This window comes from Serinicoccus sp. CUA-874 (genome assembly GCF_001942225.1).
In the GTDB taxonomy this organism is placed as follows: Bacteria; Actinomycetota; Actinomycetes; order Actinomycetales; family Dermatophilaceae; genus Ornithinicoccus; species Ornithinicoccus marinus.
Genome location: NZ_MKJZ01000022.1, coordinates 111,041 through 166,942 on the forward strand (window position 1 = coordinate 111,041; position 55,902 = coordinate 166,942).

Sequence of the window (55,902 nt, forward strand, 5' to 3'; positions counted from 1 at the left end):
TCGTCTTCCGCCAGTCCGGCGCCCTGCCGGCACGCGACCTCGAGTCCGTCGTGGACCAGGTCCGCGCCCTCGACATGGACGAGGTCCGCGCCAAGCTGGCCGAGGCCGAGGCGCAGGAGGCGCAGCCCGCCTCGCAGTCCTGACGGCGCCACGCCCGAGGCCGACCGCCCCAGCGTTCACGTGAACGCTGGGGCCGATCCTTGCGGGCGCGCCGTCGGCCCAAGGCGGTCACCGGGTATGCCGCGTGGGCGGGGCCAGGGATCACAGCGAAAGGGCCGTGACAACGGCACAGCGTGAGACATGGGTGATGGAGGTGGCGGGAAACTCCTCGCTACCGCCCCGACCAGCATGGATGCTCATGGCCGCTCCCCCGTGTCAGCCCTGTGTCAGTCTCGATCGGCGCCAGTCGGCACCTTTCCCACGAGACAGGTCCTTCACATCTGACGAAGGCGATCGGCCAAGGGACCGAGCTGGTTGTCGACGATGTCGAGGATCAACTCGGCGTCGACACGGAAGTACTCGTGCACGACGACGTTGCGCAGTCCCGCGATCGCTCCCCATGGGATGTCCGGCGCCCGATCGCGCGTCTCGCTGGGAAGTACCCGCACCGCCTCCCCGATCACGGCCAAGTTGCGCAGCACCGCGTCGTAGGCCATCTCCTGGAGCTCGCCGGACGCAAGATGCTGGGTGTAGCCCTGGCATCGTTCGACCGCATGCAGGATGTCGGCGCAGCGTTCCTGCTCGGATCGCGTCACACCGGCACCGCATCGCTGAGCGCGGTACTCGACACCTCAGCGCGCAGAAGGGTCGGCGTCACCACATCGACGCGGCGGCCGAAGACGTCGCTGAGCTCCTCGCCCATGCCCGCCACGCGCAGGAGGGGGTTCCCTAAGTCCGGCAACAGATCCACCAGAAGGTCGACGTCGCTGTCCGCCGTCGCGTCGCCTCTGGCCACCGAGCCGAACAATCGTGGATTGGTCGCACCATAGCGCTCAAGGATCTGCTCAAGAGCGTCACGATGAGCAACAACCACCGCACGGAGGGCGGTGCTCTCGGACGTGACGGTGCTCATGTGTCAAGGGTAGAGGGCCAGCATCGTGACGCCTAGGACCAGGAAACCCACTGAGTGAGCGATACGAGCCAGTCAGCATCGCCGCTGGCGATCCGTGGACCCTCCGAGGCCTCTGCGGAACCATAGGCAGAGGCCCACGACCACCTCGCCGATTCCCACGAGTCCGACGCGAAGAGTCCTTCGGGACTGCTGCATGAACGGGTGACGCCTTGAGTGGCGCACTAGCATTCCGCGGATGGGCACACACATGGACGACCGGACACACCCACGTCCTGTCGCCGCCACCGTACGCGAGGCCATGGCTGACCTAACGGCATCGGAGCGCAAGGTGGCCCGCGCGCTGCTGTCGGACTACCCGGTGGCCGGTCTGGCGACCGCAGGGGAACTGGCCGCCAGGGCCGGGGTCAGCACCCCTACGGTCGTGCGGTTCGTGACCCACCTCGGTCTTCCCGGGTATGCCGCGTTCCAGCGCGCGCTGCGGCGGGAGGTGCACGCGCAGATGGGCTCGCCGGTAGAGCAGTACGACGAGGTCCTGCAGCGCACCTCTGAGGGAGGCGTCCTCATGTCCTCGCTCGCGACGCTGCGAGGCGCCCTGGACGCCTCGTTCCACGAGCTGCCCGTCAGCGAGTTCGACCGTGCGGTCGACCTGCTGTGCACCCCCGGCGTGCGGATCTCCGTCGTCGGGGGCCGCTTCAGCCACGTGCTGGCGCAGTACCTGGTGCACCACCTGCAGCTGCTGCGCGACCAGGTCGCCGTCCTGCCCTCCGACGAGTTCGCCCGCATCGTGCTGGTCGGCGAGGTCGACAAGGACGACCTCCTGGTCGTCTTCGACTACCGCCGTTACGACCAGCGCACCGTCCGTCTGGCCGCCGAGGCCCGGCGAGGGGGTGCCCGGGTGCTGCTGCTCACCGACCCTGGGCTTTCCCCCATCGCCGAGCACGCCGACGTCGTGCTCCCCACCAGGGTCGACGCGCCCTCCCCGTTCGACTCTCTCCTGCCCGCCTTTGGCCTGGTGGAGACGCTCGTCGCCGCAGTCACCCTGCGGCTGGGCGAGAAGGGACGACACCGGGTCGAGCGGCTGGAGGGGCTGCGTGAGGTGCTTGACCCGGACGCACCGTCTTCGCTCCCCCCGACCGACGGGTAACAACGTGCAGAAAAATATTTTTCACGCCCAACCTCTTGACGCCGGTTCTGAACAGCCTGTTTCATGGATGCCGTTCCCCTCGGAGAGGCTTCCCCATGAACAGCACCACCGGCACCAGCGCCGACACCTCAGCCCTGGCACCACCGCCCGAGAAGGCCGAGGTCACCCCCTCAGGCCTGCACCGCAACCTGCGGGTCTGGGAGGTGACGGCCCTGTCCGTGGGCTTCATGGGCCCGGTCATGGCCATGTCGCTCAACGGCATCGGCGTGGCCGGCCTGGTCGGCAAGGCCGTGCCCTTCACCTTCGCGATCTCCTTCGCCGGCGTGATGCTCGTGGCCTACGCGTTCATCCGCCTCACCCGCTACTTCACCCATGCCGGCAGCGTCTACGCCCTGGCCGGCGCGACCCTGGGCCCGCGCGCGGCTTCTTCGGCGGCTTCGCGCTCCTGGGGACCTACCTCTTCTTCTCCGCCTGCATCACCGGCGCCTGCGCGGTGTTCTTCGAGGCGATGCTCGGCGAGTTCGGCCTCACGCTGCCCACCGGGACCTGGGTCCTCATCACCGTCGTGGCCGCGGCGGCCGCACTGCTGCTGAACCTGCGTGAGTCCACGGTGACGACCCGCACCCTGCTGGCCATCGGCATGGTCGGCATCGTCGTCATGGTCATCTTCAGCCTCGTGGTCATCGCCCGGGTCGCCTCCGGTGACGCCCCGGTCAGCACCGGTATCGACCTGGGCACCCTCCTGCCCGGCGAGGCCTCCTGGACCGCCATCATGACCGCCTCGGTCTTCGGCTTCCTCTCCTGGGCCGGCTTCGAGTCCGGCACCTCGCTGGGTGAGGAGACCCGCGACCCCAAGCGCACCATCCCCCGGGCGCTGACCTACGCCGTCGTGCTGGCCGGCGTCATCTACACCCTCGTGATGTTCGCCCAGACCATCGGCTACGGCACCGACACCGCGGGTCAGGAGGCCTTCGCCGGGGCCAGCTCGACGCTGACCGAGCTCGGGTCGACCTACATCGGCCCCTGGTTCGCCGTGATCATCTCGATCATCGCCTTCTGCGTGGCGTTCGCCTCGCTGCTCAGCTGCTCGGCCGCGGCCGCCCGGCTCGTGTTCGCCCTGGCCCGCGACGGGTTCGGCCCGTCGGCCCTGGCCCGCACCAGCCCCCGCACCGGTGCTCCCACCGTCGCCACCGTCACCGTGCTCATGCTCACCGTCCTGCTCGTCCTGCTCCTGGCTGCCATCGGCGGAGGCCCGGTCGAGGTCTACTACTGGTACGCCACCATCGCCACCCTCTGCATGGTCGTGGCCTACGGCATGGCCTCCGTCGGCGCCATCCGGCACACCTTCCGCCCCGACTCCCCGATCCGCCGCTGGGAGGTCGTCCTGCCGGCCGGCGGCATCGTCTACCTCGTCTACGTGTACGTCGTGCAGGTCGCCGGCCAGGAGGCCCCCTACACGTACTTCCCCTGGATCGCCGCCGCGTGGTGCCTAGCCGGACTGGCTGTCATCCTGGCCGCACCAAAGCTCGCCGAACGCATCGGCGCCCGCCTCACCAAGGAGGACCTGGGATGACCACCCCCCGGCCCGAGGGCCTCACCGCGCTGACCTTCGTCGCCACCAGCGACCTGTCGGCCATCACCAAGGGCCGATCGATGCCCACCGCCCTGCTCGAGCAAGGGGACACCACCGGCTGGGTGCCGGCCAACCTGGGCATCGGGGCCAGCGGCCACATCGCCGACCAGATCCCGTTCGGCTCGACCGGCGACCTGCGGCTGGCACCCGACCCCGATGCCTCCCACGTCATCACCGGAGTCCCCGGCCGCCCGGACACCACTCTCGTGCTGGCCGACATCGTCACCACCGACGGCCAACCCTGGTCCTGCTGCCCCCGCACCTTCCTGCGCGACGCCGTGGCGACCCTCAAAAGCGAGTTCGGCCTCACCGTCGCCTCCGCCTTCGAGCACGAGTTCATGGACCTGGACGTCGAGGGCGAGCACCACCCGTTCTCGTGGCGCAACTTCCGCGCCGCCGAGCCGGTCGGCTCACAGTTGGTCACTGCGATGGAGCGCAGCGGCCTGGAGCCGGAGACCTGGCTGGCCGAGTACGGCGAGCACCAGTACGAGGTCACCGTCCGCCGGGCCGACGCAGTCCGCGCCGCCGACCGGGCCATCCTCACCCGCGACCTGGTCCGCGACGTCTTCTCCGCCGCCGGCCACCGCACCACCTTCTCCCCCGTCGTGCAGCCGGGAGCCACCGGCAACGGCGTGCACGTCCACTTCGGCCTGCAGGACGCCGAGGGCACCAACGTCATGTTCGACCCCTCCCGCCCGGGCCGCCTCTCCGAGCTCGGCGGACGGTTCGCCGCAGGCATCCTGCGCCACGCCGGGGCGCTGGCGGCGATCTTCGCGCCGCTGAGCGTGTCCTACCTGCGCCTACGTCCCCACCAGTGGTCCTCCGCCGGGGTCTTCCTCGGGCTGCACGACCGTGAGGCCCTGCTGCGCGTCTGCCCCACGGTCGAGATCGACGGCAAGGACCCCGCGCCCCAACTGCACCTGGAGTTCCGCGGCGGCGACATCGGCGCCAACCCCTGGCTCCTGCTCGGCTCGCTGTTGCACGCCGGGATGGAGGGCCTGCGCAGCGGCATCGAGCCCGCCGAGCTGCAGGTCGGCGAGGCCGACCGCGCCAGCGCCGCCATGACCGAGCTGCCGCGCGATCTCGGGCAGGCGCTCGACCTGCTCGAGCAGGACGAGGTCGTCACCGGCTGGTTCGCCCCCGAGCTCATCGCCACCTATCTGCGCATCAAGAGGGTGGAGCTGGACGAGGTGAGCAAGCTCTCGGAGTCCGAGCAGTGCGAGTGGTACGCCCGTGCCTACTGACTGGATCGCCGACCTGCCGCTGGTCGACCACCACTGCCACGGGGCCCTCGAGGCGACGCTGGGCCGGGCACGGTTCGAGGACCTCATCACCGAGTCCGACGCCCCTGCCCCGGCCGGCACCACCTTCTTCGACACCCAGCTCGGTTTCGCGATCCGCCGCCACTGCGCCCCCGTGCTCGACCTGCCCCCGTTCGCCGCGCCGGAGGACTACCTCGCCCGCCGTGCCGAGCTGGGCCCCGAGGCAAGCCGGCGGTTGCTGCGGGCCAGCGGCATCAGCGACTACGTCGTGGAGACCGGCCACAAGGCCGACGAGATCCTCGACCCCGCCCAGATGGGCGAGGTGGCCGGCGCCGGGTATGCCGAGGTCGTGCGCCTCGAGCGCCTGGCCGAACAGGTGGCCGAGGACGTGTCACCCGCCGACTTCGTGGCAGCCTTCGCGGCGCGGCTGGACCACGAGCTGAGCCGTGCGGTGGGGGTCAAGAGCATCGCGGCCTACCGAGGCGGCTTCGACATCGACCCCACCCGGCCCGGCGAGGACGAGGTCGCCCGCGCGAGCCAGAACTGGAAGGACGCCACCCCGACGGGCACCCCGCTGCGGCTGACCGACCCGGTGCTCATCAGGCACGGGTGGTGGAGCGCGATCGACCGGGCAGTGCCCATCCAGCTGCACGTCGCTACGGCGACCCCGACGTCGACCTGCACCGGTGCAACCCGCTGCTGCTGACCGAACTGATGCGCCTGGCCCGCGGCAGCGGGGCGCGCTTCATGCTGCTGCACTGCTACCCCTACCACCGGGAGGCCGGCTACCTCGCCCACGTCTTCGAGCACGTCTACTGCGACGTGGGCCTAGCCGTCACCTACACCGGCGCCCAGTCCGCCCAGGTCATCGCCGAGTCGCTGGAGCTGACGCCGTTCGCCAAGGCGCTGTTCTCCTCCGACGCCTTCGGCGCGGCCGAGCTCTTCCACCTCGCGCCGAGCTCTTCCGCCGCGGCCTGACACAGGCCCTGCAGACCTGGTCCGGCCCTCAGGGCTGGCCGGAGCAGGAGCAGCAGCGCGTGGCACGGATGATCACCGCGGACAACGCGCGTCGCGTGTACGGCCTGGACCGGGTGCCGACCACGAGCTTCGGGCAGAACCGGTGACCACCACGCCCGCCCTCGGTACAGAGCTGGACACCCTGCGCCACCGGTGGCTCGAGGCCGTCGAGGACCACCTGGACGCGGCCCTGGACCTGCGCCGCCAGCTGCACCGAGACCCCCGCCCCTCCGGGGACGAGGAAGCCACCGCCCTGTCCGTCGAGACGGCCCTGGGCGTCCCGCTGGAACGGGTCGCCGAGACCGGCCGGATCGGCCGGATCGGCCCGGCCACAGGCCCGGCCGCCCTCTTGCGGGCCGAGCTCGACGCGCTCCCGGTGCGGGAGGCGACGGGCGCGGCATACGCCTCGACCTCGGGGGTCATGCACGCCTGCGGGCACGACGTGCACCTGGCCGCGCTCGTCGCGGTCGTGCGCGCCGCCGAGGGGCTGACCCTTCCGGTGGGGCTGGTGCCGCTGCTGCAGCCGCGCGAGGAGACCTATCCCTCGGGGGCGCAGGACGTGGTGGCCTCCGAGGCGCTGGCCCTGCACGGTGTGGGCGCGGCGATCGGCGCGCACGTGCACCCGACCGTGCCCCCAGGAACCGTGGCCACCGGGGCCGGTGTCGTCAACGCCGCCGCGGACGAGATCGAGATCGTGCTGCGGGGGCGAGGCGGGCACGGGGCCTACCCGCACCACGCCAGCGACCCCGTCGCCGCGATCTCCCACATCGTGCTCGGGCTACCCGAGGTGATGCGCCGCACCATCTCCCCGATGCACCCCAGCACCCTGTCGGTGGGACACCTGCAGGCCGGCGAGCGCAGCGCCAACGTGCTGCCCGGCGAGGCCAGGCTGCTGGCCACCCTGCGTACGACCTCCCACCCGGACCGGCTACGGATCCAGGAGCAGGTCCGCCACTTCGCGGCCCGCCAGGCCGAGTCCTACGGCCTGGAGGCCACGATGGTCGTCACCTCCGGGGAGCCGATGCTGTCCAACGACCCCGACCTCGTGGACCGGATGGACGGCTGGCTGGAGCGGTGCGGCACTGAGGTGACCGAGCCGATGCGCTCCCTCGGCGCCGACGACTTCTCCTTCTTCGGCGAGGTGGTGCCCTCGGTCATGGCCTTCGTCGGCGTGCAGGTCGAGGGTCACCCCAGCCCCCCGCCGCTGCACCACCCCGAGTTCCTGCCCGACGAGGACGCCGTCCGACAGGTGGCCGTCGCGCTCGTGTGCGGCTACCTGGCCGCGGCCGACCTGTGGTCCAACCCCCGCCTCGACAACCACCAGGAGGATTCCGGATGACCGACGCCACCGGCCCCGGCCCGCGTACGGACGAGGAGTGGTATGCCGCCGATGCCCACGCCCTCGCGGGCGTGGAGAAGCTGCGCTTCTTCCCCCAGGTCGTCGCCTCCGGGCGGGCCGCCACGCTGACCACCCCGGAGGGCCGTGAGCTGCTCGACCTCAGCGCCAGCTGGACGGCCACCGGCCTGGGTCATGCCCACCCGGTGGTCGTGCAGGCGGTAACCGAGGCGATGGGCGCCCAGGCCGGGGGCTCGGTGCTCTCCGGTACGCACCCGCAGGCGGTGCTGCTGGCCGAGGAGCTGCTCGAGATGGTGCCGTCCACCGGCGAGGATCGGCGGGTCTACCTGGGGCATGCGGGTACCGACGCGAACGACGTGGCCCTGCGCGCCGTGCGGCACGGCACCGGCCGTCCGGCCATTGTCGCCTTCGAGAACGGGTACCACGGAGGTCTTGGTACCGCGATGGCCGTCTCCGGGCTGCATGTCGCTGGCGGGGCGACGGCCGACCCGGACCTTCACCTGGTCCCCTACCCCGACCCCTACCGTCCGTGGACCGGCAAGGCCGACGACCTCCTCGACCGGACGCTCGCCCGGGTGGAGGACTACCTCGCCCGCGGGGACGTCGCCGGGATCATCGTCGAACCCATCCAGTCCGACGGCGGTCTGATCGTGCCGCCGGAGGGTTTTCTCACCGGGCTGCGGGCGCTGTGCGACCGGCACGGCACCCTGCTCGTCGTCGATGAGGTCAAGGTCGGCCTGGGCCGGACCGGACACCTGATGGCGCATCACCTCGAGAACGTCCTACCCGACCTGGTCACCCTCGGTAAGGCCCTCGGATCGGGCCTACCATTGTCGGCCGTGGTCGGCCCCGCCGGCGGCCTCGACGAGCCGACCGCCTCGGCCCTGATGACGACAGTCGGCAACCCGGTGTCCTGCGCGGCCGGCCGCGCCGTGCTGGGCCTCCTGCGCGACGGCACCCTGGCCAGGTCGGCCATGGAGCTCGGCGAACGCATGACGGACGGACTGCGCCGCTACGCCGCCTCCGACCGTCCCGGCGCCGAAAACGTCGGCGACGTCCGCGGCCGCGGACTAGCCCTGGGCGTCGAACTGGTCCACGAGGGGACCCTAGACCCGGCTCCAGCCCTGACGGCCAAGACTGTCATGGCCGCTTGGCGCCTCGGCGCGGTCGTCTACCCGGTCAGAGACAACGTCCTGGAGATCACCCCACCCCTGGTTATCACCCCCGAGGAAGCCGACCGAGGCGTCAACCTGCTCACCCGCGCCATCGACGCCGCCGTCGGCGGAGAGGTCACCGATGAGGACGTCGCGGCCTACTCCGGCTGGTGACCGTTCTCGAGCATGGTTCTATCGGAGCGACACGATGCAATCACGAGAGCAGAGCGGATTGCCGAGCCACTCGGGCCTTGATCTTCAGCAATCGTGCCGGCACATCGCTGCGCCGTGTGTCGCAGGCGGAGCATCGGAAGCGGGACTTGCCCACATGGGACACACACTGAGCATCGCAACCGGAGCGTCACCGCAGGTCAGTCGCCCCGACAAGGGCACTCACACTTCAAGACCGTATAAGTGGACCCTGGGGGCCAGAGGATTCCTGGCCGCCTGTGACTGCTACGCCGCGCGACGTTGGGCCGGGGGCACGAACGTGCCTCCGGCCGCGTCGGCCTCGGCGATGTGCAGGGGCCGCCTCGGCGTCCGTGAGGATCTCGAACATGCTGAGGGAGTGGGTGCGACCCTCGACGTGACGGAGATCTTGGCGTTTCGTGTCTCGACGCGGCCATCTGCGTCCCCCAGCACGAAGCCCCCAGATCCGCATCCTCATGCGGAATCTGGGGGCGACGTGCGACAAGCCGCACAGCGTGAGACACGTGGGTGGAGGTGGCGGGAATCGAACCCGCGTCCGTTACCGAGAAATCAGGGCTTCTCCGGGTGCAGTGCGCTGTGGATTTTCTCGGCCCCAGGGCTCGCGCGCACACGTTCCCTGACAGGCCCAGTCGAGTAGGAGTCCCGCGTGATCCCTCGAGCGCAGATCACGCAGCAAGTCATCTAGATGATGCCAGGATCTGAGCCGATGACGAGCTCAGGCTGACAGACTTCGGGCTCGCTCAGGCGGCGAGGGCGAAGTCGCTGCGCTTGGAATTGGCAGCTATTGGTTTCGCAAGGAGCGTTTGACGAGATGACCTTGCATCCTCGACCCGCTTCCCCTGAAGTGTCGAGCAACGTCGAAACCGATCACCCCCATGGGGGTGTCTCACGCTGTGCAGTTGTCAAACTGCGCGGCCGTAGCCGGGCAGACGATCATTCTAGTGGGTCAACGCGCGCCGGGCCACGCAGATTCCGCACGCCGTGAGAGGGTCGCTGCCATGACTACCTCCACGGGCACGAGCGGCGCCCCGACCGACCTGAGGCCGTTGACGATCATGGTCGGCGCGATGGCCGGTGCGCTGGTCGTCATCGGTGTCGTCCTGACCTTCCTCGGGGCCGAGATGGCGGTGCCCTCGACGTGGGCGCTGCTCGTGGTCGCTGCCGCCACCCTCGGAGCCTGGGCGCTCGTGCTGGTCATGCCGCCTCCGCGAGCCCCTCAGGGCGCGTCCCTGGCCGCCGCCGTGTCCCCCGTCGTGGTCTTCCGCGCCGCGGTCCTGGAGCTCCGGCGACCATCGGGCTGATGCTGTTCTTTATCGACGGGCTCTCGCTGCTGATCTACGCCCTGCCGGCAATCTTCGCGATCGCGGGGATGGTGCTCTTCGCCCGCCCGTCGGTGGTGGCGCGGCGCCTCAGCCGTGCCGCTTGAGGTGGGCTGACATCGCCCGCTCGGCCTCGCGCCGGTCCTGCCGCTCGCGCAGCGTCTGCCGCTTGTCGTGCAACTTCTTGCCCTTGGCCAGCGCGATCTCGACCTTCGCGCGGCCGTCGACGAAGTAGAGCGAGAGCGGCACGATCGTGTGCCCGGCCTGCTCGGCCTTGGCGACCAGCTTGTCGATCTGGTCGCGGTGCAGCAGCAGTTTGCGACGCCGGCGCGCGGAGTGGTTGGTCCACGTGCCCTGGGTGTACTCCGGGATGTGCACCCCCTCCAACCACAGCTCCCCCTGGTACTGCGTGGCATACCCGTCGACCAGGCTCGCGCGCCCGTGCCGCAGCGACTTCACCTCCGTCCCGGTCAGCACGAGGCCGGCCTCGACGGTGTCCTCGATGAGGTACTCGTAGCGGGCCTTTTTGTTGCTGGCGATCAGCTTGCGTCCGGAGTCCTTGGGCATGGCCGGTCAAGTCTAGGTGAACCACCGGTATGCCGTCCGCCGGTTTCTGGCGTCGAGGCTGCACGGGAGACCCGTCGCCGTGGTCGTCCGGCCCGATGTCCTGCGCACCCGGAGGGCGGAGGCCCTCATCGCGGACGCGACGAGTTGCGGGACATGCTGGAGGCGGCGCGTCATGCGCCACTGTCAGCCGCGGGAACGATCTCCCCTGATCGGGCGCGGCAGTTGGTCGCCGACCTCGCTCGCGACCGTGATCCTCGCTGACAGCTGATCCGCATGGATGCCTTCGATGCCGACGTCCTCATCTACGCTGCCGCCCCGGACGATCCTCTCGGGCGTCCGGTCCGTCAGCTGTTCGACGCGGCGACGACCGACGGCACTGTGGGAGTTGGTTCGGTCCTGCTCCTGCCCGAGGTGCTCACCAAACCTCGACGAGCCGGCCGGGACGAGGAGGTGTCGGCCCTGCTCGGCCTCCTCTCGCGCCTGACGCTCCTGCCTCTGGACGTGAGCACCGCTCGCCTCTCGGTGTCGCTCGGAAGTACCTACGGTCTACGGCCTGCCGACGCGGCCCACCTGGCGACGGCCGTGGTCGCCGGTGCGACGCGTTTCATCACCAACAACACCGAGGACTTCTCCCGCGAGATAGCCGAGATCCAGATCACCGATCCCGCCGACCTTCTGTCGTCCACGCAGGGCACGTAGACCGATGGTGCTCCGGTTGCCGCCGTGCCGGGGTCCAGGCAGGGTGGGGCGGCACGAGCAGGACCGCCCGACCACGAGGAGTGAGCATGACCACCGCACGCGACATCATGACCCCGCAGGCCCATACCGTCGGCGATAGCGCGTCGCTGGTCGAGGCCGCCACCCTCATGCGCGACCACGGCGTGGGGGCGCTGCCGGTCACCTCGGACGACGGAGCCCTGGCCGGCATCATCACCGACCGCGACATCGTCGTGAACGGCGTCGCCGCCTCGCACGACGTGGGCGCGGTCGCCGTGGGCACGGTCACGCAGGGGATCGTCTCGACGGTCTCGCCCGACGAGGACGTCGACCGGGTGGTCGGCGTCATGGGCGACCAGCAGATCAAGCGGCTCGTCGTCGTCGACGGTCACGACGTGGTGGGGATGATCAGCGAGTCCGACCTCGCCCGGAGCGTGGACGAGGACAAGATCGTCGACTTCGTCCAGCGGGTCTACGGCCGCAGCTGACTCAGAGCCAGCCGCGCGGGTTGGCCGGCGTGCCGTTCTCCCGCGTCTCGAAGTGCAGGTGGCAGCCGGTCGAGGAGCCGGTCGTGCCGACATACCCGAGCAGCTGCCCGCGGCTGACGGACTGACCGGCGGAGACCACCGCCGCGCTCTGGAAGTGCAGGTAGCTCGTGGTGAGGTTCACCCCCCGCTGCACCCCGTGGTCGACGATCACCATGTTGCCGCCGCCGGCGTCGAAGTAGGAGCTGTAGACGACGCCGTCCGCGGCGGCGACCACGGGGGTGCCGCAGCCGGCGCCGAAGTCCATGCCCGCGTGCAGCCGCCACATCTGGTAGACGGGGTGGAAGCGGTTGCCGAACTCGCTGGTGATCGGGGCGTTGACCGGCGACGACAGCACCCCGGATGAGCCGGCCTCCGCCGCGCTGCGCTCCTCCTCGGCCGCCCGCGAGGCCCGCTCCTGCTCGGCGGCACGGTCCGCTGCCTCCCGCTGGGCAGCCTCCTGGGCCGCCTGCGCGGCAGCAGCGGCCTCGGCCTCCGCAACCTCGGCACGGCGCGCCGCCTCCGCAGCGGCGGCCTCGTCCCGGAGCCGCTGCGCCTCGGCCTGCGCGGCGCGCTGACGCTCGGCCTCCCGCTCGGCGGCCCGCTGGCGCGCCGCCTCCTCCTCGGCGGCCTTCTTCGCCGCGGCCTCGGCGGCCGCCTGGCGACGCGCCTCCTCCTCGGCCTTGCGCCGGGCCTCCTCCTCGGCGATCCGCTGGAGCTCGGCCTCCTCCTCGGTCTGCAGCCCGTGCTTGGTCTCGGCCAGCGCCGCCAGCTCGCTCTCCAGGTCCTGGGCGCGCTGCTCCTCCGCGGCGAGGGACTCCTCGACCCTGGCCTTCTCGGTCTCCAGGTCGGCCTTGGCCTGCTCCTGCTGGGCCTCCAGCTCCTCGAGCTCGACCTTCGCGGCGTCCGCCGCCGCCCGCGCCTGCTCCTTGGCGATGACGTTGGCCTCGGCCTTGGCCAGCAGGTAGTCGATGTCGGACCGGATCCCGGTGAGCCGGTCCTGCTCGGCGACCTGCTCGGCCTCCTGGGTCGCGAGCTGCTGGATCTGCTGGTCCTGCACCCGCAGCACGGTCCGCGCCATCGACATCTGGTCCACCGCGTCCGCCTCGCCGGACAGCAGCTCCAGGGTGGTGGCGAGCGAGCCCATACCCCCTTCCTTGTAGCTCTCCCGCGCGATCGCGCCGACCGTGGAGCGCGTCTGCTCCTGGTCGGAGGCGACCTGCTCGATCGAGTCCTCGATCTGCGCCTCGTTCTCCCGCGCGACCGCGAGCTCGCCCTCGATCCGCTCGGTCTCGGCCTCGGCGTCGGCGAGGTCCAGCTCGGCCTCGTCGAGCACGACCCGTGCCTGCTCGACCTTGCCCTCGGTCTCGGCCAGCCGGGCCTGGGCGGTCTCGAGCTCCGCGCTGAAGTGCTCGTGCTCCTCGTGCAGGTCCTCGACCCGCTGCTCCCCCGCCTCCCGCTCGTCCGCGGCCGACCGCCGCTCCTGCTCGACCTTGGCGAGCCGCTCGCGGATGTCCTCCAGCTCGTCGGAGGCCAGGGCCGGGGTCGCGACCCCGAGCGCACCGACGAGCGCGACGGCGAGCGCACGCCTGACCCGCGGTCGGTATGTCGGTCGCCGGGTCGCGCCGCTCTCTCGCGGGGTGCGGGACGTGGGTGCCATGCGGTGTCTCCTTCTCAGACCCTGACGTGGCGCAGCAGCGCCATCCAGGAGGTCACGACGGCGAGCAGGACGCGCCGCCGACGAGGAACGGTGTGAGGAACCAGAGGTCGCGCTCGCCGACGAGGCTCACGAGGCCGCTCTCACCGGCGAGCAGCTCGGACAGGAAGCCGCTGATGCCGAAGCGCACGGTCGCCCAGAGCAGACCCACCGCCAGCGCGGCGCCGAGCAGCGCCGCGACGACGGTCTCGAGGACGAACGGCAGGTGGATGGAGAAGGCGGAGGCCCCCACCATGCGCTGGATCGCGGTCTCCCGTCGCCGGGTCCACGCGGTGAGCCGGATCGTCGTCGAGATGAGCAGCACGGCGCAGACGACCATCGCCACGGCAAGCGCCAGCGCGCCCCAGCTCAGGGCACCGAGGAAGGCGAAAAGCTTGTCGACCACCTCGCGCTGGTCCTCGACGCTGTCCACGCCGGGCGCCTGCTCGAAGGCGGCGCGGATGACGTCGTACTTCGAGGGGTCGGACAGGTTGACGCGGAAGGAGGCGGGGATCGACTCCTGCGGCACCGAGTCCAGCGCCGAGCTGTTGCGGAACTGCTCGGTGAAGCGCTCGTATGCCTCCTCGTTGGACTCGTAGAAGTACTCGGTGACCAGCGGCTCCAGCCCCTGCAGGTCGGCCTCGACCTGGTCGCGCTGCTCCGGGGTGACCGCGCCGCCGGCGCAGCCCGGGGCGTCGGTCGAGTCAGGGGTGCACAGGAAGATCGAGACCTGGACCCGGTCGTACCACTCCCCCTTGGCCGTGTTGACCTGCGCCTGCGCGAGCAGCCCGACGCCGAGGAAGAAGAGCGAGACCATCGTCACGAGGACGACGGAGACGAACATCGAGAAGTTGCGGCGCAGGCCGTTGCCGACCTCGCCCAGCAGGAAGCCCGGCCTCACGACACGACCACCTGCCGGTAGCCGCCCTCGGCCTGGTCGCGCACGACCTCGCCATCACGCAGCTGGACGACGCGCTTGCGGAACTGGTCGACGATCGTCGTGTCGTGCGTGGCCATGAGCACCGTGGTCCCCGCCCGGTTGATCCGGTCCAGGATCGCCACGATCTCCTGGCTGGTGTCCGGGTCGAGGTTGCCGGTCGGCTCGTCGGCCAGCAGGATCGGCGGCTTGTTGACCATCGCGCGCGCGATCGCAACCCGCTGCTGCTCCCCGCCGGACAGCTCGTGCGGCAGCCTCCTGCCCTTGCCCTCCAGGCCGACGAGGGCCAGGGTCTCGGGGACCCGCTGCCGGATCTCGTGCCGGCTCGCGCCGAGCACGTGCAGCACGTAGGCGACGTTCTGGTCGACGGTCTTGCCCGAGAGCAGCCGGAAGTCCTGGAAGACCGTGCCGATCTGCCGCCGGAGCAGGTGCACGCGGCGGGGTGCGAGCGCGCCGAGGTCGTGCCCCGCGACGAGCACCCGCCCGGCGGAGGGCCGCTGCTCGAGGATCACCAGGCGCAGGAGCGAGGACTTGCCGGAGCCCGACTCCCCCACGACGAAGCAGAACTCGCCCCGGGTGACGTCGAGGTCGACCTCGCGCAACGCCCAGGGGTCGCCCTTGGCGTAGCGCAGACTGACGCGCTCCATCGTGATCATCCGGGCGGGACTCCAGAGGTTCGTGTGACAGATGTGACGAGAGGGCAGGGAGTGTCGACCGCGACACACGCTAACCGATGAGGTCCTAGGGTCAAGGGTTCCCACGCCGACCACGCCCGGAGCGATACCAGCCGGCGAACGGGGGGTGAAACCTCCCCCCACGCAGCGGGTCCTGGTCGCGGTTGTCGGTGCCAGCGGCTACCTTCACTGGCACCGGGTCCGTGGCGTCCCGGCATACCTGTCCCTTGCCCATTGGAGTGCAACAGATGCAGATCCCCCTCCGGCGTGCCGTCGCGGCCGCCTCGACGTGCGCGCTGGCCGTCACCGGCCTGGTCGCCCTCGCCCCCAGCAGCCTCGCGGCCGGGCCCGGTCTCGTGATCAACGAGGTCTACGGCGGCGGCGGCAACTCCGGTGCCGACTACACCCACGACTTCGTCGAGCTGTTCAACTCCACGGACGAGCCGATCGACCTCGACGGGTATGCCGTCACCTACTACTCCTCCTCCGGCAACCCCGGCGGCGGCACGTGCGCACTGTCGGGCACCGTCGCCCCGGGCACCCACTTCCTGATCCAGCAGAACCCGGGCGCGGGCGGCACCACCCCGTTGCCCGACCCGGACGCGGAGTGTGGCGCCTCGATGAGCGGCTCCAGCGGCAGCGTCGAGCTCACCTCCGGCGAGGAGGTCGTCGACCTGGTCGGCTACGGCTCGGCCTCGCTCTTCGAGGGCAGCGCCGCGGCGGAGAGGCTGAGCAACACGACCTCGGCGAGCCGGACCGACGCGGTCGACACCGACGACAACGCCGCCGACTTCACCCGCGGCGAGCCCACCCCCACCAACAGCGGTGGAGGTGGCACCGACCCGGAGCCGGAGCCCGACCCGGACCCGGTCGAGGCGAGCATCGCCGAGATCCAGGGCACCGGCGAGGCCTCAGAGCTGGTCGGCCAAACGGTCAACACGAGCGGCGTGGTGACCGCGGCCTACCCCACCGGCGGCTTCAGCGGGGTCTACCTGCAGACGGCCGGCACCGGCGGGGTGGAGAAGGTGCCGGGCGACGCCTCGGACGGCATCTTCCTCTACAGCTCGTGGGCGGCGGACAACGCCGAGATCGGCGACTGCCTCCAGGTCGAGGGGGCCGAGGTGGTCGAGTACAACGGCCTCACCGAGATCTCCGGCGGCTTCGTCGACGTCGTCGAGGGCTGCGAGGCGGTCACGCCCACCGCGCTCTCGACGCTGCCGGTGACGGACGCCGAGAAGGAGGTCTACGAGGGCATGCTCGTGCAGCCCGAGGGGACCTACACCATCACCAACAACTACCAGCTCAACCAGTACGGCCAGATCGGTCTGGCGCTGGGTGAGGAGCCGCTCTACCAGGCCACGGACCGCGTGCTGCCGGGCGAGGAGGCCGAGGCCTACGAGGCGGCCAACCAGGAGCGCTACATCACCCTGGACGACGGCTCGAGCTGGGACTACCTGCGCAACAGCACGGCCCAGTCCTCGGCGCTGCCCTACCTGTCCGCCGAGGAGCCGCACCGCACCGGCTCGCAGGTCACCTTCGCCTCGCCGGTGATCCTGGACTACCGCTTCCAGTGGAACTACCAGCCGGTCGGCCAGGTCGTCGGCTCGGAGAGCGCGGTCGACCCGATCACCAGCGAGAACGACCGCGAGGTCGACCCGCCCGCGGTCGGTGGCGACGTCCAGATCGGTGCGTTCAACGTGCTCAACTACTTCTCCGACCTCGGCCGGGACGAAGAGGGCTGCGACTACTACGCCGACCGCTTCGGCAACCCGGTCGGCACCGACTTCTGCGAGGTCCGGGGCGCCTGGTCCGAGCAGGCCTTCCTGGACCAGCAGGCCAAGCTCGTCACCGCCATCAACGGCACCGATGCCGAGGTCCTCGCGCTGATGGAGATCGAGAACTCCGCGGCGCTGTCCTACATCGACCACCCGCGCGACAAGGCGCTGGCCGACCTCGTGGCGGCGCTCAACGCCGAGGCGGGAGAGGAGCGCTGGGCCTACGCCCCGTCGCCGACGGTGACCCCGCCGGGCGAGGACGTCATCCGCACCGCCTTCATCTACGACCCGTCCGAGGTGTCGCTCGAGGGTCCCTCGCTGATCCAGCTCGACGACGCCTTCGCCAACGCCCGCTACCCGCTGGCGCAGGAGTTCACCACGACCGACGGCACGTCCTTCGTGGCGATCGCCAACCACTTCAAGTCGAAGGGGTCCGGCGAGGACGACGGCACCGGTCAGGGCCGGGCCAACCCGGCGCGCATCGCGCAGGCCGAGGCGCTCAGCGCCTGGTCGGAGGAGATGTTCGCGGACGAGGCGGTCTTCCTCATGGGCGACTTCAACGCCTACAGCCGCGAGGACCCGGTCCGGGTCATCGAGGACGCCGGCTACACCAACGTCGCCAGCGCCTTCGAGCCGGACTCGATGACCTACCAGTTCAGCGGACGCCTGGGCTCGCTGGACCACGTCTTCGCCAACGAGGCGGCCACTGAGCTGGTGTCCGGTGCGGGCGTGTGGGACATCAACGGCGATGAGTCGATCGCGTTCCAGTACAGCCGGCGCAACTACAACCTCGTCGACTTCCACAGCGACGACCAGTTCGCCAGCTCCGACCACGACCCCGTCCTCGTCGGCCTCACCGCCGACACCGACGAGACCGTGCCGGTGGAGCGCATCGCGGGCACCAACCGCTACGACACCGCGGCCAGGATCGCGGCTGCCTACCCCGAGGACGTGAGCACGGTCTACATCGCCACCGGCGAGAGCTTCGCCGACGCGCTCTCCGGCGCAGCACCCGCCGCCCGCGGCCTGCTGCCGACGACGAGCGGCGAGGTCGCCGTCGCCCCCGACGGCTCGCCCGCCCCGATCCTGCTGACGCGGACCGCCGGGCTGCCCCAGGCCACCATCGGTGCGCTGGAGGACCTCGAGCCGGACAACATCGTCATCCTCGGTGGCGAGGTCGCGGTCTCCGAGGACGTCGAGGAGGCGCTGGAGGGTTACGGCGAGGTCAGCCGGATCTCGGGCGAGGACCGCTACGAGACCTCCGCGCTGCTCGCGACGCAGTACGGCGACGTCGACCACGTCTACGTGGCGACCGGTCAGAACGGTGCCTTCGCCGACGCCCTGTCCGCGTCGTCGCTGGCCGCCACCGAGGGGGTGCCGGTCCTGCTGACCCGCACCGCCACGGTGCCCGGCTCGCTCACCACCGCCCTGGAGGCGCTCGGCGACCCCGAGGTGATCGTCCTGGGCGGCGAGGGTGCTGTCAGCGGAGACGTCTTCACCGCCCTGGGCGCGACCGAGCGTCTCGCCGGGACCGACCGCTACGGCACCTCGGTGGCCGTGGCCGAACGGTTCGGCTATGACGAGACCAACCCCGCCCCGGCGGTCCACGTCGCCACCGGCCTGGACTACCCGGACGCGCTGGCCGGCTCGGCCCTGGCCGGGATCCAGCAGGTCCCCGTCATGCTGAGCCGCACGGACGACATCCCGGCGGACACGCTGGACGCGATCGTCGCCCTCGACCCGGCTCAGGCGTTCCTGCTGGGTGGCACCACCGCCCTGACGGACAACGTCTTCGACACCCTCGTCGCCGCCCTCAACGGCGACCAGGCGCCCTGACGGGAGGCGGCCGGTCACCGGCCTGACACGACGCGGCGGGCGGCATACCTCCAGGTATGCCGCCCGCCGGCGTTCGTCAGGAGGTGCTCAGAGGGTCAGGGCCGCGTGCCGGTTGACGTCCTTGTAGAGCAGGTAGCGGAACCGGCCGGGGCCGCCGGCGTAGCAGGCCTGCGGGCAGAACGCGCGCAGCCACATGAAGTCCCCGGCCTGCACCTCGACCCAGTCGCTGTTGAGCAGGTACATCGCCTTGCCCTCCGGGACGCAGAGCCCGTGCTCCATGACGTGCGTCTCGGGGAACGGGATGGCCCCGCCGGGCTCGAAGGTCACGATGTTGACGTGCACGTCGTGCCGCACGTCGGTGGGGTCGGCGAAGCGCTGGGTGCGCCACACCCCGTCGGTGTCCGGCATCGCGCCGGCCTCGACGTCGCGCTCATGCGTGACGAAGGCCTCGGGCAGGTCCAGCCCCGGCACCCGCTGGTAGGCCTTGCGGACCCAGTGGAAGGTCGCGGTCTCCTCGCTCCGGTTGTGCAGGGTCCAAGCCGCCCCGGGCGGGAGGAAGGCGTAGCTGCCCGGCTCCAGCGCGTGCTCGGTGCCCTCGAGGGTGAGGGTGAGGGCGCTGTCGACGACGAAGAGGACGCGCTCGGCGTCAGCAGGCCGAGGAGCACGAGGATGCCGCCGCCCGCGGTGACGACCCAGCGCGAGCGGATGCCGGTCACCGCGACGAGCCCGACGTCTGCGCGAAGCCGGACTGGGGGAAGGAGTTGAAGACCGGCGCGGCCATGGTGGAGAGCATGTCGGCGCGCAGGCCGTTGGCGATGCGCCGCGAGTCGACCTTGGTGCGGACGATCTACCCGACGGCGATTTCCCTTTAGTGGAAGTTCGATTCCGTATAGGGAGATCAGACCCGAGACTTGGGCGGCGTCAAGAGTCGCCCGCGGACGTTCGGGTATGCCGTCGCCGGGCCCCGCAGGGCCCTGGCGTCAGGAGGGTCCGGTCAGTCCTGCTCGCGGTCGGCGGAGCGCTTCCACCGGATGCCGGCGTCGATGAAGTCGTCGATGTCGCCGTCGAGGACGGCCGAGGTGGAGCCGACCTCGTGGTGGGTGCGCAGGTCCTTCACCATCTGGTAGGGGTGCAGGACGTAGGAGCGCATCTGGTCGCCCCAGGAGGCCTTGATGTCGCCGGCCATCTCTTTGCGGGCGGCGTCCTCTTCCTGCTTCTTCAGCAGGAGCAGGCGCGACTGGAGCACGCGCAGCGCTGCCGCGCGGTTCTGGATCTGGCTCTTCTCGTTCTGCATCGAGACGACGGTGCCGGTGGGGATGTGCGTCATGCGCACCGCGGAGTCGGTGGTGTTGACCGACTGCCCGCCCGGCCCGCTGGAGCGGAAGACGTCGACCTTGAGGTCGGCCTCGGGGATGTCGATGGTGTCGGTGCTCTCGATGAGCGGGACCACCTCGACGGCGGCGAAGCTGGTCTGCCGGCGCCCCTGGTTGTCGAACGGGCTGATCCGGACGAGCCGGTGGGTGCCGGCCTCGACCGCGAGCGTGCCGAAGGCATACGGCACCTTGACCTCGAAGGTGGCCGACTTGAGGCCGGCCTCCTCGGCGTAGGAGGTGTCGAGCACCGCGGTCGGGTAGTCGTGCCGCTCGGCCCAGCGCAGGTACATCCGCATGAGCATCTCGGCGAAGTCCGCGGCGTCCACTCCCCCGGCGCCGGAGCGGATGGTGACGACCGCCTCGCGGATGTCGTACTCCCCGTTGAGCAGGGTGCGGACCTCGAGCTGCTCCACCGCCCTGCGCAGCGAGGCCAGCTCCTTCTCGGCCTCCTCCAAGACCTGGTCGCCATCCGCGCCACCTTCTTCGCGACCGAGCTCGACCAGCGCCTCGAGGTCGTCGATGCGGGAGTCCATGCCGGTGACCTTGTCGTGCTCGGCCTTGGCCCGCGACATCGCCGAGGTGACCTTCTGCGCGTTCTCGACGTCGTCCCACAGGTCGGGCTTGCTGGCCTGCTCCTCGAGGTCGGCGATCTGCGCCCCCAGCCGCTCCAGGTCGGTGACCTCACGCACCGACGCCATCGTCGCGCGGAGCTGCTTGATCTCGGTCTCGAAGTCGACTGCCACGAGCGACAAGCCTACGCCCAGCGGGCCTCGACGAGGACGAGCGGTGCCTTGCTACGCTGGCTGCCGGGACGCGCACAGGAGGGGTAGCGCCGTGGCAGAGGACGATGAGCCGGAGACGTTCACCAACTTCTACCGCCAGGACATCGACGACGCCGAACGAGACATGGGAGAGATCGCCTCCGAGATGGCGGCGCTGCTCGACGGCGTGCGGCGTGCCCTCGACAACGGGGCCTGGGTGAGCAGCAGCGCGGACGACTTCGCGGCAGCCCTGAGCGACAACCAGCGCCGGCTCCGCACCGGACCGGACCTCTCGCTGAGCGAGATCCGCGGAGAGCAGGGCCCGGCGCACCCGCACCAGATCGAGAAGGAGCACCGGGACTACGGGTGGGGCCGATGAGCGAGGTCAAGATCCACCTCGAGTTCTTCCACGACCTCATCAAGGGCATGGAGACCGCCGACACGGGCATACCCACCCAGGTCGGTCGCATGCAGCGAGTGATCCAGTCGGTCGACCTCTCCTCGGAGGGGCTCTACACCCCGGGCAGGGCGCTGGACTGGGTGATCGACGAGCTTCCGGGTCTGCGGCGTCGCCTCGCACTGGCCGAGCTGGTCAACTCCATGCTGCCGCAGGGCATGGACGTGGTGACGATCGACGAGTCACAGCTGCCCACGCAGTCGCCGCACGAGGCGGAGGCGGACGCGCGGCGGGCGGCCGAGCTCATGACGATCTACGGCTCGCCCATGTATGAGGACCTCATCAACGAGGAGGGTGAGCTCCCGCAGGAGATCGTCGACTTGCTCAAGGAGAACGCCCACGACCCCTACTTCGCGGCGGAGCTCGCGGAGCAGACCGACCCCGCGGTCGTCGCCTCCTTCCTGGAGAACCTCGCGAAGGCCAACAACCGCTTCCTCCAGATGGAGGAGGATCCGCCCGACTCCTACGCCGCCGACTACGACACCATCGTGCAGGGCCTGGGCACGTCCCTGGGTCAGGCCACGAGCAACACCGGCGACCTGGCCCTCGACGACGACGTCCGGGAGCGCTGGCTCACGGCAATGACGACCCCGACGTTCGCCGCCGAGCCCGGTGAGCTGGCGACACCGGGCGACGACGCAGCGATCCTCACCTTCCTCACGACCACGGGCAACTGGGATCCGCAGTTCCTGCAGTCCGCGGTCGAGCGGGTGTATGTGCAGGAGCGCCACCACGAGGGCGGCCACGAGATGTGGTGGACCGGCACCGGTCCACCCATGCTCCCCGGCTTCGAGGACGGTCCGATGGACCCGATGACGCAGCTGCTCCTCGGGCTGCGCAACCACCCTGGGACCGTCCAGGCGCTGCTCGACGACGACCGGCCTCAGACCAGGTCGGTCGACGGCGAGGAGATCGGCCTGGACGGTCTCACCCGGCACCTGGTGCGCCGCGGCTGGCCGATGGACGAGGGCCAGACGGTGGTCGGAACGTTCGCCGTCGCCACCAACCTCGGCGATCCGGCGGCCGGGAAGGAGATCGCCGGGGTTCTGGGCAGGGAGCTCGAGGACCTGCAGGCCGACATCGCCGCGGACAACAAGGAAGCGGAGCGCCTGGACCGGCACGTCGCGGCCGACTGGGCCTCAGTCGTCCCCGTGATCGGCACACCCGTCGACGTCGGCAACGCGCTCTGGTATGCCTCCGAGGGCGACTGGGGTAACGCTGGCTGGTCCGCCGCAGGAATGGTGCCCTTGGCCGGTGACGGAGCTGTGGCGGTCCGCAACCTGGCCCGCAACGCCGACAACGTCAAGATCCGCGGTCTTCGGTTGACCGACCTCGTCGACGCCCAGCAGCTCGATGACTTCCTCACGACCCATGGTCGGCTGCCCACGGCTGGCGACTTCTTCCGCGGCCGGTTCCTCATCTCCCCCGAGCGGATCGCGAATCTTCCGCCTGGCCTGCGCCACCTGGGACGCATCTTCAACGGGCAGGCGCATGACGCGGCCCTGACCGCCGCGACGAAGGACCGTGGCGGTTTCGGGCACGTGTACCTCAACGCGCCGCCGGGCTACGGCGGCCGCGGGAAGTACGTCGTGGTCGACGGATGGATCCCGCCCAAGGTGGACGAGCGAGGCAGAAGACTCAGCCCTGGCGCCATCCTGGAGTTCAAGGGCAGCCAGCTCAGCGAGATCAACCCCACCACCTGGAAGCGTTACGTCAACCAGATCGCTGATCGTTATCCGAGCGGCGCCACCATCGCCAACGTGCGGAGCTCGCGAGGGGCGCGGCAGGGCGGTTTCACCGCCATCGAGGGCGAGCTCCACATCGTCCTGCCGCGACAGCTCGATGACATCCCCAGTGATATGCGGAGGTATGCGAATGGACGAGGGGTGAAGATCTTGCAGGACTTCGAGCTGCCGGAGCAGCCGTGGTGGCGCCAGTGACGCAACCGGCGAGGCAGGATGGGCGTATGCGGGTGAGGTACGGACAGTTCTGGGACCGCTCGACCCACGACTTCAGCAGTGAGCTCGTCTCCGTCGATGAGGCCTGGGAGCTGTTCGAGACCGAGGGGTTCGTCAGTGTCGAGGTGACGGATGGCGACCGGACCACCATCGTCTACGCCTTCTCAGCCGGTTCCGGAACCACCGCTTGGTACGAGTCACGCACGCTGGTGCAGGAGCACGCGCTCTCTCGTTCGGCGCACGGGGAGCACGACCTCTTGGTCGACGACATCAACGAGCATCACGACGGCGGAGCGCGTGTCGTGGCCTGGGAGGTCTTCCCTTCCTACGGGGTGGCCTCCCGCCAGGTACGGCACTACCCGGCCGGTGAGCACGACGAGCGGACCTGGCACACCCTGACCGCAGCCGACCTCGACCTGCTCTCGGTGCCCGGCCCTATCGACCCCCGCGACGTCAACGCCCTGATCGAGCCGTCTCTTCTGGGGGTCACGCAGCGTCTCGACGCCCTGCCGCAGGCGGAGTTCGGTCCGCTGCCCGCGACCTGGGAACCTGTGCCGGCTCCGGGAGTGCCAACGTATGGAGCCCGCCGTGTCGGCGAGAGCAACGCGCTGTGGGGCTTCATCACGGCCCGAGAGGCCGAGCAGCGTCACGTCTCCGGCGAGCCCTGGTGCCTGGACCTCCAGCCAGCATGGCCCGGCACCGCCAGCAGCCCGCGGATCACGGTCGACGTGACAGGGGACAAGATCTTCGTCGATCTGCGCCACGGGCAGCACTCGATCCGTCGGATCGGGTTCGTCCGCACTGGCGAGGCTGCCCGGTTGGGTTCGGCCAGGGAAACCCGCTGGGACGACACGGTCCGATCACGCCCGCCCTTGTGGGTCACGCTGCGTGACCCACACAGCTCACGCAGCCTCGACTTGCCGACCAACGGTGAGGCTGAAATACGCCGCACGGTCCGCGGCACCCTGGTGGAGAGCACTGCGATTCCCACGCGACCGCCTCGTCTCTATGATGCCGCCACCGTCGAGGACGTCGCCGCTCTCGCGCTCGAAGCCCAGCACCTCACCATCGACGAACTCCTGGAGGACTGAATGCACCTCGCTCTCAATGCCGTCAGCCCGGGTCGCCCGGTCGACACGCTCGCGACCGCCTCGCTCGACCCCGACCCCGCCGTGGCCCAGCAGTGGGTCCAGGTCCTCAGCGGTTCACCCGCCAGCTACGAGGGGACGGGCCCGCTGTCCGAGCTAGTGGCGGATCCCGACCGTTCTGCGGCAGGGATCTACGACGGGATCCCCTTCGTCGCCGGGCCGGTGCCGATGGACGCGACGATGGGCTGGCCTCCGCAGGAGGAGGACACCTGGTGGTCCGTGCTCTGGTCCTCCCCCGCGGACACGGCCGTGCTGCTGGTCCGAGAGCCTCCGGGCGACCTCGCGCGGCAGGTGGTTCACGCCGAGGGAGCCGTCGAGGAGGAGACGGGCAACGCGCTGCCGGATGAGCCTGACCACGGTGACACCGAGACCTACGCCTCGGCGGTCAGCACCGCGCTCTTCGGCTTCGACGTCACGACGATGTCACCCGGCCGCATCGACCCCGCCGCCCTCGAGGTGCACCACTTCCGGCTCTCCTGACCGCGAGGACGGTCACTCCCCCGTCTGCCCGTCGGCGAGCTCGCGCAGCAGGTCGGCGTGGCCGTTGTGCCGGGCATACTCCTCGACCATGTGGGTGAGGATCCACCGCACCGAGACGTGGCCCCGGCCGCCCCACGCCGGGTGCGTCACGCCGAGCGGGTCCTCCGCGTCCGACGTGAGCGCCTCGCGCAGGGCCCGCCGCGAGCGCCCGACCGACGTCTCCCAGGTCCTGCGGACGTCATCGGCCTCCTGCGACAGGGCGCTGTTCCACTCCCAGTCCTCGTCCGCCTCCCAGTCGACGTCCGCCCACGGCGCCGGCATGGCGGTCTCGGAGAGGACCTCGGTGAACCAGTAGTCCTCGACCCACGCCAGATGCTTGAGCAGCCCGGCCAGCGTCAGGGCACTGGTATGCCCGGGCAGCCGCACCCGCAACCCGTCGGCCTCCAGGTCACGGGTCTTCCACTCCAGCGTCGCGCGCTGGTAGTCGAGGAAGCCAGCCAGCGTGGCCGCCTCCCCGGCCGCCAGCGGCGGCTCGGGGCGGCCCACCTCGTCGATCGTGATGTCGCTCATGCCCGGCACACTAGGGCTCGCTGCGGACAGCGGGCGACCGCATTTCGGCCCCGGGCAGTGACGCGGCTCAGGTCTGGGCGGGCTCGTGCTGGTGCAGGTCGGAGTCCTGCAGCGACTTCGGCACCATCGACACGGCGACGAAGGAGATCAGGCCCAGGACGGCGATGTAGACGCCGATGGTCCAGGACTGGCCGGTGCGCTGCAGCAGCAGCTCGGCGATGAGCGGGGCGAAGGCGCCGCCGACGATCGAGCCGAGGGCATACCCGATGGAGACGCCGGAGTAGCGCACCCGGGCGGGGAACATCTCGGCGTAGAGCGCCGACTGCGGGCCGTAGGACGGCCCGAGCCCGACGGTGAGCACGAGGATCGCCAGCGTGAAGAGCGGCAACGACGCGGTGTCGAGCAGGAACCACATGGGGATCGCCCAGAGGATGATGATGCCGTAGCCGATCTGGAAGGTCAGCACGCGACCGATCCGGTCGGAGAGGTAGCCGCCGTAGAGCGTGAAGACCAACCACCCCACGCCGCCGAGCAAGGAGGCGATGAGCGTCTCGGTGCGCTCCATGCCCAGCGCGTCGACGCCGTAGCCGTTGAAGTAGGCGATGACGAGGTAGCCCGCCGCGTTGTTGGCGGCGAAGATGAGCGCGGCGAGGATGACGTTCTTGCGGTGGTGCCGGAAGAGCTCGCCGAGCGGGGCCGACTCCTTCTGCCGCAGCCGGGCCATCTCGGCGAAGACCGGCGACTCCTCGACCTGCCGGCGGATCCAGTACCCCAAGCCGATGAGCACGATGGAGAAGAGGAACGGGATGCGCCAGCCCCAGGTGAGGAACTGCTCGTCGGTCATGAAGGTGCTGAGGCCGAACATGAACAGCGTCGCGACGATCATGCCGATGGGGACGCCGATCTGCGGGTAGGCCCCGAACAGGCCCCGCTTGCCCAGCGGCGCGTGCTCGACCGACATGAGCGCGGCGCCGCCCCACTCACCGCCGGCGGAGAAGCCCTGGAGCAGCCGCAGGAAGATCAGCAGGACCGGGGCCGCGACGCCGATCTGGGCATACGTCGGCAGCAGCCCGATGATCGCGGTGGCGCCGCCCATGCCGACCAGGGTGAAGACGAGGACGACCTTGCGGCCGAAGCGGTCACCGAGGTGCCCGGCGACGACGGCGCCGAGCGGGCGCACGAGGAAGCTGATGCCGAGGGAGGCCCACGCCGCGAGCTGCGCGCCGCCCTCGCCCATGGGCGCGAAGAAGAGCTGGCCGAGGACGAGCGCGGCCGCCTGGGCGTAGATGAAGAAGTCGTACCACTCGATGGTGGTGCCGACCAGGGTGCCGGCGAGGACCTTGCGCTCCTCCCGCGCCCGGTCGGTGCGTGCTTCACTGCCGGTCATCGTCGACCCTCCTGACGGTGCGTGGTGCGCCACGGAGCGGTCCCTGCGAGGGGCGGGCCGGCGCGGCGGTGCGTCACCCGATGATAAGCACGCGCCGGGCCGGCCGGGGCAGAGCCTGCTCAGGCGGTGTGCCGCAGGCCGGCCGCGGCGGGCACCTGCTCCTGCAGGTAGTCCAGGGCCTGCACCGCGGTCCAGCCCTCGGGGTGCCGCTCGATGAGTGCGGTGGCACCGGCGAGGTCCTGGCCGAGCGTGACGAGGGTGTCCTCGGCATACCCGTCCTTGCGCTCCTGCCCCAGGCCGATGTTGGCCATGAGCCCGTTGCACAGGCACTTGCGTCCGACGGTGTCGGCCTCGTCGCCGCCCTTCTTGAGATACATGTGCACCGGCTCGGAGGCACAGCGGTAGCCGATCTCGCCGTCCTCGCGCTCGTAGGGCTGGCGCAGGTAGGACAGGTCGCACAGCCGGGGACGGGCCTCGTAGACCTCGACCTGGCTGGCGGTGCCCTCCAGGGTCGCGACCTTGAACGGGAAGCCGGTCGGGCTGGCGCGGGGGTCGTTGCGGACGGCGAGCTCGCCGGTGCGCAGCCGTCCGATGAGCTGCCCGCGCGGGCCGTCGGCCAGGCCGGAGTCCTGCGACAGCGCGAAGAGCGTGCCGACCTGGACCCCGACCGCGCCGGCGGCGAGGGCCTCGGCGACCTTGTCGGGGGTGGAGTAGGCCCCCGCCATCCAGAACGGCAGCCCGATGTCGACCATCTTGGCGAGGTTGGCCTCGTCACGGTCACCGTAGACGGGCTCGCCGGCCTCGTCGAGCTGCATCTTGCCGCGCGGCGGGGCGGAGTGGCCGCCGGCCGGGGGCCGCTCGACCACGAAACCGTCGGGGCGGATCTCGGGGTCGCGGTGCAGGTAGTTCGCCAGCTGGTCCACCGAGATGATCGCCAGGAAGTCGGGACGGGTCAGCGTGGGCAGGTCGTCGCCGAGCAGGTCGACAGGGTCGACGGTGATGGTCCGGCGCATCTTGCCCCCGAGCACGTCCGCGGAGATGCTGCCCGGCTCACCCGCGGCGAGGGAGCGCAGCAGCTGCGGGATCTCCCGGGGTATGCCCGCGCCCATGAGCACGTAGTCGACCCCGGCGATCATGGCGCCCAGGATCGCCGCGGGGTTGGCCATCTGAACCTTCTCGAGGCAGTTGATGCCGACGGCGCCCTCGGTGGAGTGCTGGGCCAGGTCCTCCTTGGCCAGCCACACCTCGGCGAAGTTGCCGACGACGCCCAGCTCCTGCCCGGCGCGGGCGGTCTCCAGGGTCAGCTTGGGGATGGGCTTGTAGGGCGTGCCCGGCGCCTTGCCGCCGTCGACGAAGTACTTGTCCAGCACCCGCTGAGCCATCTCCTGGCTGGGGAAGGCGGCCAGCGCCCGGCGGTAGTGCCCGCCCGGGTCGCCGTCCTGCAGGACCCGGCTGAGCACCGCGTCCATGGCCGTGCCGGAGACCACACCGAGCTGCCCGTTGCGCGCCACCTGTCGGGCCAGTCTCCATCCGGAGACGGCCACCCCCATGCCGCCCTGGATGATCGTGGGCCGGGGACGGTCGGTGTGGGTGGGCAGGTGGATGGGCTGGGCAGTGGGTGCGGCCATGCGAGGTGACACCTCTCTGGTCGGGGAGCAACCTACGCAGACGTAGGTTTCGCTTGCGTAGGTTACGGTAACGTAGGTAACCGCTCTTGTCAGGCCTCGCAGGTCAGCGGCGTGCCTGGGGGTGTGTCGGGCATACCCGAACCCGGAGCGATGGGGGTCGCCAACCGGCACTGAGCGCCGGTTCGTCACTCATGAGCCTCCTCGACTGGGCTCATCAGTGACATCCCGGCGTTCAGTGGACGACGCGGCTGCAAGCGGGGCTCGCGCAGCCCGGTCACCGCTCGGGCGCCGGGCGGGCGCCGTCAGCGCACCTGCAGGTGGACCCGCACTCCCCCGTCGACCTGCTCGAAGCGGATGTCGGCCAGCGACTCGACCACCAGGTCGGCGTCGGGCTCGAGCGCGTCCTGCTCGGTCGTCGTCAGCAGCGCGAGGGTGGCCGCACCAGCCGCCCGGCCGGCCTGCAGCCCCGCGGGAGCGTCCTCGACGACCAGGCAGCGCGCCGGGTCGGCGCCGAGCAGGCGGGCCCCGGTGAGGTAGGGCTCCGGGTCGGGCTTACCGGCGCTGATGTCGTCGGCGGTGACGACGACCGAGGTCTGGATCAGCCCGGCGGCACGGATCCGCACCTGGGCCAGCTCCCGACCGGCAGAGGTCACGATGGCGCCCCGCTCCCCCACGGCGGCCAGCGCGTCGACCGCGCCGGGCAGGGCCACGATGCCCTCGACGTCCTCCAGCTCGCGCCGGTCGATGTCGGCGGTGGCGGCGTCCGCGTTCAGGTGCGGCGCGACCCGCTCGACGATCCCCCGGCTCGTCACCCCGTGGAAGTGGCCGAACCGCTCGAGGGGCACGTCGTGCTCGGCCGCCCAGGCACGCCACGAGCGCTCCACCGGCCCGCGGGAGTCGGTCAGGGTCCCGTCGTTGTCGAAGAGGACGGCCTCGAAGATCTCGGTCGTGATGTCTCGCACCGGGTCATCGTGTCAGGCGCCTGCCCGGTATGCCTCACCCCGCCACCTCCGAGCGCGCGGACGAGGTCACGGTGATGGTCACGCCGCCCCCGAAGGCCTCCAGCACCGAGCTGACCACCGGGATGCTGGCCCGGCCGGTGACGGTGACGACCGCCGTGCGGCCGTCCGTGGTGCCGGTGCCGCTGCCCAGACCCCACTCCTCGATGCGCGAGGGCTGCACGCGTCGCGCCAGATGCTCGGAGGCGGCGTCGATGACCGTCTGGTCGGTCACCGGGGGGCCCGTGCCGAGCCCACCCTCGTAGATCTGCTCGCGGGCCAGCGCGTCGCTGGCGTCGAGGGCCGCGGCGTCCGCCGCGTCGAGCAGCTGGATCCGGCTCAGCTGCACCGAGGTCACCCCGATGACGGCGAAGACGATGGTCAGCGTCAGCGCGACCATGCCGATGAGCAGGATGCTGATCTGGCCGCCGTCGCGCTCCTCCGTGAGAGTCCCCGTCATCGTCCGCCTCCCCGGAACTCGTCCACGGGCTCGTGGTGGGTGGACGTGAGGGTGACGGAGGTGGGCACCCGGTCACGCATGAAGTCCGGCACCAGCGGCAGCTCGACGCTGATCTGCGAGTCGACGAGCACCGTCGTGCCGGGAGCCAGGCACCCGCCGTCGGGACAGGAGACCTGCACCCCACCGTCACCGTCCTCGAAGCCGTGCGAGCGGTAGACCAGGGCAGCCGCCACCTGGGCCCGGGACGAGGCAGCCTCGACACCGTCGGCCGTGACGAAGGCGCGACCCGCCTCACGGGCCGCGGCGGTCACGGCATACGCGCCGGCCTGGACCCGCCCGACCGTGCCGACGAGGTAGAAGAGCGGGACGACGAGCAGCACGAGGAGGAAGGCGACCTCGACGGTCATCGACCCACGGTCCGACGCGATCCGCGGCGAGCTCGCTGCCGTGGCCGTCGCTCTCACTGGTCCTCCGCGAAGGCCTGCCCGACCACGGTCATCTGCCGGTCAGGGCCGAGCGGCCCGACGAGCGGCAGCCGCATCGTCGCGCTCACCTCGACCACCTCCACTCCGCCCACGGTGGTGCGACCGGACGTGACGGTCACTCCCGCTGCCCCGCCGGGCAGGCTCGAGGCCATCAGCTCCTGGGCCCTGCGGGCACCGTCCGCGGGGGTGCTGTCGACCCGGGCGCCACCCGCGCCCCCTCGACGACGTGCGCGGTCGCGGTGTTGTGCAGGTGCAGCCCGAAGGCGAGCTGCATGACGCCGAGCATGAGGACGCTGACCAACCCGGCCAACATCGCGAACTCCGCGGGAGCCGCGCCCCGGTCGGTCGCGGCGAGGCGCATGTCAGCCGCCGACGGAGTTGACGGCCTCGGAGAACAGGCTGGTGAGGAGGGGCTCGGCGACCAGCAGCAGGGCGGTCACGAGCGCGGCGGTCATGATGGTGATGAGCACCCACCCGGGCACGTCACCGCGCTCCGGCTCGGACAGCCACAGGCGGACACGGTGCCGCAGGCCAGCGGGGTTCACGCGGAAGCGTCGGGTCATGGTCGTTCTCCTTCTGGTGGTGGATCTCTAGAGACTGAGGCGCAGCAGGGTCACGCCGGGGAAGACGGCGAAGAGCACCGTCACGGGCAGGATGAGGAAGACGACCGGGATCATCATGGTGATCTCGCGCTTGCCGCCCTCCTCGATGAGCTGCTGACGTGCCGACTCGCGGGCGTCGGCGGCCTGGGCCCGCAGCACCTCGCCCAGCGGGGTCCCTCGCTGCAGGGCGACGACCAGGCCGTCCACGAAGCGGACGATCGGCGCGACACCGGTCCGGTATCCGAGACCCTGGAGGGCCTCGGGGAGGCTGGCGCCGGTCCGGGCCTGGGCCAGGCACAGGTCGAGCTCGGCCGCCAGCTCTCCCCGGGAGAGTCGGGCCACCCGTTCCAACGCCTGGGCCGTGCCCTCGCCCGCCGTGATCGACAGGGCGAGGAGCTCCGCGACAGCCGGGAACTCGGCCATGATCTGGTGCTCGCGACGGGTCGCCGCCCGACTGAGCATCCAGTCGCGGGCCACGACACCGGCCAGGAAGGCAGCCCCCACCAGGAGCAGGACGATGGCGGGGCTGGTCCCCCGGGCGAACCAGAGCAGCGCTCCCAGCGCCACCGCGGCCGCTGCGGCCAGCACCCCCCAGACCACCTGCTGCACCCGGAAGCCCTCCACGTCACCGGCAAGGCCGGCACGGTGGAGGCGGCTGCGCACCGAGTCAGCCCCTCCCAGCAGCCGGTCCAGCAGATGCGCGGCCCGACGTGCCAGCGGGGTCAGCAGGTCGCTGACCTCCCAGGGCTGCGGGTCGTCGAGGGCGAGGAGACGGGACTTACGGGGCGGGCGGTCAAGGTAGGGCTCGATGCGGTCGGCCAGGTCGACACGACGGGCCACCGGCAAGCCGGCCCAGACGAGCACCAGGCCCGCACCCAGCGTCAGGCCGAGGACCGCACCCCACCAGGCCGGGTTCATCGCAGCACCCGTGCTTCCTCCGGCAGTCGCCCGACGGCGACCATGACCCGGTAGGCCACCAGGGACAGCGCCGCACCGATGGCCAGCACCAGCGCTCCGGCGGGCGTGCCGTAGGCCTGCAACGTGCTCCCTCGCGTGGCCAGCAGAAGCAGCACCGCCCACGGGGCAGCCATCGCCAGCCGGGCTGCGTTGACGGTCCAGGACTGGCGCGCCTCGAGCTCGGCACGAGCCCGTGCGTCGTCCCGCAGGAAGGTGGAGAGCGTGCGCAGCACCCGCCCCAGGTCGGTGCCGCCGACGTCACGGGCGATCCGGAGTGCCTCGATCAGGCGGTCGGCCACCGGGTCCGCCAGGCGCTCCTTGAGCAGGTCCAGGCTCTCCGAGAACCGGCCTGTCGCCCGGTAGTCGTGGGCGAACTCCTCGAAGGCGGGTCGGAGCGCCTCCGGCCCGCGGTCCGCGAGCTGCACGAGCGCCTCGGGGAGCGCCAGCCCGGCCCGAACCGCCGACTGGACGTGGTCGACGGCGTCGGGCCAGACGTCGCGCAGCCGTGACCGCCGGCGTCGGGCGCGCGCCAGGACGACCGCCAGCGGCAACCAGGCCGCCATCACCGCGAAGCAGACGCTGATGGTCCAGACGCGGGTCACGGCATACCCGAGCAGCAGCACGACGAGGGCCGCGGTCAGGCAGAGGATGAGCAAGGTGCGCGCGCCCAGACCGCGGACGCCGGCGAGCACGATCTGGTCCTGCAACCGCTCCAGGCGACGTGCACCGGGGCGGCGCCCCAGGCGCTCCTGCCGCGGCCAGAACGACCACCAGATGCTGGCGAGCCCGAGACCGAGCAGCAGCCCCCACCCCGCGCCCGCGATCATGCGCCCTGCCCCAGCAGCTGCCCGAGGTCGAAGCCCGCGCGGGCGAAGCGCTCGCGGTGCGGTGGGAAGCCGTCGGCGCGCACGAGGTCGGTGCCGGACCGCACGAAGAGGTCGGCGATCTCGACGACTTCCCCCTCGGTGCGTCCTGGGAGCGCGGCGATCTCGCGCACCTGGCGGCTGCCGTCGGCCTCGAGGGCGAGGTGGACCACGATGTCGACCGAGCCGGCGACCGTGGGCACCACGAAGCTGCTACTCACGTTGGAGCCGGCCAGCAGCGGCAGGGTGCACATCTTCGTCACGGCCTCGCGGGCCGAGTTGGCGTGGATCGTGCACATCCCGGGCAACCCGCTGTTGAGGGCGATGAGCAGGTCCAGGCTCTCCTCCTGCCGGACCTCTCCGACGATGATCCGCCCGGGGCGCATCCGCAGCGCCTCCTTGACCAGCCGTCGCAACGGGATCTCCCCGGTCCCTTCCAGGCTCGGCTGCCGGCACTGCATCGCGGCGACGTCCCGGAGGTTGACCTTGAGCTCGAAGACCTCCTCGCAGGTCACGACGCGCTCGCCGGGAGGGATGGCCGTCGTAAGGCAGTTAAGCATCGTCGTCTTGCCCGCCTGCGTGCCTCCAGCCACGAGGATGTTGAGCCCGCTGGCCACAGCGGCCTCGAGGAAACGTGCCGCCTGGGCGGAGAGCGTGCCTAGCCGCACCAGGTCGGCGAGCTCGTCGGCGGCGACGACGAACTTGCGGATGTTGACCGCCCAGTGCCGTCGGGTGATGTCCGGGATCGCCACGTGCAGACGGCTGCCGTCGGGCAGGCTCGCGTCCACGAAAGGGCTGCTCAGGTCGACCCGACGGCCGGAGCTGCGCAGCATGCGCTCCACCAGGTCGTGCACCTGCTGCTCGCTGAGCAGGGTCGGGGTGAGCTCGGAGCGACCGTTGCGGGCGACGAAGACCCTGGTCGGTTCGTTGATCCAGATCTCCTCGACCGCCGGGTCGTCGAGGTAGGGCTGCAGCGGCCCGAAGCCCGCCACCGACTCCACGAGGGCGCGGTGCGCCTCCTTGCGGTCGGTGATCGGCACGAGCCCGCCCACCAGGGAGCGGTCGTCGTAGTCGTCGAGCACCTCGCCGACCAGGTCGTGCACGGCCGCGTCGTCGCGGGTGGGGTCCAGGCGCCGTCGCCGGATGAGCTCGCGGACGTCGTCCTCGAGCAGTTGCAACGCCGTCGCCGACATCTGCCCTGCCTCCCCGTCACTCTCCTGCGAGCTGCGGCCTCCCGGCATACCCGCACCCGATGCTCCGGCCGATCCTGACACCGACACCCGTCCTTTGCCAAGGGTCGCGCCCTCTGCCCACGACTGTAGGTGGCCGAGCGGCATCGACGCCGGCCCCGGTCCCCACCTGTGGATAACTCGGGTGGGCCGGAGATCGACCTGCGCAAGATCGGGGTATGCGAGTCATCGTCACGCGGGCACGCCGGGACCGGGTGGAGCATCTCGCGGTCACCGCTCCCGACGGCGCGACCGTCGGCGACCTGCGTCGGCAGGTCGACGGCCCGGCCTTCACAGGAGAACCCGAGGAGCGGGGCTCCCTGCCCCTGGAGCACGGCAGCGACCTCGACGACGGCGGGACGTCTCCGGAGGAGGCGGCGGGGCTGCCCCGGCTGGTCGTGACCACCGGACCGGACGCGGGTGGCACCGCGGCCCTGCCTCCTGGGCGATGGGTCACCGTAGGCAGGGACCCGCGCTGCGACCTGACCATCGCCGACCCTGGGCTGTCGCGACGCCATCTGCGCGTGCGCCAGGACCGCGACGGCGTGCGCGTCGAGGATCTCGCGTCGACGAACGGCCTGGCCTGGGAGAGCGGCACGCGGCAGCCGTCCGGCACGTGGCCGGTGGGTGACCGGCTGCTCATCGGCGGATCCGGTGTCGTGCTCGTGCCGCGCCCCCCGGCTCCGGCGCGTCAGGTGAGCGGTGGCGGGGTCCGCGAGGTGGTCCCGTGGCCGCGCTCGGCGCGTGCTGTCCCGACCCGTGAGCTCACCACGCCGGCCGCGGCGGCGCGTCGTCGGGTCCGGCCGCCGAGCGCCTGGACGTGGAGCCTGCCGCTCGTCGTGGCGCTGGCCGTCGCGCTGCTCCTGCGGATGCCCTGGCTGCTGCTCTTCGGGCTGCTCGGCCCGGCGATGGTCCTGGGTCACTTCCTGGGCGACCGCCGGGCCGCGCGGCTGGAGCACGAGGAGGCCCTCGTCGAGCACGCACGGGTACGCCGCAAGAATGAACACCGTGCGCGGCGCTACCTCGCGGAGGAGCTGATGCTGCTGCGGGAGAGGCATCCGTGCCTGGTCGGCGTGACCACCAGGCTCGTGCCGCACCCCTCGACGTCGCTCTGGGAGTGCTCGGCGGAGGACCTGGAGGTATGCCTGGGCGAGTACGCGTGTCCGTCGTCGGTGCGGCTCGAGGACGAGGCGCTGTGGCACGACGCGGCTCCGCTGCCGCTCACCCTGGCAGGCCCGCTGGTGGTCTGCGGAGCACGGGCGCTCCGGGAGGCCTTCACCCGGTCCCTGGTCCTGCAGCTCGCGACCCGTCACCCTCCGACGCAGTGGACGCTGCTGCTCGACCCTGCGCGTGCGCCCGGTGCGGCCTGGGACCTGCTGGGGTGGCTACCGCAGACCAGCACGAGCGGGTCGACTCCCGACGGGAGAACACTCCGGTGGGGGGAGGACCTCCTCCTGGTCGACGACGTCACGCAGCGCCGGCGGGCGCCACCCGCATCGTGCTCACTTCCGGCACCCGAGCCGTCCTCCAGGTCCCTGGGCAGGACGAGGTGACCTTCACCCCGACCACGCTGGGCCTGGCCCGCGCCCGGGCGCTCGGGCACGCGCTCGCTCCGTTGCGCGCCCGGGACGCGGTGGACGGCGATCCCGACGCACCGGCCCTGCCGGGCGGCTCCCCGCCCCTGAGCGAGCTGGTGGGGTGGCCCGACAGTGTCGAGGACGCGCTCGCCACGTGGGCGGGGCATACCCCGGGCCTCGCGGTCGACCTCGGTCACGACGCCGCGGGACGCCCCGTGACGATCGACCTGGTCCGGGACGGACCGCACGCCCTCGTCGCCGGGACGACCGGCGCCGGCAAGTCGGAGCTGCTGCGCTCCCTCGTGGTGGGGCTGGCGCTGCGCCGCTCGCCGGGCGACCTCGCGCTGCTGCTCGTCGACTTCAAGGGCGGCTCCTCGCTCGGCGACTGCGCGCTGCTCCCGCACGTCACGGGGATGGTGACCGACCTCGACCCGCACCTCGCCGGCCGGGTGCTCGCCTCGCTCCGGGCCGAGCTGACCCGCCGGGAGGGCGTGGTCGCCGCCGCGGGGGTCAAGGACGCCGCCGAGGTGCCCGGCCTGCCACGACTCGTGGTGGTGATCGACGAGTTCCGGGTGCTGGCCGAGGAGGTCCCCGAGGTGATGGGCGGCCTCATCCGGCTGGCCGCCGTCGGGCGCAGCCTCGGGGTCCACCTGGTGCTCGCCACCCAGCGGCCGGCCGGTGTCGTCGGACCCGACCTGCGGGCCAACGTCAACCTGCGCATCGCCCTGCGACTGCGGGACTCCGCGGACTCGCACGACGTCATCGAGACCGCCCAGGCGGCACTGCTCCCCGAGGGCAGACCGGGCCTCGCGCTCTGGCGCACCGGCGCCGACCTCCCCCGCGCCATCCAGGTCGCCCGCGTCGGCCCACCCCGCCGCCGGTCGTCGTCCGGGTGGGACGTCCAGGTCGTGCCGGACATCTGGTCCGCTCGACGGGTGCTGGACCGGCCCGCGGAGGCGGAGGCGGAGGCGGATGACCTCGGCGCGCTCGCGACCACGCTGCGGGAGGCGGCCGAGCAGGCGGACCTGCACCCGCCGGTGGTCTGGCACCCGCCGCTGCCGGAGGAGCTGGGGACGCTCTCCGGGGAGCCTCGTGCGTGGGCGCTGGCCGACGTCCCGTCCCGGCAGGCGCGGGAGGCGCTGACCTGGGTCGGGGACCATCACGTGGGTCTCGTCGGCGCGGCGCGCTCGGGGCGTACGACGGCGCTGCGGTCCCTGCTGAGCCGGGCCGACGGCGCGTGGGTCGTCGTGCTCGACCTCGGGCGCGGGCTGGAGGGCACGGAGGCCGCCGAACACCCGGGTCTCGTCGGGTGGGTCCAGCCGGACGACCTGGCCCACGGCATCCGCGTCCTGGACCGGCTCGAGGGAGTCGTACGCGCACGACAGTCGGCCGGTGCCGGGGCCGAGCACGTCCCTGTGGTGCTGGTGCTCGACGGCTGGGACCGGTTCGTCGACCTCTTCGAGCCGGTCGAGCGAGGCCGTGCGGTCGACGTCGCCCTGCGCGTCCTGCGCGAGGGCCCGGCGGTCGGGGTCGTCGCCCTGCTCAGCGGCGACCGTAGCCTGCTGCTCGGCAAGGTCGCCTCGACCCTGCCGAGCACCTGGGCGCTGCGGCTCAACGACCCGAGCGACCTGCTCATGACCGGGTTGCGGCCGCACCAGCTCCCCACGACACAACCGCCGGGGCGACTGGTGAGCATGCGCGACGGCACCGAGGCGCACGTCGTCCTCCCCTCCGCTGGCCAGCCGGTGAGCCCCGCGGGTCACCCGCCGCTGGTATGCCGTGCCCTCCCCCGCCGGTGGTCGGCCGGGAGCGGGCAGTGGGCGGTCGGCGGGGACGAGGCGGCACCGGTGCCGCGCCCCGCAGGCTCCGTGCTGGTGATCGGGCCGCCCGGCTCCGGACGCACCCACGCCCTCGCCCGGCTGCGCGACGGCCGGCCCGCGGTCGTCGTGGACCCCGCCTCCCCGCCGGAGGTCGAGGAGGTGAGTCGCGCCTGCGCCGGGCTCGGCACCGGTGGCCTGCTCGTGGTCGACGACGCCCACCTCCTGGCGGGGTCACCGCTGGAGGACGCCCTGGTCGAGGTGGCGACGGCATACCGCATGGAGCTGCTGGTCGCGGCGGACGCCGAGGCCGCGGCGGGCGCCTTCCGCGGGCTCGTCCCGCAGGCCGCCCGCGCCCGCACCGGCGTGGTGCTGCAGCCGGGCAGCGCCAGCCACGGCGCCGTGCTGGGCGTCAGCGTCCCGGTCGGCGACCTCCCGCTGCCCGGCCGGGGCGTGCTGGTGCACCGCGGGCGCTGCACGCGGGTCCAGGTCGTCGCCCCGGAGGAATGATCGTGGCTCTCAGGACAAGTCGGCCGCTCAGGCGGTCTGGTCGCGATCCTCCAGCCGACCCATGAGGAAGGTCGCGGCCACGGTGACCACCCCGAGGGCGAGCGTGCCGACGCCGACCCACCAGGGTGCGAGCGGCAGCAGCGCGATGCCGAGGGGCACCAGCAAGAAGTTGAAGGCGATCGCGGGAGCCTGCGAGCGCGGGTGGCGGCGCGACAGGCCGAGCGCGGTGTAGCTCAGGCCGATGATGAAGACGACCATCGTCACCACCGACATGATGACGATCATGAGGTCCTGCCCCTGGCCCAGCACCAGCTCGACGAGGTAGAACACCGCGAACCCGGCGAGGATCACCGCCTCCAGCGCCACGAGTGAGGCGGCGACCTGCCCGGCGGTGCGCTGGCGCTCCGTCGCCGGCGGCATCGGGGCCGGCGTCGCTGGGGTATGCCGCTCGCTCACCCCACCATCGTAGGTCGCGCCCGCCTCAGGCCGGGTGACCGGTCGGGGCCAGCTCGCGGGTGTGGAAGCGGTGGGCGGTGGCATACCCGAGCCGCTCGTAGAGCCGGACGGCGCCCGCGTTGGACGTGAAGACCGACAGGGTCGAGACGCCAGCCTCCTGCACCGCCCGCGCGGTGAGCGCCTCGGTCAGCAGCGCGCCGATCCCCTGGCCGCGCAGCTCTGGGCGCACGACGAGGCCGGCGAGGTGGGGCATACCGGAGCCGAGCTCGTGCAGGGCCCCGACGGCGACGATCTGCCCCACCTCGTCGCGGGCGGCGAGCCACAGCGAGGCGAAGCCGTGCCCGGGGAAGCCCATGTAGGGATCCTCGCCATGGGTGCGACCGAAGGCGTCGAGCAGGTCGGCGTCCGCGTCGTCGGCCAGCTCGACGAGCTCCAGGCCCTGGGCCGAGAGACCGGCGGGGTCGACCGCGGCAGACGTGCGCTCGCACCACATGAAGGACCACCGACCCGAGCCCGTGTCGACGTAGGCCGGGGGCAGCGCCAGCTCTCGCCCGTCCTCGGTGGAGAACCACTCCAGCGCGAGATCAGGGGCGGCTAGCGCGATCGCCCGTAGCGCCGCGGTCTCGGCGTCCGCCGGCGCGTCCGGCCCGACGACGGCGGCGCCGCCCCAGTGCCGCGAGCCCGGGCGCCACGGACTGGCGCACGCCCAGCCGTGCGGGCCCGCGACCGCCACCAGCTCGTGGCTGGTCGCGAAGCGGACGAAGGGGTCCTTGCCGGAGCGGATGAGCAGCTCGTCACGGTCGACCTGGCTCCATGTCACGGCGCGTAGCCTGCCACATCCGTCACACGGGGTCGCGCGCCCGGTCGGAGCGGGACGGTGCTCGCCGTTCGCGCCTGTCAGGACGCTGACCTACGCTGTCCAGGTGAACGCGGCGGCCAAGCGCATCGTCCTGGAGACCCTGGGGTGGGTCGTCCTGGTCGCGGGCGTCCTCATGCTGCTGCTCCCCGGCCCCGGCCTGCTCGGCACCTTCGCCGGGCTGGCGATCCTGTCGACGCAGTACGAATGGGCCCGCCGGTGGACCATGCCGGTCAAGATCCGGGCGCTGCGCGGCGCCGCCGAGAGCGTCGAGACGATCCCCCGCATCGCCTTGACGCTGCTCATCACCGCCGGCCTCATCGCCGTCGGGGTGGTGTGGCTGATCTCTCCCCCGCCGCCCGGGTGGTGGCCGCTGGAGGACGCCTGGTGGCTCTTCGGCGGCGCCCGGTGGCGATCACCATGCTCGCCTCCAGCGCGATCGCGATCGGGCTCATCGTCTGGAGCATCGTGCGCTTCCACGGCAAGCCCGAGGCACGCGCCTGGATCGACCGGGTGGAGGCCGACTACCGCGCCTTGGTCGCCCAGCACGAGCGCCGGGAGGCGCGCGAGGAGACCGCCGAGGCGCGCGAGGCGACCGAGCAGGCGCGCCAGGCCGACCGCCGGGCCGACCTCAGCGAGCGCACCGCCCGCAGCGAGGCTCCCTAGCCACGCCGCCGGCTGGCTCGCGCGGTCAGTCGGTGGGGCAGCAGGCACCCGCGGGCACGTCCGGCAGCGGCGGAGCACCGATCGTCGGTATGCCCAGGCTCACCGCCGGCTTCGTCACCGCGCCGGGCGTCCCGCCCTCCTGCAGCGCCGCCCAGGCGTCCCCGCCCGCGGTGCGGCGGACGGCATACCGCCCGCCCTGGACGCCGGAGTCTGCGACGAGGTGGTGCGGCGCGCCGTAGGTGACCGCCACGGTCACCGCGTCCCCCGGCCGCGGAACCTCGGCTCCCTCGGGGACCGCGAAGTGGACCAACCGGTTGTCGCGGCCCCGGCCGGAGAGCCGGTGGGTCTCGGCGTCCTTGCGGCCCTCGCCGGGCGCGACGAGCACCTCGACCTCGCGCCCCTCGAGCTCGCGGTTGCCGGCCCAGGAGACCTCCTCCTGCAGCGCGATGAGCCGGTCGAAGCGCTCCTGCACGACCTCCTTGGGCACCTGCCCGTCCATCTCGGCCGCCGGCGTGCCGGGGCGCATGGAGTACTGGAAGGTGAAAGCGCTGGAAAAACGCGAGGCGCGCACGACGTCGAGCGTGTCCTGGAAGTCCTCCTCGGTCTCTCCGGGGAAGCCGACGATGAGGTCGGTCGTGATCGCCGCGTCCGGGATCTGCGCGCGCACCCGGTCCAGGATCCCGAGGAACCTCGTGGAGCGGTAGGACCGCCGCATCGCCTTGAGCACGCGGTCCGAGCCGGACTGCAGCGGCATGTGCAGGCTCGGCATGACGTTCGGGGTCTGCGCCATCGCGGTGATGACGTCGTCGGTGAAGGCCGCCGGGTGCGGGCTGGTGAAGCGCACCCGCTCCAGGCCCTCGATCTGCCCGCACGAGCGCAGCAGCTTGCCGAAGGCGAGCCGGTCGCCGAACTCGACGCCGTAGGTGTTGACGTTCTGCCCCAGCAGCGTGATCTCGACGACGCCCTGCGCCACGAGCGCCTCGATCTCGGCGAGGATCTCGCCGGGGCGGCGGTCCTTCTCCTTGCCGCGCAGCGCGGGGACGATGCAGAAGGTGCAGGTGTTGTTGCAGCCGACGGAGATCGACACCCAGCCGGAGTAGGCCGAGTCGCGCCGGGTCGGCAGCGTCGAGGGGAAGGTCTCCAGCGACTCCAGGATCTCGACCTCGGCGGCCTTGTTGTGCCGGGCCCGGTCCAGCAGCGCCGGCAGCGAGCCGACGTTGTGGGTGCCGAAGACGACGTCGACCCAGGGCGCGCGCTCGACGATGGTGGAGCGGTCCTTCTGCGCCAGGCAGCCGCCGACCGCGATCTGCATGTCCGGGTTGGCCTGCTTGGCGGGGCGCAGCTGGCCGAGGTTGCCGTAGAGCTTGTTGGCGGCGTTCTCGCGCACCGCGCAGGTGTTGAAGACCACGACGTCGGCGACGTCCGGGCGCTCGGGCTCCGGCACGGCGGCGAGATCGGTATACCCGGCCGTCTCGAGCAGCCCGGCGAGCCGCTCGGAGTCGTGCACGTTCATCTGGCACCCGTGGGTGCGCACGTCATAGGTCTGGGTGCTGCTCATGGCAGCACCCAGGGTACGGCGTTCAGCCGATCAGGCCGACCAGGCCGCGGACCAGGGCGAGCGCCGCACCGGCGCTGGCGATGCTGATGGCCAGCGCCCGCGCGACCCCGAGCGGCACCACCCGGGTCAGCGGTGCGGCCACCGCGATGCCGACCGGCACCGCCGCGCAGGCGAGCAGCCAGGACCACCACGGCAGCACCCCGGGCTCGGGGGTCGCGCCCATGACCGCCTTGGTGAGGATCGAGGCGAGGTTGGCGGTGAGGAAGATCGGCTGCAGCGTCGCGGCCAGCGACCGGTGCCCCCAGCGCGAGGCCACGCCGTAGGCCGTCATCGCCGGCCCCGCGACCCCGGCCGTGGTGTTCATGAACCCGGCGATGGTGCCGGTGGCCAGGACCGCCGCGCGACCGCGCACCACGAGGAAGCGCTGCAGCCCGAGCGCGGCCCCGATCGCGAGCAGGACGCACCCGCCGAGGACCAGGTTGAGCACGTCCGGCGAGACGACGCGGACGACATACGCCCCGATCACCGAGCCGACGACGAGCAGCGGGGCCAGCGCCCGGAAGCGACGCCAGTCGATGTCGGCGCGCATGACGACCGCCAGCAGCACCGCCCCGACGACCGCGGCGACGTTGCTCAGCGTCACCCCCGCCACCGGGCCGAGCAGGACCGACATGACGGGCGCGACCGTCATCCCCAGGCCCATGCCGGAGACCCGCTGGAGCGCCGCCCCGAGCGCCACGGTCAGCGCGAGCACGAGGGCGAGGGTCATGGGCACAGTCTCACCCATGGGTCGGGATGCTCCCCCTCCCGGTGACGGCGTCTCGGCGCTACTGTGTGCCCCACAGGCGCGAGCGAAGGAGCACCGTCATGAGCGACCAGGCCGACCGCGAGACCATCGGCGACGACCTCGGGGTGTGGAGCGTCGACGCGGAGGACCAGCTGCAGCCGGAGGACACGCTCGACGGCGAGGGCGACGTGCTCGACCGCGGCTACCAGACCGGCGAGCACTACGTCGGGTCCAGCGCCTTCGGGGTCACCGCCGACGAGCAGTCGCACGAGGAGGGCATCGCCCAGCGGGAGCGGCAGGAGGAGTCGCAGCGGTATGCCGACCGGCACCGCCCCGACGGCGAGGCCCGAGAGATCGCGCGCGAGTGCCGGACGACCAGCTGGGACTCCCCGGAGGAGTCCGCGATGCACTACCACGACCCCGATGCGAGTCAGGACGAGCTGACCGAGGTGGAGTGGGAGCCCTCGGACGAGCAGCAGCGCGGTGAGGACGAGTAGCGCCCGCTCAACTCTCATGCGCCGCGCCGCGCGGCGACGTAGGGTCGGCCGGGTGAGCACCGGATACCTGCGCTACCCGCACCTGCACGACGACCTCGTCACCTTCGTCGCCGACGACGACCTCTGGATCGCCCCGGTCGACGGCGGCCGCGCCTGGCGGCTGACCACCGACCACGAGCCGGCGCGCAGCCCCCGCTTCTCCCCCGACGGCGCGCACATCGCCTACGTCAGCCACCGCGACGGCCACCCCGAGGTGATGGTCGTCGAGGTCGCGACCGCCGCCGCCCGCCGGCTGACCTGGTGGGCCGGGTCGGTCGCGATCGTCCTGGGGTGGACCGCGGACGGTCGGGTGCTCGTCGCGAGCAACGCCGGGGAGAGCAACATGCGGCACGCCGTGGTCAAGGCGGTCGCGCTGGACGGCTCGGTGCAGCGTATGCCGTGGGGCAGCGCCTGGGGCGTCGCCGTCCGACCCGACGGGACCGTCGCGCTGAGCACCGTCGGCAGCCGGGTGCCGGCGCAGTGGAAGAGGTACCGCGGCGGCACCGCCCCGCGGCTGTGGCTGGACGACAAGGGGCGCGGCGACTGGAGCCAGCTGCTCGTCGACGAGCCGGCCTCGCTGGTGGACCCGATGTGGGTCGGCGACACCCTGCTCTTCGTCTCCGACCGCGCCGCGCGCTTCCCCGACCAGGCGCACGAGCAGGCCAACCTGTGGGCGTGGGAGCGGCCCGGCGGCACCACCGGGCGGGTCCGCAAGTCCCCCACCGAGCCGCGGCAGCTCACCACCCAGGGCGAGCAGGAGGGCTACGTGCGGGACGCCAGCACCGACGGCACCCGGGTGGTCTGGCACTCCCGCGGCGACCTGTGGCTGCTCGACTCGCTCACCGCCACCCCGCGCCGGATCGAGGTGGACCTGCCGGTGGGGCCGCCGGCCAGGCATACCGTGGCGGCCGCGGAGCGGCTCGACCACCTCGACGTCGACCGCGGCGGTGACGCCAGCCTGGTCGGGACGCAGGGGGCGACGTTCTGGGTGAGCCACCGGTCCGGCCCGGCCCGCGCGCTGGTCGCGGACTCCGCGGTGCGCACCCGCGAGCCGGTCTTCCTCGGGCGCGAGGGGGCGCGCGCCGCCCTGGTCACCGACGCCGACGGCGAGGACGCCCTCGAGATCCACACCGTGGACGGCTCGGCCGCACCGCGCCGACTGGCCGGCGGCAAGCTCGGCCGGGTGCTGCACCTGGCCGCCTCCCCGGACGGCGCGCGCGTGGCGACGATCAGCCACGACGGCGCGATCCGGGTGCTCGACGTCGAGGGCGGCGCGGTGCGCGAGGTCGCACGGTCCCGGCAGGGCGAGGCGCTCACGCCGCGCTTCTCCCCGGACAGCCGCTACCTCGTGTGGAGCCAGCCCACCTCGGGCGAGGGCGAGCACCACCAGGTGGTGCTGCTCGACGTGCGCGCCGGCGCTGACGCGGCGCCGGTGGCGCTGACCAGCGGTCGCTACCACGACCGCGACCCCGACTTCACCCACGACGGCGCCGCGGTGGTCTTCCTCTCCGACCGCACCTTCGACCCGACCTACGACGCGCACGAGTTCGCGCTGAGCTTCGCCGGCGCGACCCGACCGTGGCTCATCCCGCTCGCCGCCGACCGGCCGGCCCCCTTCGGGCCGAGCGTGGACGGGTGGCGGATTAGCGAGGCGCAGGAGGACAAGCGCGCTGGAGGTGATGCGGGTGAGGCCGGGGAGAAGCCTGCGGACGAGGCGGCGCCGGCCAGCCCGGACCTCGACGCTGACGGTGCCGAGCAGCGGATCACGCCCTTCCCGGTGCCGTCGGCCGACTACCGCGACCTGCGGGCCGCCAAGGACGGGGTGCTGTGGGTCCGGGTCGCCGGTGACGCCGGTGTGCTCGGCACCCGTCGCTCGGGCGTGGAGGGCGAGGCGGCGAGCGACAGCCTGGAGTTCTACTCCTTCGCGAAGCGGACGCTGACGACGATCGCCGACGCCGTGGACGACTACCGGGTCTCCGGCGACGGGGAGCGGGTCGTGGTGCACCACAAGGAGTCGGTGCACGTGCAGCCCGCCGACCGCAAGCCCGATGACGCCGACGAGAGCAGCGCCGACAAGGTGTCGGTCGACCTGGAGCGGGTGCGGGTCGAGGTGGAGCCCCGGGTGCGGTGGCGGCAGATGTTCGACGAGAACGCCCGCATCATGCGCGACCACTTCTGGCGGGAGGACATGGACGGGGTGGACTGGGCCGCGACGACGCAGCGGTGGGCCCCGCTCGTGGACCGGGTGGCGACCCACGACGACCTCCAGGACGTGCTCTGGGAGACCGTGGGCGAGCTCAACACCTCGCACGCCTACATCACGCCGCCGCACCCGCCGGGCGACCCGGACCGCAAGCTGGGGCTGCTGGGCGCGGACCTGTCGCCCGCGGCCGACGGCTGGCGCATCGACCGGATCCTGCCCGGCGAGTCCAGCGACCCGAACGCCCGCTCCCCGCTGCAGGCGGCGGGTGTCGGCGCGCGGGTGGGTGATGTCGTGGTCGCCGTGGACGGCCGCCCGGTCGACGTCGCGGTGGGGCCCGGCCCGCTGCTCGTGGGCGCCGCCGACAAGCCGGTGCAGCTCACGCTGCGCCGCGAGGGTGAGGACCGTCGGGTCGTCGTCGTCCCGGTCGCCGACGAGGAGGTGCTGCGCTACCAGGACTGGGTGGCCTCGCGGCGCGCCTACGTCGCCGAGCAGGCCGGGGGGCGCCTGGGCTACCTGCACATCCCGGACATGATGAGCCTCGGGTGGGCGCAGCTGCACCGCGACCTGCACCAGGCCACCCGTGCGGAGGGTCTGGTCGTCGACGTCCGCTACAACCGGGGCGGGCACACCAGCCAGCTGGTGCTCGCCCGGCTCGCGGCCCGGGTCGTGGGATGGGCGCCGGCGCGCTACTACGAGGCGGTCGGCAGCTATCCGGAGCAGGCGCCGCGCGGCCCCGTCGTCCTCGTGGCCAACCAGCACTCTGGCTCGGACGGCGACATCGTCAACGCCGGAGCGCAGGCGATGGGCCTAGGGCCGGTCGTCGGCGTGCGCACGTGGGGCGGGGTCGTCGGGATCGACGGCCGGTTCGACCTGGTCGACGGGACCTCGATCACCCAGCCGCGGTATGCCTTCTGGCTCGAGGGCAAGGGCTTCGGCGTCGAGAACCACGGCGTCGACCCGGACATCGAGGTGGTCCACTCTCCCGCCGACGTGGCCCAGGGCCGCGACCTGCAGCTGGACCGCGCGATCGAGGAGGCGCTGAGCCTGCTGGCGAAGACTCCGGCGGCGGCGCCGCCGGAGCTGCCCGAGCCCAAGGTGCGCTGAGCCGGTCGGTTCAGTCCCGACCGTGCTCGGGCAGGTGGTCCAGCGCCTCCCGGATGACCTGGTAGGACACCCCGGCGCCGTAGCCCTTGCGCCCGAGGAAGGCGGCCAGCCGGCGGGTCTGGACCTCGCGGTCCAGCCCGCGCATCGTGCGCAGCCTGCGGGAGACGAGGGCCCGTGCCTGCTCCTTCTCCTGCTCGGGGTCGATGTCCTGCAGCGTCGCGTCGACGAGCTCGTCGGCGACGCCCTTCTGCCGCAGCTCCTGACGCAGGGCAGTCGCCGCCAGCCCCTTGGTCTCCTGCTTGGAGCGGACATACATCTCGGCGTAGGCCTCGTCGTCGACCAGGCCGACCTCGCTCATGCGGTCCAGCACACGGGCCGCGACCTGCGGGTCGCAGTCGCGGTCACGCAGCTTGTCCTCGAGCTGGCGCCGGGTGCGCGGACCCATGGCGAGCTGGCGCAGCACGATCTTGCGGGCCACCGCGTGCGGATCCGGCTCCGCCGACTGCTCCCCGCGCCCTTCTGGGTCCGGCGCCGGACCCGGGCCCGGCGGAGCGGAGCCCGTAGGCGCTGGCGGAGGCCTCCGCCGCCGCCAGCGCCTCCCGGGCCGCAGACATCCGGTCTGCGCCGGCCATCAGAAGTCGACCGAGACCTCACCCGTCACCGGGTCCACCCCGTCCGGGAGGTCCTCCGTCGGCGCGGGGGCGCCGATGCCGAGCTTGGTCTTGATGTTGCGGTCGATGGTGTCGGCGATGTCCGGGTTGTCCTTGAGGAACTGCCGGGCGTTCTCCTTGCCCTGACCCATCTGCTCGCCCTCGTAGGTGTACCAGGCGCCGGACTTGCGGACGAAGCCGTGCTCCACCCCCATGTCGATGAGGCCGCCCTCGCGGGAGATGCCCTGCCCGTAGAGGATGTCGAACTCGGCCTGCTTGAACGGCGGTGACACCTTGTTCTTGACGATCTTGGCGCGGGTGCGGTTGCCGACCGCGTCGGTGCCGTCCTTGAGGGTCTCGATACGGCGCACGTCGATCCGGACCGAGGCGTAGAACTTCAGCGCCTTGCCACCGGTCGTGGTCTCGGGGGAGCCGAACATCACGCCGATCTTCTCGCGCAGCTGGTTGATGAAGATCGCCGTGGTGCCGGTCGAGTTGAGCGCGCCGGTGATCTTGCGCAGCGCCTGGCTCATGAGGCGCGCCTGCAGACCGACGTGGCTGTCGCCCATCTCGCCCTCGATCTCGGCCCGGGGCACGAGCGCCGCGACCGAGTCGATGACGATGATGTCGAGCGCGCCGGAGCGGATCAGCATGTCCGCGATCTCCAGGGCCTGCTCACCGGTGTCCGGCTGGCTCACGAGCAGCGCGTCGGTGTCGACACCGAGCTTCTTGGCATAATCCGGGTCGAGCGCGTGCTCGGCGTCGATGAAGGCGGCGATCCCGCCGCCCTTCTGCGCGTTGGCCACGGCGTGCAGCGCGACCGTGGTCTTGCCGCTGCTCTCCGGGCCGTAGATCTCCACCACGCGACCGCGCGGCAGACCGCCCACGCCGAGCGCGACGTCCAGCGCGATGGCCCCCGTCGGGATGATCTGCACCGGCGGGCGGTCCTCGTCGCCGAGGCGCATCACCGAGCCCTTGCCGTGCTGCTTCTCGATCTGGGCCATGACCGTGTCGAGGGCCCTGAGCCTGTCGTTGTTGATCCCGGTCGCACCGGTGGTCTTGCTTGCCTGCGGCATCTGCCAGCTCCTTCGTCTCGTGGCGGGCGCGCCTACCTTCGACCGACGGTCAGGGTCATCCAGACGGGTGATCCTGCGTCTGCGTCAGACGCTAGGCGCCCCCGCCGACATACCCCGGCCACCACGACGAATCTGTGGACGACCGTGCCGACGGCGACACCGTGTGGACGACGATAGTCGAAACTCTGTACGACTCCGCGGAGGGGTGTCGGGCGTGTCGCAGCGGCCTCCGGGAGCGCTCAGGTGACGCTCACGACATACGCCGAGCCCTGGCGCTGCAGCTGCACGAGCCCGGCCGCGTCGGCCCCCTTGGCGAACTGCAGGAACGAGCCGTAGCCGAGCGGCTTCTCCGAGAAGCCCTCACGGCGCGCGCGCAGCTGGTCCTTGAGGCCGGAGAGCGCCACGCCCTCACCGTCGTCGAGCTCGCTCACGGTCTGTCGCAACAGCGCGAAGGCCTCCTGCCGGCCGCCCTCCTCGGGCAGCGTGACCTCCGGGTCACCCTTGGCGGGCCCGGCGCTCAGGTCGATGATGCCCCGGCCGGCGAGGTGCTCCAGGAGCTCGCCGAAGGCGCGGAAGCCGTAGGCCGCCTCAGAGAACGTCGAGTCCTTGCGCACCAGGGTCCGCTTGAGGACCGACGCGGTCACCGCTCCCCCGCTGCTGCGCTGCAGGCCCGAGACGGTCTGCGCGACCAGCGAGGCGAGGTCCGGGGCGGTGTCCTCGACCGTGTCCTCGCCCGGCTCGTCGGCGGTCTCGGTGCTCGGCTCCGGCTCCTGCGCGGGCGCGGCGCTGCTCCCGCCGCCCTTGCCCGAGCCGTTGCGCCTCTGTCCCTGCCCCTTGCGCCCCGACCCGCGTGCGGGCGTGTCCTCGGCGCCAGCCGGCACGACACCGTCGAGGTCGTCGTAGTAGAGGAACTCATCGCACGCCGGCGGCAGCATGGTCGAGGTCGAGTCGCGCACGCCGAACCCGATGACCCGCTTGTTGAGCTCGCGCAGCTTGTGCACGAGCGGGGTGAAGTCGCTGTCGCCGGTGCAGATCGCGAAGGTCGTGATGTAGTCGCGCTCGTAGGCCGTCTCGATCGCGTCGACCGCCATCTTGATGTCGGCGGCGTTCTTGCGCGAGGCCCCCATGCGCTGGGTCATCTCGATCAGCTCGACGTGGTTGCGGGTGAGCATCCGGCGGTCCTCGTCGAAGTAGGACCAGTCGGCATACGCCCGCCGCGTTACCACCCGACCGCGCTCCGCCAGCGCGTCCGCGACCGGGCGCAGGTCGAAGGGCACCCCCAGGTGGTCGCGCGAGCCGAGCGCGAGGTTCTCGTAGTCGATGAGCAGCGCGATCCGGTCCTCGTCATCCATGGCCCGAGGGTATGCCGTGGGCCCCGCGTGCAACCACACCGGACGTCCTGCGGGGATTCCCCGGCGTCAAGGGCACGGGGACGCGCCCCCTAGACGGCGGGGATTCCCCGGCGTCAAGGGCACGGGGACGCGCCCCCTAGACTTGCTCCTCGGACCCACGGGGTCGGGACGCCGCCGTCCGGCCTCACCGGTACTCGTATACCCCTGCACAGGAAGTTCCATGGCTCTGCTCGTGATGAAGTTCGGCGGCTCGTCGGTCGCCGACGCCGAGGCGATGCGCCGCGTCGCCCAGCGCGTCGTCGCCGCCCACCGGGCCGGCGACCGGGTCGCCGTCGTCGTCTCCGCGATGGGCGACACGACCGACGACCTGCTGGACCTCGCCAGGGAGATCGCCTCCGGCACTCCCCCGGAGCGCGAGATGGACATGCTCCTCTCGGCCGGTGAGCGCATCTCGATGGCCCTGCTGGCGATGGCGATCGAGCAGCTCGGCGTGCCGGCCAAGAGCTACACCGGCGCTCAGGCCGGGATGCGCACCGACACCGCGCACGGGCGCGCCCGGCTCCTCGACGTGCAGCCCGACCGCGTGCGCCGCACCCTCGACGACGGCGCGGTCGCCATCGTCGCCGGCTTCCAGGGCATCTCGACCGACGACGACATCACCACCCTCGGCCGGGGCGGCTCGGACACCACCGCGGTGGCGCTCGCCGCTGCCCTCGGTGCCGACGTGTGCGAGATCTACACCGACGTCGACGGGCTCTACACCGCCGACCCGCGCATCGTCCCCAGCGCCCGCCGCGTCACCCGCATCACCATCGAGGAGACCCTCGAGATGGCGGCGCACGGCGCCAAGATCCTGCACCTGCGCGCGGTGGAGTACGCCCGCCGCTTCCAGGTGCCGCTCCACGTCCGCAGCAGCTTCTCCGACCAGGAAGGCACCTGGATCCTGGTCGGGCGACCCCTCACGGAGGACACCATGGAAGAGCCGATCATCTCCGGCATCGCCCACGACACCTCGCTGGGCAAGATCACCGCCGTCGGCATCCCCGACCGGCCCGGTGCCGCGGCCGCGGTCATCGGCGCCGTCTCGCAGGCCGGGGTGTCGATCGACATGATCGTCCAGAACGTCTCGACGACCGACGCCGAGACCTCCGACATCTCCTTCACGCTGCCCGAGAGCGACGGCCAGACCGCGGTCGCCGCGGTGCGCGGCCTGCAGGAGCAGATGGGCTTCGCCGACGTGCTCTGGACCAGCCACGTCGGCAAGCTCTCGCTCGTCGGCGCCGGGATGCGCTCCAACCCCGCGGTCGCGAGCAAGCTCTTCTCGGCGCTCGCCGACGCGGGGGTCAACATCGAGATGATCAGCACCTCCGAGATCCGGATCTCGGTGATCTGCGACCAGAGCGACCTGCAGGAGGCGGTGCGCTCGGTGCATACCGCCTTCGACCTGGACGCCGAGGAAGAGGCCGTGGTCTACGGCGGGACGGGACGGTGAGCACCATGACCGAGGCACAGCAGCAGGACACCGGTGCGGCGGACGGGCGGCGGCTGCACGTCGCGATCGTCGGGGCGACCGGGCAGGTCGGCGCGGTCATGCGCCGGCTGCTGGCCGAGCGCGACTTTCCGGTCGCTCGGTGCGCTACCTCGCCTCCGCCCGGTCGGCGGGGAGCACGCTCGGCTGGGCCGGGTCGGCGGCCGCCGCGCCCGGGTATGACGTCGCGCGCGACATCGAGGTCGAGGACCTCGCGACCGCGGACCTCTCGGGCATCGACGTGGCCCTCTTCTCCGCCGGCGGCGGGGCCAGCAAGGAGCACGCGCCGCGTTTCGCCGAGGCCGGCGCGGTCGTGGTCGACAACTCCTCCGCCTGGCGGATGGACGACCGGGTGCCGCTGGTCGTCAGCGAGGTCAACCCCGACGACCTGGCGCTGGCGACGGGCGAGTCCGGCCGGCGCATCGTCGCCAACCCCAACTGCACCACGATGGCAGCCATGCCGGTCCTGCGCCCGCTGCACGAGCTCGCGGGGCTGGAGCGGCTGCGGGTCGCGACCTACCAGGCGGTGTCCGGCTCCGGGCTCGCCGGCGTCAGCGAGCTGGCCGACCAGGCCCGCGCCGCCCTCGGCGGGGACCTGCCGGTGGAGACCCTCACCCACGACGGGAGCGCTGTCCCGATGCCGGACCCGCAGGCCTACGTCGCGCCCATCGCCTTCAACGTGCTGCCGATGGCCGGCGACCTCGGCGCCGACGACGAGACCACCGAGGAGGCCAAGCTGCGGCACGAGTCGCGCAAGATCCTCGGCATACCCGGCCTGGCCGTCTCCGGCACCTGCGTGCGCGTGCCCGTCTTCACCGGTCACAGCCTCGCCGTGCACGCCGAGTTCGCCGAGCCGGTCACGCCCGAGCAGGCGCGCGAGGCACTCGCCGGCGCTCCCGGCGTCGAGCTGACCGACGTGCCCACCCCGCTCGCGGCGGCGGGCAAGGACCCCTCGCTCGTCGGCCGCATCCGGGTCGACCAGTCGGTCCCGGACGGCCGCGGCCTCGTGCTCTTCATCAGCAACGACAACCTGCGCAAGGGCGCTGCCCTCAACACGGTGCAGCTGGCCGAGGTGCTCCTGGAGCGCGCCCTGGTCTGAGGGATAGCGGTCGCGGGCTGCTCTGATAGCTGACCGGGCGTGGCCGGTCGCGCATGCCGCTCCAGGGGTTGGTTGGGCCGCGGCCGGTCGCACAGTGAAGGCCTATCGCGTCCCCTGCGTCACACGACGAGCACGCGCACCACGGTGCGGAGATGTGCTCATCTGCGCGGGGTATTTCGCGGCCTTCGGGACATATCGGCGCAGACTGTGGCTCCTGCGACCATGGTGACTGCCGGTGGCTCCTGGACCATGTGCACGCCCACCGCAGCCGTGGCATCCGCCGCCAGGTCCTCTCGCCCGCTTCCATGGCTCGTCCGCTCCGTCTATGGCCCACCCCGCCGAACGGCTTCATCCGGCCGGCCGCCGGGCGATGACGACCGCCTGGGGCTCCCCCTCCGACCCGAGGGGATCGCGCTCGAGCCGGGCGACCACCCGCATACCCCGCCGATCGAGCCGAGACGCGACGGCCTCCACGCTGCGGTGGTGCCGGTAGAGGGTCACCTGGTGGCCGTACGCAGCGAAGCCTCGGCCGATGTCGCGCACACCGTCGCCCACCTGGAAGGCCAGCAGGAGATGGCCTCCCGGGCGCAGCACCCGCGCCATCTCCGACAGCATCCGGTCCAGATCGACGTCCGGGCTGTGGATGGTGGAATACCAGGAGAAGACCCCGTCGAGCTCGGCGTCGGCGAGGGGGAGCTCGCTGAGGCTCCCGACGGTGCACGGGTATGCAGGGTGGTCGGTCCGTGCCCGACGGACCATCCCCGGCGACAGGTCCACCCCCTCCGGCCGGCAACCGCGGGCCGCGAGCCAGGGGAGCATCCGTCCGGCACCGCAGCCGGCGTCGAGCACGCGCGGACGGTGACCGAGCAGCGCCACGAAGTGGTCGATCATCGCGAGCTCGAGCGGCTGCTCGGGCTCGGTCGCGGTGAACGTGTCGGCGTAGAGGTCGGCCACGGTGTCGTAGGCGGTCCTGGTCAGCTCCTCCCCCTGCTGCGGCATGGAGGCATCCTGCCGGAGGGCGGGCGTCGTGTCATGGTTGACGCGACCGTGCGCTCACGGCGGCCCCCGCCTGCCGTGACAGCGGCGGCTACTGCTCATCCGGAGCGGGCGGGTCCGGGAGGTGATGGTGCTCGGGCGGCACGTCCATGTCGCGGCAGACCGCTTCCCAGACCCGGCGCGGCCGCTCCCCCTGCTCCAGGGCGTCCTCGATGGTGCGCCCGCCCAGGCTCCCCAGCACCTGCGTCCGCGCGACGACGGCGCCGTAGCCGGAGCCGAACTCCTGCTCGACCAGCTCCCAGAACTCGCTCAACCGCATACCCGCAAGGCTAGTCACCCCAGGATCGCGGTCACGAGCAGCATCACCGGCAGCGACAGCACGGTGGTGAGGAAGACGCCGTCGCGCGCGATCCGCTCGCCGCGGCCGTAGGCGACCGACAGCACGTAGACGTTCTGCGCGGTCGGGAGGGCCGCCATGACCACGACGGCGAGCACGTCCGCCCGGTCCAGCCCGAGCACCGGGCCCGCGACGAGCCCGGCGACCGCCGGCATGAGCACGAGCTTGACCACGACCACCGACACCGGCTCGGCCAGCGCGTCGCGACGCGGCAGCGGCGAGAGCCGCAGCGACAGGCCGAAGGCGATGAGCATGCAGGGCACGGCGACCCCGCTGACCAGCTCGACCGGCGCGAGCACCAGCTCCGGCGGCGTCCAGCCGGAGAGGTTGACCACGAGCCCGAGCACCGTCCCGATCGTCAGCGGGTTGGTCAGCGGCGAGCGGACCAGCCGCCGCCACGACACCCTCCCCACCCGGGTCGCGTCCAGCGCCGCCAGCCAGCCCGGCTGCAGCACGAGCAGCTGCATGAGCAGCACCGGCGCGGACCACGAGGCGTCGCCGAGGACGTAGATCGCGATGGGGATGCCCAGGTTGTTGGCGTTGACGTAGCTCGCGGCCATCCCGCCCATGACCGCGTCCGCCCAGCGGCGGTGCAGCACGAGCCGGGCGAGCAGCAGGTATGCCGTCGCGCAGACCGCGACCGCGACCACCGTGGCGACGAGGAAGCCGGAGAAGATCACGTCGACATCGGCGCGCGAGACGATGAGGAAGAGCAGGGCGGGCGAGCCGACCCAGAAGGTGAGGCGGGCGAGCATCCGCTGCTCGTCGCGGCCGAAGAGGCCGGTGTGCGCCAGCAGCCACCCCACGGCCACCACCGCGGCGATGAGCGAGAACCCCTCCAGGACGGCGACCACGGGCAGTCATTGTCCGCCGTGGTCCTCCCGGGACGGGCACCGCCCGGCTGCTAGCGTTCGTCCTCATGGCCGACCCCCGCGAGAGCCGCGAGCCCGAGGACCACGATCTCGACGTCGACGACGTCTTCGGTGAGGGCGGCGTCACCCCGGACCTGCTGGACCGGCGGCCGGTCAAGCCGCGCACGGTCGCCAGCCTCTACGAGTCGCGCCCGGGCCTGAACCCCACCCAGGCGGTCACCCGCTTCATGGAGGCGGTCAACCTGCAGGAGCGCTTCGGGCACCTGCGGGTGGTCGACGACCTCATCGGCCTGCAGCGCCGCGTCGGGGACACCATCGAGCGCTACACCGACAAGCTGCGCAACGCCGAGGCCCGATCGGGCACGAGCGAGTCGGCGCGCTTCGGCATCGGGCACTTCCACGGCGAGCGCGCGGTCGTCTATGTCGTCGACTGGTCCTTCTTCGCCGGGTCGCTCGGGGAGGTCGCCGGGGAGAAGTTCGTGCAGGCCGCCGAGCTGGCCGAGCGCGAGGGGCTGCCGCTCATCAGCATGGGCGCCTCCTCCGGGGTGCGCCAGCACGAGAACGTCCTCGGCCTGGTGCAGATGCAGCGGATGGCGGCGGCGGCCAACAAGTTCCAGCACACGACCAACCGGCCCTACATCTCGGTGCTCGCCGGACAGGTCTGGGGCGGGATGTCGGCGAGCGCGGTGCCGGTGGCCGACCTCATCGTGGCGCTGGAGGGCACCGACTACGGCTTCGCGGGGCGGCGGGTCATCGAGACGTTCGAGGGCCGGGAGGTGCCGCGCGGGCTGCAGAGCGCGGAGGCGAACTACCTCGACCGCAACGTGGACGTGCTGGTCAAGGATGTCGACGAGCTCATCGACTTCGTCGGGCAGGTGCTCGGCTCGGGGCGGACCGGCAACCGGCTGCGGGTCAAGGACGCCGACGACGCGCTCGCCGAGACCGGCTCGCGCACGGTGACCGCGGGGCCCGAGGGCTTCTCCGCGGCGCTGTGGGAGCGTCAGGAGGTGGCCGAGCAGGTCGAGCTGCCCCGGGACCGTCGCGACCGGGACAGCGCCACCCCACGGGACTCGCTCATGGCGCGCTACAACGAGATCGCCGCCGGCGCCGCCCGGCTGGACACCGAGTACTTCCTGCGTCACATCTTCGACGGCGCCGTGCCCTTCTACAACCACGTCCGTTTCGAGGACCAGAAGACCTACCCGAGCATCATCGCCGCGCTGGCGACCCTGGGCGGCAGTCGTTCATGGTCATCGGTGACCAGCCGTCATACTCGATCTCCGGGGGGTATGTCGGCAAGCGCCCGGCGAACCCGAGCCCGGAGGACTTCGAGTATGCCGTGCGCATGATGACCGCGGCCGAGCGCTGGGACCTGCCCATCGTCTTCTTCACCGACACCCTGGGCGCGATGCCGTCGATGGCGGCCGAGCGCCGCGGCCAGTCCCGCGCGATCGCGCAGAGCATCAAGCGGGCCGCCTCCCACCCCTTCCCCACGATCTCGGTCATCACCGGCGCGATGGGCTCCGGCGGCGGCCTGGCCACCACGCCCTTCGGCCGGGAGACGATCATGCTCGACAGCGCCCTCGGCTTCGTCTCCGAGCCGCGCTCCACC

The 55,902-nt window shown here is 71.9% G+C and carries 54 protein-coding genes, 1 other RNA gene and 4 pseudogenes (2 of these 59 only partly in view); 27 read left to right on the top strand and 32 right to left on the bottom strand.

Going from position 1 to position 55,902, the window contains the following annotated elements; translation table 11 throughout:
• On the top strand, positions 1-143 hold the 3' portion of the coding sequence (gene trxA / locus BJF80_RS07305) for a thioredoxin (protein ID WP_022926171.1). The gene continues 247 nt to the left of window position 1, outside the view; 143 of the gene's 390 nt are visible here — the last part of the coding sequence; its start codon lies beyond the left edge, outside the window; the stop codon is at positions 141-143.
• Positions 144-434: 291 nt separating this feature from the next.
• On the opposite strand, the gene BJF80_RS07310 is transcribed toward trxA, so the two are convergent.
• Together BJF80_RS07310 and BJF80_RS07315 are read right to left on the bottom strand one after the other, a co-directional pair.
• Complete coding sequence (locus tag BJF80_RS07310; protein ID WP_075812555.1) at positions 435-755, bottom strand: HepT-like ribonuclease domain-containing protein; 321 nt, start codon at positions 753-755, stop codon at positions 435-437.
• Positions 752-1,072: a nucleotidyltransferase family protein gene (locus tag BJF80_RS07315; RefSeq protein ID WP_075812557.1), complete on the bottom strand. Its 321-nt coding sequence runs from the start codon at positions 1,070-1,072 to the stop codon at positions 752-754. The genes BJF80_RS07310 and BJF80_RS07315 overlap by 4 nt, the downstream gene beginning before the upstream one ends.
• A 247-nt stretch (positions 1,073-1,319) precedes the next feature.
• Between BJF80_RS07315 and BJF80_RS07320 the strand changes: the two genes are divergently transcribed.
• From BJF80_RS07320 to BJF80_RS07345, 7 genes are all read left to right on the top strand, one after another.
• On the top strand, positions 1,320-2,216 hold the full coding sequence (locus BJF80_RS07320) for a MurR/RpiR family transcriptional regulator (RefSeq protein WP_083673516.1): 897 nt from the start codon (positions 1,320-1,322) through the stop codon (positions 2,214-2,216).
• Positions 2,217-2,283: 67 nt separating this feature from the next.
• Positions 2,284-3,789, top strand: a complete 1,506-nt coding sequence (locus tag BJF80_RS07325) for an APC family permease (RefSeq protein ID WP_237767481.1) — start codon at positions 2,284-2,286, stop codon at positions 3,787-3,789.
• Positions 3,786-5,093, top strand: a complete 1,308-nt coding sequence (locus tag BJF80_RS07330) for a type I glutamate--ammonia ligase (RefSeq protein ID WP_075812561.1) — start codon at positions 3,786-3,788, stop codon at positions 5,091-5,093. The genes BJF80_RS07325 and BJF80_RS07330 overlap by 4 nt, the downstream gene beginning before the upstream one ends.
• Positions 5,083-5,817 (top strand): hypothetical protein, encoded by a 735-nt coding sequence (locus BJF80_RS19940; RefSeq protein ID WP_237767482.1) that lies wholly within the window; start codon positions 5,083-5,085, stop codon positions 5,815-5,817. Before BJF80_RS07330 ends, BJF80_RS19940 begins: the two co-directional genes overlap by 11 nt.
• Before the next feature lie 8 nt (positions 5,818-5,825).
• The gene (locus tag BJF80_RS19945; protein ID WP_237767483.1) at positions 5,826-6,089 is read left to right on the top strand and encodes a hypothetical protein; all 264 of its coding nucleotides are present in this window, start codon (positions 5,826-5,828) and stop codon (positions 6,087-6,089) included.
• Between the two features lie 142 nt (positions 6,090-6,231).
• Entirely contained in the window at positions 6,232-7,467 is a 1,236-nt protein-coding gene (locus BJF80_RS07340; RefSeq protein ID WP_075812563.1) for a M20 metallopeptidase family protein, read from the top strand.
• Entirely contained in the window at positions 7,464-8,813 is a 1,350-nt protein-coding gene (locus tag BJF80_RS07345) for an aspartate aminotransferase family protein (protein ID WP_075812565.1), read from the top strand. Before BJF80_RS07340 ends, BJF80_RS07345 begins: the two co-directional genes overlap by 4 nt.
• Before the next feature lie 541 nt (positions 8,814-9,354).
• On the opposite strand, the gene ssrA is transcribed toward BJF80_RS07345, so the two are convergent.
• Positions 9,355-9,724: a transfer-messenger RNA gene (ssrA, locus tag BJF80_RS07350) on the bottom strand.
• A 123-nt stretch (positions 9,725-9,847) separates the two neighbouring features.
• Between ssrA and BJF80_RS07355 the strand changes: the two genes are divergently transcribed.
• Together BJF80_RS07355 and BJF80_RS20720 are read left to right on the top strand one after the other, a co-directional pair.
• Positions 9,848-10,150, top strand: a complete 303-nt coding sequence (locus BJF80_RS07355) for a hypothetical protein (RefSeq protein ID WP_143554020.1) — start codon at positions 9,848-9,850, stop codon at positions 10,148-10,150.
• Positions 10,150-10,275 (top strand): hypothetical protein, encoded by a 126-nt coding sequence (locus BJF80_RS20720; protein ID WP_269087379.1) that lies wholly within the window; start codon positions 10,150-10,152, stop codon positions 10,273-10,275. The genes BJF80_RS07355 and BJF80_RS20720 overlap by 1 nt, the downstream gene beginning before the upstream one ends.
• Here the strand turns inward: BJF80_RS20720 and smpB are convergent.
• Positions 10,259-10,735, bottom strand: a complete 477-nt coding sequence (smpB, locus tag BJF80_RS07360; RefSeq protein ID WP_075812569.1) for an SsrA-binding protein SmpB — start codon at positions 10,733-10,735, stop codon at positions 10,259-10,261. The genes BJF80_RS20720 and smpB overlap by 17 nt on opposite strands.
• A gap of 273 nt (positions 10,736-11,008) precedes the next feature.
• Here smpB and BJF80_RS07365 point away from each other — a divergent pair, with 273 nt between their 5' ends.
• Both BJF80_RS07365 and BJF80_RS07370 read left to right on the top strand, forming a co-directional pair.
• A complete protein-coding gene (locus tag BJF80_RS07365; protein ID WP_075812571.1) occupies positions 11,009-11,434 on the top strand; it encodes a type II toxin-antitoxin system VapC family toxin in 426 nt (141 codons plus the stop codon).
• 86 nt (positions 11,435-11,520) lie between these two features.
• Positions 11,521-11,940, top strand: coding sequence for a CBS domain-containing protein (locus BJF80_RS07370; protein WP_075812898.1), 420 nt, complete (start codon positions 11,521-11,523; stop codon positions 11,938-11,940).
• 1 nt (position 11,941) lies between these two features.
• On the opposite strand, the gene BJF80_RS07375 is transcribed toward BJF80_RS07370, so the two are convergent.
• From BJF80_RS07375 to ftsE, 3 genes are read right to left on the bottom strand one after another with little or no spacing between them, the layout of a single operon-like run.
• A complete protein-coding gene (locus BJF80_RS07375) occupies positions 11,942-13,636 on the bottom strand; it encodes a M23 family metallopeptidase (RefSeq protein ID WP_075812573.1) in 1,695 nt (564 codons plus the stop codon).
• Between the two features lie 52 nt (positions 13,637-13,688).
• Positions 13,689-14,573, bottom strand: coding sequence for a permease-like cell division protein FtsX (gene ftsX, locus BJF80_RS07380; protein ID WP_321166361.1), 885 nt, complete (start codon positions 14,571-14,573; stop codon positions 13,689-13,691).
• Entirely contained in the window at positions 14,570-15,265 is a 696-nt protein-coding gene (gene ftsE, locus BJF80_RS07385; RefSeq protein ID WP_075812575.1) for a cell division ATP-binding protein FtsE, read from the bottom strand. The genes ftsX and ftsE overlap by 4 nt, the downstream gene beginning before the upstream one ends.
• Positions 15,266-15,531: 266 nt before the next feature.
• On the opposite strand from ftsE, the gene BJF80_RS07390 reads away from it, so the two are divergent.
• Positions 15,532-18,894 (top strand): ExeM/NucH family extracellular endonuclease, encoded by a 3,363-nt coding sequence (locus tag BJF80_RS07390; RefSeq protein WP_083673517.1) that lies wholly within the window; start codon positions 15,532-15,534, stop codon positions 18,892-18,894.
• Positions 18,895-18,981: 87 nt separating this feature from the next.
• Here BJF80_RS07390 and BJF80_RS07410 read toward each other — a convergent pair.
• The 3 genes and pseudogenes from BJF80_RS07410 to prfB all read right to left on the bottom strand — a co-directional run.
• A pseudogene (locus BJF80_RS07410) lies at positions 18,982-19,563 on the bottom strand ((S)-ureidoglycine aminohydrolase); the annotation flags it as partial.
• Positions 19,500-19,741 (bottom strand): annotated as a pseudogene (locus tag BJF80_RS19950) (solute carrier family 23 protein); the annotation flags it as partial. The pseudogenes BJF80_RS19950 and BJF80_RS07410, both read right to left, overlap by 64 nt.
• Positions 19,742-19,888: 147 nt before the next feature.
• The gene (prfB, locus tag BJF80_RS07420) at positions 19,889-21,010 is read right to left on the bottom strand and encodes a peptide chain release factor 2 (protein WP_075812577.1); all 1,122 of its coding nucleotides are present in this window, start codon (positions 21,008-21,010) and stop codon (positions 19,889-19,891) included.
• Between the two features lie 91 nt (positions 21,011-21,101).
• Between prfB and BJF80_RS07425 the strand changes: the two genes are divergently transcribed.
• From BJF80_RS07425 to BJF80_RS07440, 4 genes are read left to right on the top strand one after another with little or no spacing between them, the layout of a single operon-like run.
• Positions 21,102-21,407 (top strand): hypothetical protein, encoded by a 306-nt coding sequence (locus BJF80_RS07425; RefSeq protein ID WP_022924870.1) that lies wholly within the window; start codon positions 21,102-21,104, stop codon positions 21,405-21,407.
• Complete coding sequence (locus tag BJF80_RS07430; protein ID WP_143554021.1) at positions 21,404-23,425, top strand: hypothetical protein; 2,022 nt, start codon at positions 21,404-21,406, stop codon at positions 23,423-23,425. The genes BJF80_RS07425 and BJF80_RS07430 overlap by 4 nt, the downstream gene beginning before the upstream one ends.
• Positions 23,426-23,451: 26 nt before the next feature.
• Positions 23,452-24,534: a hypothetical protein gene (locus BJF80_RS07435; protein ID WP_075812581.1), complete on the top strand. Its 1,083-nt coding sequence runs from the start codon at positions 23,452-23,454 to the stop codon at positions 24,532-24,534.
• The gene (locus BJF80_RS07440) at positions 24,535-25,071 is read left to right on the top strand and encodes a hypothetical protein (protein WP_075812583.1); all 537 of its coding nucleotides are present in this window, start codon (positions 24,535-24,537) and stop codon (positions 25,069-25,071) included.
• A 12-nt stretch (positions 25,072-25,083) separates the two neighbouring features.
• Here the strand turns inward: BJF80_RS07440 and BJF80_RS07445 are convergent, their stop codons facing one another.
• From BJF80_RS07445 to BJF80_RS07495, 12 genes are all read right to left on the bottom strand, one after another.
• Positions 25,084-25,641: a DinB family protein gene (locus tag BJF80_RS07445; RefSeq protein WP_075812585.1), complete on the bottom strand. Its 558-nt coding sequence runs from the start codon at positions 25,639-25,641 to the stop codon at positions 25,084-25,086.
• A 67-nt stretch (positions 25,642-25,708) separates the two neighbouring features.
• On the bottom strand, positions 25,709-27,028 hold the full coding sequence (locus BJF80_RS07450) for an MFS transporter (RefSeq protein WP_143554022.1): 1,320 nt from the start codon (positions 27,026-27,028) through the stop codon (positions 25,709-25,711).
• Between the two features lie 119 nt (positions 27,029-27,147).
• The gene (locus BJF80_RS07455; RefSeq protein WP_075812589.1) at positions 27,148-28,656 is read right to left on the bottom strand and encodes a beta/alpha barrel domain-containing protein; all 1,509 of its coding nucleotides are present in this window, start codon (positions 28,654-28,656) and stop codon (positions 27,148-27,150) included.
• Between the two features lie 302 nt (positions 28,657-28,958).
• Positions 28,959-29,618 carry an HAD-IA family hydrolase gene (locus BJF80_RS07460; protein WP_143554023.1) on the bottom strand — a complete coding sequence of 220 codons (660 nt, stop codon included), beginning with the start codon at positions 29,616-29,618 and terminating at the stop codon, positions 28,959-28,961.
• A 34-nt stretch (positions 29,619-29,652) separates the two neighbouring features.
• Positions 29,653-30,114 (bottom strand): pilus assembly protein TadG-related protein, encoded by a 462-nt coding sequence (locus BJF80_RS07465; protein WP_075812591.1) that lies wholly within the window; start codon positions 30,112-30,114, stop codon positions 29,653-29,655.
• Positions 30,111-30,521, bottom strand: coding sequence for a hypothetical protein (locus tag BJF80_RS07470; protein WP_075812593.1), 411 nt, complete (start codon positions 30,519-30,521; stop codon positions 30,111-30,113). Before BJF80_RS07470 ends, BJF80_RS07465 begins: the two co-directional genes overlap by 4 nt.
• A 53-nt stretch (positions 30,522-30,574) precedes the next feature.
• A complete protein-coding gene (locus BJF80_RS19955; RefSeq protein WP_237767484.1) occupies positions 30,575-30,751 on the bottom strand; it encodes a hypothetical protein in 177 nt (58 codons plus the stop codon).
• Entirely contained in the window at positions 30,751-30,960 is a 210-nt protein-coding gene (locus BJF80_RS19960) for a TadE family protein (protein WP_083673518.1), read from the bottom strand. Before BJF80_RS19960 ends, BJF80_RS19955 begins: the two co-directional genes overlap by 1 nt.
• Position 30,961: 1 nt before the next feature.
• A complete protein-coding gene (locus tag BJF80_RS07480) occupies positions 30,962-31,162 on the bottom strand; it encodes a hypothetical protein (protein WP_022924883.1) in 201 nt (66 codons plus the stop codon).
• A 27-nt stretch (positions 31,163-31,189) separates the two neighbouring features.
• Positions 31,190-32,119, bottom strand: a complete 930-nt coding sequence (locus tag BJF80_RS07485; RefSeq protein WP_075812595.1) for a type II secretion system F family protein — start codon at positions 32,117-32,119, stop codon at positions 31,190-31,192.
• Positions 32,116-32,982, bottom strand: coding sequence for a type II secretion system F family protein (locus BJF80_RS07490; RefSeq protein WP_083652599.1), 867 nt, complete (start codon positions 32,980-32,982; stop codon positions 32,116-32,118). The genes BJF80_RS07485 and BJF80_RS07490 overlap by 4 nt, the downstream gene beginning before the upstream one ends.
• Positions 32,982-34,214 (bottom strand): TadA family conjugal transfer-associated ATPase, encoded by a 1,233-nt coding sequence (locus BJF80_RS07495; protein ID WP_075812599.1) that lies wholly within the window; start codon positions 34,212-34,214, stop codon positions 32,982-32,984. The genes BJF80_RS07490 and BJF80_RS07495 overlap by 1 nt, the downstream gene beginning before the upstream one ends.
• Positions 34,215-34,429: 215 nt before the next feature.
• Between BJF80_RS07495 and BJF80_RS07500 the strand changes: the two genes are divergently transcribed.
• Together BJF80_RS07500 and BJF80_RS07505 are read left to right on the top strand one after the other, a co-directional pair.
• Positions 34,430-35,803, top strand: coding sequence for an FHA domain-containing protein (locus BJF80_RS07500; protein ID WP_075812601.1), 1,374 nt, complete (start codon positions 34,430-34,432; stop codon positions 35,801-35,803).
• A complete protein-coding gene (locus BJF80_RS07505) occupies positions 35,800-38,154 on the top strand; it encodes an FtsK/SpoIIIE domain-containing protein (protein ID WP_143554024.1) in 2,355 nt (784 codons plus the stop codon). Before BJF80_RS07500 ends, BJF80_RS07505 begins: the two co-directional genes overlap by 4 nt.
• 27 nt (positions 38,155-38,181) lie before the next feature.
• Here BJF80_RS07505 and BJF80_RS07510 read toward each other — a convergent pair whose 3' ends face one another.
• Positions 38,182-38,610 (bottom strand): hypothetical protein, encoded by a 429-nt coding sequence (locus BJF80_RS07510; protein ID WP_143554025.1) that lies wholly within the window; start codon positions 38,608-38,610, stop codon positions 38,182-38,184.
• A 25-nt stretch (positions 38,611-38,635) separates the two neighbouring features.
• The gene (locus BJF80_RS07515; protein ID WP_075812607.1) at positions 38,636-39,430 is read right to left on the bottom strand and encodes a GNAT family N-acetyltransferase; all 795 of its coding nucleotides are present in this window, start codon (positions 39,428-39,430) and stop codon (positions 38,636-38,638) included.
• Between BJF80_RS07515 and BJF80_RS20725 the strand changes: the two are divergent.
• A pseudogene (locus BJF80_RS20725) lies at positions 39,393-39,692 on the top strand (PGPGW domain-containing protein); the annotation flags it as partial. The gene BJF80_RS07515 and the pseudogene BJF80_RS20725 sit on opposite strands and share 38 nt — an antisense overlap.
• Before the next feature lie 110 nt (positions 39,693-39,802).
• Positions 39,803-40,132 carry a hypothetical protein gene (locus BJF80_RS19240; protein WP_202817166.1) on the top strand — a complete coding sequence of 110 codons (330 nt, stop codon included), beginning with the start codon at positions 39,803-39,805 and terminating at the stop codon, positions 40,130-40,132.
• Between the two features lie 25 nt (positions 40,133-40,157).
• On the opposite strand, the gene miaB is transcribed toward BJF80_RS19240, so the two are convergent.
• Both miaB and BJF80_RS07535 read right to left on the bottom strand, forming a co-directional pair.
• Positions 40,158-41,690 carry a tRNA (N6-isopentenyl adenosine(37)-C2)-methylthiotransferase MiaB gene (miaB, locus tag BJF80_RS07530; RefSeq protein ID WP_075812611.1) on the bottom strand — a complete coding sequence of 511 codons (1,533 nt, stop codon included), beginning with the start codon at positions 41,688-41,690 and terminating at the stop codon, positions 40,158-40,160.
• A gap of 22 nt (positions 41,691-41,712) precedes the next feature.
• Complete coding sequence (locus BJF80_RS07535) at positions 41,713-42,459, bottom strand: sulfite exporter TauE/SafE family protein (protein WP_143554026.1); 747 nt, start codon at positions 42,457-42,459, stop codon at positions 41,713-41,715.
• Positions 42,460-42,557: 98 nt separating this feature from the next.
• On the opposite strand from BJF80_RS07535, the gene BJF80_RS07540 reads away from it, so the two are divergent.
• Together BJF80_RS07540 and BJF80_RS07545 are read left to right on the top strand one after the other, a co-directional pair.
• Positions 42,558-42,974 (top strand): hypothetical protein, encoded by a 417-nt coding sequence (locus tag BJF80_RS07540; RefSeq protein ID WP_075812614.1) that lies wholly within the window; start codon positions 42,558-42,560, stop codon positions 42,972-42,974.
• A gap of 52 nt (positions 42,975-43,026) precedes the next feature.
• Positions 43,027-46,320 carry a S41 family peptidase gene (locus tag BJF80_RS07545; RefSeq protein WP_075812616.1) on the top strand — a complete coding sequence of 1,098 codons (3,294 nt, stop codon included), beginning with the start codon at positions 43,027-43,029 and terminating at the stop codon, positions 46,318-46,320.
• A gap of 10 nt (positions 46,321-46,330) precedes the next feature.
• Here BJF80_RS07545 and BJF80_RS07550 read toward each other — a convergent pair whose 3' ends face one another.
• From BJF80_RS07550 to BJF80_RS07560, 3 genes are all read right to left on the bottom strand, one after another.
• Positions 46,331-46,798 carry a regulatory protein RecX gene (locus tag BJF80_RS07550; protein ID WP_237767485.1) on the bottom strand — a complete coding sequence of 156 codons (468 nt, stop codon included), beginning with the start codon at positions 46,796-46,798 and terminating at the stop codon, positions 46,331-46,333.
• A gap of 153 nt (positions 46,799-46,951) precedes the next feature.
• Positions 46,952-48,046: a recombinase RecA gene (gene recA, locus BJF80_RS07555; protein WP_075812618.1), complete on the bottom strand. Its 1,095-nt coding sequence runs from the start codon at positions 48,044-48,046 to the stop codon at positions 46,952-46,954.
• A gap of 239 nt (positions 48,047-48,285) precedes the next feature.
• The gene (locus BJF80_RS07560) at positions 48,286-49,398 is read right to left on the bottom strand and encodes an NYN domain-containing protein (protein WP_022924919.1); all 1,113 of its coding nucleotides are present in this window, start codon (positions 49,396-49,398) and stop codon (positions 48,286-48,288) included.
• A 220-nt stretch (positions 49,399-49,618) separates the two neighbouring features.
• Between BJF80_RS07560 and BJF80_RS07565 the strand changes: the two genes are divergently transcribed.
• Entirely contained in the window at positions 49,619-50,890 is a 1,272-nt protein-coding gene (locus BJF80_RS07565) for an aspartate kinase (RefSeq protein WP_075812620.1), read from the top strand.
• Positions 50,891-50,895: 5 nt separating this feature from the next.
• Positions 50,896-52,025: pseudogene (locus BJF80_RS07570) on the top strand (aspartate-semialdehyde dehydrogenase).
• Between the two features lie 348 nt (positions 52,026-52,373).
• Here BJF80_RS07570 and BJF80_RS07575 read toward each other — a convergent pair.
• The 3 genes from BJF80_RS07575 to BJF80_RS07585 all read right to left on the bottom strand — a co-directional run bounded on the left by BJF80_RS07575 (position 52,374) and on the right by BJF80_RS07585 (position 54,272).
• Positions 52,374-53,024 carry a class I SAM-dependent methyltransferase gene (locus BJF80_RS07575; RefSeq protein ID WP_075812622.1) on the bottom strand — a complete coding sequence of 217 codons (651 nt, stop codon included), beginning with the start codon at positions 53,022-53,024 and terminating at the stop codon, positions 52,374-52,376.
• An 88-nt stretch (positions 53,025-53,112) separates the two neighbouring features.
• Complete coding sequence (locus BJF80_RS07580) at positions 53,113-53,340, bottom strand: DUF3046 domain-containing protein (protein ID WP_022924923.1); 228 nt, start codon at positions 53,338-53,340, stop codon at positions 53,113-53,115.
• 14 nt (positions 53,341-53,354) lie between these two features.
• Positions 53,355-54,272 carry an AEC family transporter gene (locus BJF80_RS07585; RefSeq protein ID WP_075812624.1) on the bottom strand — a complete coding sequence of 306 codons (918 nt, stop codon included), beginning with the start codon at positions 54,270-54,272 and terminating at the stop codon, positions 53,355-53,357.
• 65 nt (positions 54,273-54,337) lie between these two features.
• Between BJF80_RS07585 and BJF80_RS07590 the strand changes: the two genes are divergently transcribed.
• The gene (locus tag BJF80_RS07590; RefSeq protein WP_075812626.1) at positions 54,338-55,639 is read left to right on the top strand and encodes a carboxyl transferase domain-containing protein; all 1,302 of its coding nucleotides are present in this window, start codon (positions 54,338-54,340) and stop codon (positions 55,637-55,639) included.
• Positions 55,537-55,902, top strand: the 5' portion of a protein-coding gene (locus tag BJF80_RS07595; RefSeq protein WP_143554027.1) for a carboxyl transferase domain-containing protein. 432 nt of this gene lie beyond the right edge of the window; only the first 366 of its 798 coding nucleotides appear in the window; its start codon is at positions 55,537-55,539; its stop codon lies off the right edge, out of view. Before BJF80_RS07590 ends, BJF80_RS07595 begins: the two co-directional genes overlap by 103 nt.

Coding starts and splice junctions, on each gene's coding strand:
- BJF80_RS07315 (WP_075812557.1), bottom strand. CDS start 1,072: ATGAGCACCGTCACGTCCGAGAGCACCGCCCTCCGTGCGGTGGTTGTT.
- BJF80_RS07320 (WP_083673516.1), top strand. CDS start 1,320: ATGGACGACCGGACACACCCACGTCCTGTCGCCGCCACCGTACGCGAG.
- BJF80_RS07325 (WP_237767481.1), top strand. CDS start 2,284: ATGCCGTTCCCCTCGGAGAGGCTTCCCCATGAACAGCACCACCGGCAC.
- BJF80_RS07330 (WP_075812561.1), top strand. CDS start 3,786: ATGACCACCCCCCGGCCCGAGGGCCTCACCGCGCTGACCTTCGTCGCC.
- BJF80_RS19945 (WP_237767483.1), top strand. CDS start 5,826: ATGCGCCTGGCCCGCGGCAGCGGGGCGCGCTTCATGCTGCTGCACTGC.
- BJF80_RS07345 (WP_075812565.1), top strand. CDS start 7,464: ATGACCGACGCCACCGGCCCCGGCCCGCGTACGGACGAGGAGTGGTAT.
- BJF80_RS07355 (WP_143554020.1), top strand. CDS start 9,848: ATGACTACCTCCACGGGCACGAGCGGCGCCCCGACCGACCTGAGGCCG.
- BJF80_RS20720 (WP_269087379.1), top strand. CDS start 10,150: ATGCTGTTCTTTATCGACGGGCTCTCGCTGCTGATCTACGCCCTGCCG.
- smpB (WP_075812569.1), bottom strand. CDS start 10,735: ATGCCCAAGGACTCCGGACGCAAGCTGATCGCCAGCAACAAAAAGGCC.
- BJF80_RS07365 (WP_075812571.1), top strand. CDS start 11,009: ATGGATGCCTTCGATGCCGACGTCCTCATCTACGCTGCCGCCCCGGAC.
- BJF80_RS07370 (WP_075812898.1), top strand. CDS start 11,521: ATGACCACCGCACGCGACATCATGACCCCGCAGGCCCATACCGTCGGC.
- BJF80_RS07375 (WP_075812573.1), bottom strand. CDS start 13,636: ATGGCACCCACGTCCCGCACCCCGCGAGAGAGCGGCGCGACCCGGCGA.
- ftsE (WP_075812575.1), bottom strand. CDS start 15,265: ATGATCACGATGGAGCGCGTCAGTCTGCGCTACGCCAAGGGCGACCCC.
- BJF80_RS07390 (WP_083673517.1), top strand. CDS start 15,532: ATGCAGATCCCCCTCCGGCGTGCCGTCGCGGCCGCCTCGACGTGCGCG.
- BJF80_RS07430 (WP_143554021.1), top strand. CDS start 21,404: ATGAGCGAGGTCAAGATCCACCTCGAGTTCTTCCACGACCTCATCAAG.
- BJF80_RS07435 (WP_075812581.1), top strand. CDS start 23,452: ATGCGGGTGAGGTACGGACAGTTCTGGGACCGCTCGACCCACGACTTC.
- BJF80_RS07440 (WP_075812583.1), top strand. CDS start 24,535: ATGCACCTCGCTCTCAATGCCGTCAGCCCGGGTCGCCCGGTCGACACG.
- BJF80_RS07445 (WP_075812585.1), bottom strand. CDS start 25,641: ATGAGCGACATCACGATCGACGAGGTGGGCCGCCCCGAGCCGCCGCTG.
- BJF80_RS07450 (WP_143554022.1), bottom strand. CDS start 27,028: ATGACCGGCAGTGAAGCACGCACCGACCGGGCGCGGGAGGAGCGCAAG.
- BJF80_RS07455 (WP_075812589.1), bottom strand. CDS start 28,656: ATGGCCGCACCCACTGCCCAGCCCATCCACCTGCCCACCCACACCGAC.
- BJF80_RS07465 (WP_075812591.1), bottom strand. CDS start 30,114: ATGACGGGGACTCTCACGGAGGAGCGCGACGGCGGCCAGATCAGCATC.
- BJF80_RS07470 (WP_075812593.1), bottom strand. CDS start 30,521: ATGACCGTCGAGGTCGCCTTCCTCCTCGTGCTGCTCGTCGTCCCGCTC.
- BJF80_RS19955 (WP_237767484.1), bottom strand. CDS start 30,751: ATGGCCTCGAGCCTGCCCGGCGGGGCAGCGGGAGTGACCGTCACGTCC.
- BJF80_RS19960 (WP_083673518.1), bottom strand. CDS start 30,960: ATGCGCCTCGCCGCGACCGACCGGGGCGCGGCTCCCGCGGAGTTCGCG.
- BJF80_RS07480 (WP_022924883.1), bottom strand. CDS start 31,162: ATGACCCGACGCTTCCGCGTGAACCCCGCTGGCCTGCGGCACCGTGTC.
- BJF80_RS07485 (WP_075812595.1), bottom strand. CDS start 32,119: ATGAACCCGGCCTGGTGGGGTGCGGTCCTCGGCCTGACGCTGGGTGCG.
- BJF80_RS07495 (WP_075812599.1), bottom strand. CDS start 34,214: ATGTCGGCGACGGCGTTGCAACTGCTCGAGGACGACGTCCGCGAGCTC.
- BJF80_RS07500 (WP_075812601.1), top strand. CDS start 34,430: ATGCGAGTCATCGTCACGCGGGCACGCCGGGACCGGGTGGAGCATCTC.
- miaB (WP_075812611.1), bottom strand. CDS start 41,690: ATGAGCAGCACCCAGACCTATGACGTGCGCACCCACGGGTGCCAGATG.
- BJF80_RS07535 (WP_143554026.1), bottom strand. CDS start 42,459: ATGACCCTCGCCCTCGTGCTCGCGCTGACCGTGGCGCTCGGGGCGGCG.
- BJF80_RS07540 (WP_075812614.1), top strand. CDS start 42,558: ATGAGCGACCAGGCCGACCGCGAGACCATCGGCGACGACCTCGGGGTG.
- recA (WP_075812618.1), bottom strand. CDS start 48,046: ATGCCGCAGGCAAGCAAGACCACCGGTGCGACCGGGATCAACAACGAC.
- BJF80_RS07560 (WP_022924919.1), bottom strand. CDS start 49,398: ATGGATGACGAGGACCGGATCGCGCTGCTCATCGACTACGAGAACCTC.
- BJF80_RS07565 (WP_075812620.1), top strand. CDS start 49,619: ATGGCTCTGCTCGTGATGAAGTTCGGCGGCTCGTCGGTCGCCGACGCC.
- BJF80_RS07575 (WP_075812622.1), bottom strand. CDS start 53,024: ATGCCGCAGCAGGGGGAGGAGCTGACCAGGACCGCCTACGACACCGTG.
- BJF80_RS07580 (WP_022924923.1), bottom strand. CDS start 53,340: ATGCGGTTGAGCGAGTTCTGGGAGCTGGTCGAGCAGGAGTTCGGCTCC.
- BJF80_RS07590 (WP_075812626.1), top strand. CDS start 54,338: ATGGCCGACCCCCGCGAGAGCCGCGAGCCCGAGGACCACGATCTCGAC.